The sequence below is a fragment of the Arthrobacter sp. NPDC093128 genome (genome assembly GCF_040683875.1).
In the GTDB taxonomy this organism is placed as follows: domain Bacteria; phylum Actinomycetota; class Actinomycetes; order Actinomycetales; family Micrococcaceae; genus Arthrobacter.
Map to the genome: position 1 here is coordinate 1 of NZ_JBFBEY010000017.1, position 57,122 is coordinate 57,122.

53 protein-coding genes, 1 tRNA gene and 1 riboswitch (1 of these 55 running past the window's edge) are annotated in these 57,122 nt (G+C 66.2%); of the genes, 34 read left to right on the plus strand and 20 right to left on the minus strand.

The genetic code is table 11. The annotated features are described in order from the left end of the window. Positions 1–197 precede the first annotated feature (197 nt). The 10 genes from AB0N24_RS19135 (at position 198) to AB0N24_RS19180 (ending at position 11,439) form a co-directional block, all read left to right on the plus strand. Positions 198–830: a helix-turn-helix domain-containing protein gene (locus tag AB0N24_RS19135; protein WP_364127615.1), complete on the plus strand. Its 633-nt coding sequence runs from the start codon at positions 198–200 to the stop codon at positions 828–830. After that, positions 823–1,515: an SRPBCC domain-containing protein gene (locus tag AB0N24_RS19140; protein ID WP_364127617.1), complete on the plus strand. Its 693-nt coding sequence runs from the start codon at positions 823–825 to the stop codon at positions 1,513–1,515. The genes AB0N24_RS19135 and AB0N24_RS19140 overlap by 8 nt, the downstream gene beginning before the upstream one ends. A gap of 309 nt (positions 1,516–1,824) precedes the next feature. After that, positions 1,825–2,901, plus strand: a complete 1,077-nt coding sequence (locus AB0N24_RS19145) for a LacI family DNA-binding transcriptional regulator (RefSeq protein ID WP_364127872.1) — start codon at positions 1,825–1,827, stop codon at positions 2,899–2,901. Between the two features lie 176 nt (positions 2,902–3,077). Then, positions 3,078–4,373: a sugar ABC transporter substrate-binding protein gene (locus AB0N24_RS19150; RefSeq protein WP_364127619.1), complete on the plus strand. Its 1,296-nt coding sequence runs from the start codon at positions 3,078–3,080 to the stop codon at positions 4,371–4,373. A 119-nt stretch (positions 4,374–4,492) separates the two neighbouring features. After that, a complete protein-coding gene (locus tag AB0N24_RS19155; RefSeq protein WP_364127621.1) occupies positions 4,493–5,335 on the plus strand; it encodes a sugar ABC transporter permease in 843 nt (280 codons plus the stop codon). Between the two features lie 12 nt (positions 5,336–5,347). Next, on the plus strand, positions 5,348–6,244 hold the full coding sequence (locus AB0N24_RS19160; RefSeq protein WP_364127624.1) for a carbohydrate ABC transporter permease: 897 nt from the start codon (positions 5,348–5,350) through the stop codon (positions 6,242–6,244). A 52-nt stretch (positions 6,245–6,296) separates the two neighbouring features. Then, complete coding sequence (locus AB0N24_RS19165; protein WP_364127627.1) at positions 6,297–8,279, plus strand: discoidin domain-containing protein; 1,983 nt, start codon at positions 6,297–6,299, stop codon at positions 8,277–8,279. 75 nt (positions 8,280–8,354) lie between these two features. After that, complete coding sequence (locus tag AB0N24_RS19170; protein WP_364127630.1) at positions 8,355–9,107, plus strand: sugar phosphate isomerase/epimerase; 753 nt, start codon at positions 8,355–8,357, stop codon at positions 9,105–9,107. Beyond that, positions 9,104–10,222 carry a Gfo/Idh/MocA family oxidoreductase gene (locus tag AB0N24_RS19175; RefSeq protein WP_364127633.1) on the plus strand — a complete coding sequence of 373 codons (1,119 nt, stop codon included), beginning with the start codon at positions 9,104–9,106 and terminating at the stop codon, positions 10,220–10,222. The genes AB0N24_RS19170 and AB0N24_RS19175 overlap by 4 nt, the downstream gene beginning before the upstream one ends. 11 nt (positions 10,223–10,233) lie before the next feature. Further along, positions 10,234–11,439, plus strand: coding sequence for a Gfo/Idh/MocA family oxidoreductase (locus AB0N24_RS19180; protein ID WP_364127636.1), 1,206 nt, complete (start codon positions 10,234–10,236; stop codon positions 11,437–11,439). A gap of 90 nt (positions 11,440–11,529) precedes the next feature. Here AB0N24_RS19180 and AB0N24_RS19185 read toward each other — a convergent pair whose 3' ends face one another. Further along, a complete protein-coding gene (locus tag AB0N24_RS19185) occupies positions 11,530–13,023 on the minus strand; it encodes a PLP-dependent aminotransferase family protein (RefSeq protein ID WP_364127639.1) in 1,494 nt (497 codons plus the stop codon). 61 nt (positions 13,024–13,084) lie between these two features. On the opposite strand from AB0N24_RS19185, the gene AB0N24_RS19190 reads away from it, so the two are divergent. Continuing rightward, a complete protein-coding gene (locus AB0N24_RS19190; RefSeq protein WP_364127641.1) occupies positions 13,085–13,762 on the plus strand; it encodes a hypothetical protein in 678 nt (225 codons plus the stop codon). Between the two features lie 24 nt (positions 13,763–13,786). Here the strand turns inward: AB0N24_RS19190 and AB0N24_RS19195 are convergent, their stop codons facing one another. The 7 genes from AB0N24_RS19195 to AB0N24_RS19225 form a co-directional block, all read right to left on the minus strand. Continuing rightward, on the minus strand, positions 13,787–14,638 hold the full coding sequence (locus AB0N24_RS19195; RefSeq protein WP_364127643.1) for a DNA-formamidopyrimidine glycosylase family protein: 852 nt from the start codon (positions 14,636–14,638) through the stop codon (positions 13,787–13,789). Continuing rightward, positions 14,631–19,628: an ATP-dependent helicase gene (locus tag AB0N24_RS19200; protein WP_364127646.1), complete on the minus strand. Its 4,998-nt coding sequence runs from the start codon at positions 19,626–19,628 to the stop codon at positions 14,631–14,633. Before AB0N24_RS19200 ends, AB0N24_RS19195 begins: the two co-directional genes overlap by 8 nt. Before the next feature lie 187 nt (positions 19,629–19,815). Further along, positions 19,816–21,324: an FAD-dependent oxidoreductase gene (locus AB0N24_RS19205; protein WP_364127648.1), complete on the minus strand. Its 1,509-nt coding sequence runs from the start codon at positions 21,322–21,324 to the stop codon at positions 19,816–19,818. Between the two features lie 125 nt (positions 21,325–21,449). After that, entirely contained in the window at positions 21,450–22,082 is a 633-nt protein-coding gene (locus AB0N24_RS19210; RefSeq protein WP_364127651.1) for a DUF4232 domain-containing protein, read from the minus strand. Between the two features lie 113 nt (positions 22,083–22,195). Continuing rightward, entirely contained in the window at positions 22,196–23,005 is an 810-nt protein-coding gene (locus tag AB0N24_RS19215) for a YcnI family protein (RefSeq protein ID WP_364127654.1), read from the minus strand. A gap of 137 nt (positions 23,006–23,142) precedes the next feature. Then, the gene (locus AB0N24_RS19220; RefSeq protein WP_364127658.1) at positions 23,143–23,775 is read right to left on the minus strand and encodes a hypothetical protein; all 633 of its coding nucleotides are present in this window, start codon (positions 23,773–23,775) and stop codon (positions 23,143–23,145) included. Between the two features lie 191 nt (positions 23,776–23,966). Then, positions 23,967–24,185: a hypothetical protein gene (locus tag AB0N24_RS19225; RefSeq protein WP_104174006.1), complete on the minus strand. Its 219-nt coding sequence runs from the start codon at positions 24,183–24,185 to the stop codon at positions 23,967–23,969. 225 nt (positions 24,186–24,410) lie between these two features. On the opposite strand from AB0N24_RS19225, the gene AB0N24_RS19230 reads away from it, so the two are divergent. Next, the gene (locus AB0N24_RS19230; RefSeq protein ID WP_364127661.1) at positions 24,411–24,773 is read left to right on the plus strand and encodes a hypothetical protein; all 363 of its coding nucleotides are present in this window, start codon (positions 24,411–24,413) and stop codon (positions 24,771–24,773) included. A 136-nt stretch (positions 24,774–24,909) separates the two neighbouring features. On the opposite strand, the gene AB0N24_RS19235 is transcribed toward AB0N24_RS19230, so the two are convergent. Together AB0N24_RS19235 and AB0N24_RS19240 are read right to left on the minus strand one after the other, a co-directional pair. Beyond that, positions 24,910–26,283: an aspartate aminotransferase family protein gene (locus AB0N24_RS19235; RefSeq protein ID WP_364127663.1), complete on the minus strand. Its 1,374-nt coding sequence runs from the start codon at positions 26,281–26,283 to the stop codon at positions 24,910–24,912. Between the two features lie 26 nt (positions 26,284–26,309). Continuing rightward, positions 26,310–27,797 (minus strand): CoA-acylating methylmalonate-semialdehyde dehydrogenase, encoded by a 1,488-nt coding sequence (locus AB0N24_RS19240; protein ID WP_364127665.1) that lies wholly within the window; start codon positions 27,795–27,797, stop codon positions 26,310–26,312. A 121-nt stretch (positions 27,798–27,918) separates the two neighbouring features. Between AB0N24_RS19240 and AB0N24_RS19245 the strand changes: the two genes are divergently transcribed. From AB0N24_RS19245 to AB0N24_RS19265, 5 genes are all read left to right on the plus strand, one after another. Further along, complete coding sequence (locus AB0N24_RS19245) at positions 27,919–29,616, plus strand: PucR family transcriptional regulator (RefSeq protein ID WP_364127667.1); 1,698 nt, start codon at positions 27,919–27,921, stop codon at positions 29,614–29,616. Positions 29,617–29,741: 125 nt separating this feature from the next. Then, on the plus strand, positions 29,742–30,659 hold the full coding sequence (locus AB0N24_RS19250) for a LysR family transcriptional regulator (protein WP_104174001.1): 918 nt from the start codon (positions 29,742–29,744) through the stop codon (positions 30,657–30,659). Positions 30,660–31,031: 372 nt separating this feature from the next. Further along, positions 31,032–32,435, plus strand: coding sequence for an MFS transporter (locus tag AB0N24_RS19255; protein ID WP_364127669.1), 1,404 nt, complete (start codon positions 31,032–31,034; stop codon positions 32,433–32,435). Between the two features lie 45 nt (positions 32,436–32,480). Further along, entirely contained in the window at positions 32,481–33,713 is a 1,233-nt protein-coding gene (locus AB0N24_RS19260; RefSeq protein WP_364127671.1) for a M20 family metallo-hydrolase, read from the plus strand. Further along, a complete protein-coding gene (locus tag AB0N24_RS19265) occupies positions 33,710–35,170 on the plus strand; it encodes an amidase (RefSeq protein ID WP_364127674.1) in 1,461 nt (486 codons plus the stop codon). The genes AB0N24_RS19260 and AB0N24_RS19265 overlap by 4 nt, the downstream gene beginning before the upstream one ends. Here the strand turns inward: AB0N24_RS19265 and AB0N24_RS19270 are convergent. The 3 genes from AB0N24_RS19270 to AB0N24_RS19280 form a co-directional block, all read right to left on the minus strand. After that, positions 35,167–35,757: an adenylate kinase gene (locus AB0N24_RS19270; RefSeq protein ID WP_364127875.1), complete on the minus strand. Its 591-nt coding sequence runs from the start codon at positions 35,755–35,757 to the stop codon at positions 35,167–35,169. The two genes, AB0N24_RS19265 and AB0N24_RS19270, sit on opposite strands and share 4 nt — an antisense overlap. Before the next feature lie 333 nt (positions 35,758–36,090). Continuing rightward, positions 36,091–36,396: an NIPSNAP family protein gene (locus AB0N24_RS19275; RefSeq protein WP_104173997.1), complete on the minus strand. Its 306-nt coding sequence runs from the start codon at positions 36,394–36,396 to the stop codon at positions 36,091–36,093. Positions 36,397–36,744: 348 nt separating this feature from the next. Continuing rightward, the gene (locus AB0N24_RS19280) at positions 36,745–37,197 is read right to left on the minus strand and encodes a hypothetical protein (protein ID WP_364127677.1); all 453 of its coding nucleotides are present in this window, start codon (positions 37,195–37,197) and stop codon (positions 36,745–36,747) included. Between the two features lie 338 nt (positions 37,198–37,535). Here AB0N24_RS19280 and AB0N24_RS19285 point away from each other — a divergent pair, with 338 nt between their 5' ends. Then, the gene (locus AB0N24_RS19285; RefSeq protein WP_364127680.1) at positions 37,536–38,315 is read left to right on the plus strand and encodes a type 1 glutamine amidotransferase domain-containing protein; all 780 of its coding nucleotides are present in this window, start codon (positions 37,536–37,538) and stop codon (positions 38,313–38,315) included. 102 nt (positions 38,316–38,417) lie between these two features. Next, positions 38,418–39,023: a dihydrofolate reductase family protein gene (locus AB0N24_RS19290; protein WP_364127683.1), complete on the plus strand. Its 606-nt coding sequence runs from the start codon at positions 38,418–38,420 to the stop codon at positions 39,021–39,023. A gap of 74 nt (positions 39,024–39,097) precedes the next feature. Here the strand turns inward: AB0N24_RS19290 and AB0N24_RS19295 are convergent, their stop codons facing one another. Continuing rightward, the gene (locus AB0N24_RS19295) at positions 39,098–39,619 is read right to left on the minus strand and encodes a hypothetical protein (RefSeq protein WP_364127684.1); all 522 of its coding nucleotides are present in this window, start codon (positions 39,617–39,619) and stop codon (positions 39,098–39,100) included. 107 nt (positions 39,620–39,726) lie between these two features. Here AB0N24_RS19295 and AB0N24_RS19300 point away from each other — a divergent pair, with 107 nt between their 5' ends. Both AB0N24_RS19300 and AB0N24_RS19305 read left to right on the plus strand, forming a co-directional pair. Beyond that, a complete protein-coding gene (locus tag AB0N24_RS19300) occupies positions 39,727–40,569 on the plus strand; it encodes a hypothetical protein (protein WP_364127687.1) in 843 nt (280 codons plus the stop codon). Beyond that, positions 40,559–40,996: a hypothetical protein gene (locus AB0N24_RS19305; RefSeq protein WP_364127690.1), complete on the plus strand. Its 438-nt coding sequence runs from the start codon at positions 40,559–40,561 to the stop codon at positions 40,994–40,996. Before AB0N24_RS19300 ends, AB0N24_RS19305 begins: the two co-directional genes overlap by 11 nt. A 182-nt stretch (positions 40,997–41,178) precedes the next feature. Here AB0N24_RS19305 and AB0N24_RS19310 read toward each other — a convergent pair. Then, positions 41,179–41,268, minus strand: a tRNA-Ser gene (locus tag AB0N24_RS19310). Positions 41,269–41,372: 104 nt separating this feature from the next. Between AB0N24_RS19310 and AB0N24_RS19315 the strand changes: the two genes are divergently transcribed. The 4 genes from AB0N24_RS19315 to AB0N24_RS19330 are packed head-to-tail and all read left to right on the plus strand — an operon-like array spanning position 41,373 to position 45,281. Beyond that, positions 41,373–42,377 (plus strand): zinc-binding alcohol dehydrogenase, encoded by a 1,005-nt coding sequence (locus AB0N24_RS19315; protein WP_364127693.1) that lies wholly within the window; start codon positions 41,373–41,375, stop codon positions 42,375–42,377. Positions 42,378–42,380: 3 nt separating this feature from the next. Continuing rightward, positions 42,381–42,779: a 6-carboxytetrahydropterin synthase gene (locus AB0N24_RS19320; protein WP_364127695.1), complete on the plus strand. Its 399-nt coding sequence runs from the start codon at positions 42,381–42,383 to the stop codon at positions 42,777–42,779. Positions 42,780–42,810: 31 nt separating this feature from the next. Further along, complete coding sequence (locus tag AB0N24_RS19325) at positions 42,811–44,007, plus strand: glycosyltransferase (RefSeq protein ID WP_364127698.1); 1,197 nt, start codon at positions 42,811–42,813, stop codon at positions 44,005–44,007. 5 nt (positions 44,008–44,012) lie between these two features. Then, positions 44,013–45,281: a crosslink repair DNA glycosylase YcaQ family protein gene (locus AB0N24_RS19330; protein ID WP_364127701.1), complete on the plus strand. Its 1,269-nt coding sequence runs from the start codon at positions 44,013–44,015 to the stop codon at positions 45,279–45,281. Here the strand turns inward: AB0N24_RS19330 and tadA are convergent. After that, on the minus strand, positions 45,278–45,769 hold the full coding sequence (gene tadA / locus AB0N24_RS19335) for a tRNA adenosine(34) deaminase TadA (protein WP_364127704.1): 492 nt from the start codon (positions 45,767–45,769) through the stop codon (positions 45,278–45,280). The two genes, AB0N24_RS19330 and tadA, sit on opposite strands and share 4 nt — an antisense overlap. A gap of 136 nt (positions 45,770–45,905) precedes the next feature. Between tadA and AB0N24_RS19340 the strand changes: the two genes are divergently transcribed. The 5 genes from AB0N24_RS19340 (at position 45,906) to AB0N24_RS19360 (ending at position 49,011) form a co-directional block, all read left to right on the plus strand. Next, entirely contained in the window at positions 45,906–46,691 is a 786-nt protein-coding gene (locus AB0N24_RS19340) for a phosphatase PAP2 family protein (RefSeq protein WP_364127878.1), read from the plus strand. A gap of 12 nt (positions 46,692–46,703) precedes the next feature. Then, positions 46,704–47,339 (plus strand): uracil phosphoribosyltransferase, encoded by a 636-nt coding sequence (gene upp, locus AB0N24_RS19345; RefSeq protein ID WP_364127707.1) that lies wholly within the window; start codon positions 46,704–46,706, stop codon positions 47,337–47,339. 107 nt (positions 47,340–47,446) lie between these two features. Further along, positions 47,447–47,824, plus strand: a complete 378-nt coding sequence (locus AB0N24_RS19350) for a glyoxalase superfamily protein (protein ID WP_104173984.1) — start codon at positions 47,447–47,449, stop codon at positions 47,822–47,824. A 45-nt stretch (positions 47,825–47,869) separates the two neighbouring features. Next, the gene (locus tag AB0N24_RS19355; protein ID WP_364127709.1) at positions 47,870–48,574 is read left to right on the plus strand and encodes an HAD-IA family hydrolase; all 705 of its coding nucleotides are present in this window, start codon (positions 47,870–47,872) and stop codon (positions 48,572–48,574) included. Between the two features lie 149 nt (positions 48,575–48,723). Beyond that, positions 48,724–49,011: an STAS/SEC14 domain-containing protein gene (locus tag AB0N24_RS19360; RefSeq protein WP_364127711.1), complete on the plus strand. Its 288-nt coding sequence runs from the start codon at positions 48,724–48,726 to the stop codon at positions 49,009–49,011. Between the two features lie 20 nt (positions 49,012–49,031). Here the strand turns inward: AB0N24_RS19360 and AB0N24_RS19365 are convergent, their stop codons facing one another. The 4 genes from AB0N24_RS19365 to AB0N24_RS19380 form a co-directional block, all read right to left on the minus strand. Beyond that, entirely contained in the window at positions 49,032–49,967 is a 936-nt protein-coding gene (locus tag AB0N24_RS19365) for a dolichyl-phosphate beta-glucosyltransferase (protein ID WP_364127714.1), read from the minus strand. Between the two features lie 178 nt (positions 49,968–50,145). Continuing rightward, positions 50,146–50,931, minus strand: a complete 786-nt coding sequence (locus AB0N24_RS19370) for a hypothetical protein (RefSeq protein ID WP_364127716.1) — start codon at positions 50,929–50,931, stop codon at positions 50,146–50,148. Beyond that, positions 50,931–51,115, minus strand: a riboswitch (cyclic di-AMP (ydaO/yuaA leader). It overlaps the preceding gene by 1 nt. A gap of 191 nt (positions 51,116–51,306) precedes the next feature. Continuing rightward, positions 51,307–52,839: a HAMP domain-containing sensor histidine kinase gene (locus AB0N24_RS19375; RefSeq protein WP_364127719.1), complete on the minus strand. Its 1,533-nt coding sequence runs from the start codon at positions 52,837–52,839 to the stop codon at positions 51,307–51,309. Positions 52,840–52,842: 3 nt separating this feature from the next. Further along, positions 52,843–53,583, minus strand: a complete 741-nt coding sequence (locus tag AB0N24_RS19380; RefSeq protein WP_364127722.1) for a response regulator transcription factor — start codon at positions 53,581–53,583, stop codon at positions 52,843–52,845. A 245-nt stretch (positions 53,584–53,828) separates the two neighbouring features. Between AB0N24_RS19380 and AB0N24_RS19385 the strand changes: the two genes are divergently transcribed. From AB0N24_RS19385 to AB0N24_RS19400, 4 genes are all read left to right on the plus strand, one after another. Next, on the plus strand, positions 53,829–54,698 hold the full coding sequence (locus AB0N24_RS19385; protein WP_364127725.1) for a hypothetical protein: 870 nt from the start codon (positions 53,829–53,831) through the stop codon (positions 54,696–54,698). 540 nt (positions 54,699–55,238) lie between these two features. After that, complete coding sequence (locus AB0N24_RS19390) at positions 55,239–56,111, plus strand: winged helix-turn-helix domain-containing protein (RefSeq protein WP_104173977.1); 873 nt, start codon at positions 55,239–55,241, stop codon at positions 56,109–56,111. A gap of 344 nt (positions 56,112–56,455) precedes the next feature. Then, positions 56,456–56,659 (plus strand): dodecin family protein, encoded by a 204-nt coding sequence (locus AB0N24_RS19395; protein ID WP_364127729.1) that lies wholly within the window; start codon positions 56,456–56,458, stop codon positions 56,657–56,659. Positions 56,660–56,716: 57 nt separating this feature from the next. After that, on the plus strand, positions 56,717–57,122 hold the 5' portion of the coding sequence (locus AB0N24_RS19400; protein WP_364127732.1) for a histidine phosphatase family protein. It continues 125 nt past the right edge of the window; the window shows 406 of its 531 coding nt (coding positions 1–406); it begins with the start codon at positions 56,717–56,719; its stop codon lies beyond the right edge, outside the window.

The following is a 57,122-nucleotide window of genomic DNA, read 5'->3' on the forward strand; positions in this document are numbered from 1 at the left end:
AACAGGCATAACGAAATCCATGACGGACCTTCCCCCGCTCTGAGCACCGGCCCCGGCAACAGGGAACCTGTCACACAACAGCCTGACACACAGGGGTTTCCCTGTGTGTCAGGCGATCCCGCACCATTCCAGCGAACTCGCCACCGACGGTAAAAAAGTTCTTGACAAATAAAATTGTCGGTGGCGATACTTAAGCCATGTTGGACATCGAAGTGATCGAGGACCCGGCGGCGGCCGAAGCCTCACTGGACCCCATCCGCACCCGCATCCTCCGGGAGCTTGCGGAACCCGGCTCGGCCACCCAGCTCGCCGCGAAGGTGGGGCTGCCGCGGCAGAAGGTGAACTACCACCTCAAGGCGCTGGAGCGGCACGGCCTGGTGGAGCTTGTTGAGGAGCGCCGGAGGGGCAACGTCACGGAGCGCGTCCTGCAGGCCACCGCGGCGTCCTACCTCATTTCGCCCGTGGCACTGGCCTCTGTGGCGCCCGATCCGCACCGGTTTGCGGACCGGTTCTCCGCCTTCTGGCTGCTGGCGCTTGCCGGGCGCATGGTCCAGGAAGTGGGGAAGCTCATCGCCGGGGCAGCCGCCGCGCGGCAGAAACTCGCAACGTTCGCGATCGACGGCGAGATCACCTTCCGTACCGCCGCCGACCGTGCCGCCTTTGCCGAAGAGCTCGGCGTGGCAGTCACCCGGCTGGTGGACAAGTACCACGACGACGGCGGGCCGGGCGGGCGGAAGCACCGGATCGTCGTCGCGCTTCATCCCGCACTCAAACAACCAAACAAAATTACCCCGTCCGGGGAAACGGAAAAGGAGCAGGACAATGACTGACGACCGTAAATTCGAGATTGTTTACGATACCGAGCTGCCCGGCACCCCGGAGCGTGTCTGGGAAGCCGTCACCAAGGGCACGCCCGGCTGGATGTTCCCGACTGACCAGTGGCCGGACGTGAAGACCGTCGAGGAGTACCCGCAGCACCTGGTGTCCCGCATGGACGGGCCCGACGGCTGGTTCAACCAGCTGGAGCATGTCTTGGAACCGCTCGAGGGCGGCCGGGCCCGGCTCCATTACGTGCACAGCGGCATCTTCGCGGACAACTGGGACCAGCAGTACGACGGCGCAAGCAAGCACACGGAGTTCTATCTCCACACACTGGGGCAGTACCTGAAGTACTTCGACGGCCAGCCCGTGGTGTTCACGGACATCCAGGGCCCCGCCGCTTCCCAGACGCCGGAAGGCTTTGTGCAGCTGAAGAAGGCCCTCGGTGTGGAGGTCGCGTCGCAGGGGGACACGTTCGATGTGGAGGTCGACGGCATCGGCCGGCTCAGGGGGCAGGTGGACTTCTCCAACAAGAACTTCCTGGGCCTGCGGACAGCGGACACCATGTACCGGTTCTTTGGCCGCAACGTGTTCGGTGCCCCGGTGGGCATGACCGTCCACGATTTCAGTGGCACCGGGGATCCGGAGGCCACAGCCGAGGCCTGGGGTGACTACCTCGAGAAGGTCTACGCGTAGGATTCCGCGGGCCGGGCCGCCCTGGTCAGCGACGCGCAAAATGCCTGACGATACGCAAAGTGCCTGGCGCTACCGGAATACCGGCGCGTCAGGCATTTTGCGCGTCATAAATGAATGCCGCACCATGGCGACCTTCAGGTCCTTCTCGTTGGGGCTGCTTTCCGACTTTCGCTACTGGACGGTGCTCGCTCCAGCGCATCAGGTGGTGGCGGTGTGGACAAGATCCACTTCCCGCTTTCACCTCTATTGTTAAGCGCATAGGCTGCGGTTAATAAGCGCACAGGCTGCGTGTTAAGGGGAGTGGTGGCAGTGGCGAAGAGTCCGACTGTTTATGACGTTGCGGAGCGGGCAGGGGTTTCGATAGCCACGGTTTCGTTTGCTTTCAGCCAGCCCCACCGGGTCAAAGATTCGACGAGGAACTCTGTCCTGGATGCTGCTCGGGCTCTCGGGTATGTGCCCAGCGCCAGCGCCCGCGGCTTGGCCAAGGGTCGCACGGGGGCCCTTGGGCTCTTTTCGTTCGATTTCCTGAATTTCCTGCCCGATGCGGAGGGTATGAAGAAAGACCGCGCCGCTGCTGTCGTGGCGCCTAATGATGATTGCCGCCTGTTCCCGGTGTGGGTTGACGAGGTTCAGCGGGGTGTTCAGTTGGAGAGCTTTAGCCGGGGCTACGCGCTGATGATCGGCGGCGGCAACAAGGCCAGCAGCGAAAGGGCAGTGACTGACATTGCCGGGCGAGTCGACGGGCTCATCATTTTTCCGCGCACCATTCCTGCCGAAGTAACGCGGCGTATCTCTGCCCGAATACCCGTTCTTGAGCTCTCTGAACCCTCGCACGATGACGGGCTTCACCACGTCACTGTGGACAATGCCTCGGGTATGCGGCAGCTCATGGAACACCTCTTTGAAGTTCACGGGTTCCGGAAGCTGATGTTTGTCAGTATCCCGAATGTCGAGACGGAAGCAAGGTACGAGGCTTTCAGCGCTGCGCTGCGGGACCGTGGATTAGAGGTTCCGCCCGTGGTAGAGAGCCGGCCTGGCGCCAGCGGAGTGACTTCCGAGCTGATCAGGAATCTCCTGAAATCCAGTACGCTTCCCGACTGTTTCGTTTGCGCGAATGATGAAGAAGCGTTGGTAGTCATGGAGACACTCAAGGCCGCTGGGGTCTCCGTACCGGGACAGGTGGCTGTCACCGGTTTTGATGGCGTCGTCGCCGGCCGGCTTGTCAGCCCCACACTGACCACGGTCCGCCAGCCGATGGAACTCATGGGGCGCACGGCCGTGGAAATCCTCGTCGACGCCATCTCTCAACCCGTTGCCCCCCTCGTCGAAAGGCAGCTGCCGGTACGGCTTGTAGTACGCGAAAGCTGCGGCTGCACGGAAAAGTAACTTGAACAGCCAATAGCCCAAAAACTGTTGTCAAAATCACAGTAATGCGCTTAGATTGAGTCAACACCCCGATCTAAGCGCATTGAGGACTTTTTTCCTTACTATCTAAGCGCATATATTCCGGAGTCTTAGCTGGATAATCGGCGCTGCGAGGCGTCTGACTGAAGGGAACAACGATGATCCAAACCACTGTGGACACGCGTGTCCGAATGAGGAAAATCGCGGCGCTTGGCCTTGCCGCGGGGCTGTTGCTGACCGGCTGCGGTCGCGACAATCCGGTCTCGAGCGGCCCGGAGCCCGCCAAGGCAATCGCGAGCGGTGCCGCTACTGGCACGATAAATTTGTGGGCGCAGGGAGGGGAGGCACAGTTGCTTCCCGAGCTCGTGAAGGATTTCGAGGCTGAGAACCCTGGGGTGAAGGTCAATGTCACGGCAATCCCGTGGGATGCCGCGCACAACAAGTACCAGACGGCGATCGCCGGAGGTACCACCCCGGATCTCGCCCAGATGGGCACAACCTGGATGACTGACTTCAGTGATGCCTTCGATCCGAAGCCGGCCGAGCTTGATACTTCTGGATTCTTCGCCAGCTCCGTCAAATCCACCGAGGTCAGCGGCGCCACCCTGGGTGTGCCGTGGTACGTCGACACGCGGGTCCTCTACTACCGCAAGGACCTTGCCGCCAAGGCGGGATACCCGGAATTCCCCACGACTTGGGACGGCCTGACCTCTATGGCGAAGGCCCTGAAGTCGCAGGACGGAGTGAAATACCCACTCCAGCTGCCGGTGTCCGGTGCCGATTCCTTCCAGTCCATGCTTCCGTTCCTTTGGTCCAACGGCGCACAGTTCATCAGCGGGGACAACTCGAAGTGGACGTTCGACACTCCGGAGATCGTGGAAGCGCTGAAGTACTACCAGAGCTTCTTCACCGAAGAGCTGGCCAACAAGAACCCCGCAACAGGGGCAGGCGCCGGCGAAGCGGCCTTCGTCAACGGCGAGGCCCCGGTGCTGATCCTGGGACCATCCGGCCTCGCTCAGTTCAACAAGGCAGGCGGTCCCGGTTTCGAGGACAAGTACACGGTGGCGCCGTTCCCCAAGAAGGTCAGTGGAACGTCCTTCATCGGCGGGTCGGACATGGTGGTCTTCAAGGACGCGAAGAACCGGGACGGAGCCTGGAAGCTCGCTCAGTGGTTGTCCAAGCCGGAAGTCCAAATCAAGTGGTACAAGGCATCGGGAAGCCTTCCCGCGCTGGAGAGTGCGTGGAAGGACCCCAGCCTGGCCGATGACAAGAAGCTCGCCGTCTTCGGTGAGCAGTTGAAGGACACCAACTTCCCTCCCACCATCCCGACCTGGACCCAGGTCGCGGCAGCAGCAGACACGCAGCTGGAACAGATCGTCAAGGCCGGTAAGGACCCCGCAGCGGCCATGAAAGAGCTGCAGGCCGCCGCCGACTCGATCGGGACCGGGAAGTAGTCATGGCCGTCACAACGGAAACGGGGCAGACGGGCGGGACTCCGTCCGCTGGCCTGCCCCGGACTCCGGAACACCGCAGTCCCGCCTCTAGACGCCGTCGGAAGACACTGGTCGCATGGATGTTCGCTTTGCCGTTCGTCCTCATTTTCGGGCTCTTTATGCTGATGCCGTTGCTGTCCTCTTTCGTGATGTCCTTTACGGACTTCACGAGTAAGGACGTCCGGAATCCGTTCGCCGTTGGGTTCGTCGGCCTGGACCAGTTCGTGGAACTCTTCGGCAACCAGCAGTTCCTTCACTCAATGCTCAACACGGGCTACTTCGTCGTCGTCGGAATCCCGTTGACAATGGCAGCTGGCCTGGCCCTGGCGGTGGCGCTGAATAACGGGATCACCCGGTTCCGGAGCGCCTTTAGGGTCGGCTTCTACACACCGGTGGTGACCAGCATCGTCGCCATCGCGGTCGTGTGGAGGTTCATCCTGCAACCGGACGGTCTGCTGAACATCGTGCTGGGCTGGGTGGGCATCGAGGGGCCGGATTGGCTGAACAGCACCGAATGGTCGATGCCGGCGATGATCCTGATGGCTGTCTGGCGCAATATGGGCACCCTGATGATCATCTTCCTGGCCGGGCTGCAGAACGTCCCCACCGAGGTCCTGGAAGCGGCCCAGGTGGACGGCGCCAATGCCTGGCAAAGGTTCGTCAGGGTCACGCTCCCCATCCTGCGCCCCACCCTGCTGCTGGGGGCCGTCCTGCTTTCGGTCGGGTTCCTGCAGTTCTTCGAGGAGCCTTTCGTGATGACCAAGGGTGGCCCCCTGGACTCCACGCTCTCGGTGAGCTATTTCACCTTCAACCAGTTCGGGTTCGGTAAGTATGGCCTGGCCTCGGCTGCCAGCTACGTGCTGTTCATAGCCATCGCGCTGCTGAGCCTGATCCAGTTCCGTACCCTCCGCTCCAAAGACTGAAGCGAGTAGACGATGACCGATACAAAAACCGCTCCCGCAGCGCCCGCCCGCCCGGCCCCCCGGCGGGCCGTCACACCCCGCCGGAAGCACTCCACCATCGGAAAACAGGCCTGGGTATATGGCGGACTGGTGCTTGCCGGAGCCGCGACCGTGCTGCCCTTTGTCTGGATGCTGTTGGGATCCTTCAAAACCCAGGGAGAGCTCCTGCGGCGGCCCGTCACATGGTGGCCGCAGGACCCCACACTGGACAATTACGTGCGCTGGTTCAGCGAATTGCACATAGACCTGTTCTTCACGAACAGCATGATTGTTGCCGTCGTCACGGTACTGGGGAACCTCCTGTTCTGTTCGATGGTGGGCTATGCGCTGGCGAAGATGGACTTCGCCGGAAAGAAGGTCCTGTTCCTGCTGGTGATGGTGACCATGATGGTTCCGGGCGTCGTGACGTTCGTTCCGTTGTTTGTCATGGTCAGCAAGTTGGGCCTGGTCAACACCTATCCGGCGCTGATCCTGCCGTTCCTGGTCTCGCCGCTGGGCGTTTTCCTGATGCGGCAGTTCATGATGGGGATACCGGATTCCCTGATCGAGGCGGCCAGGATCGACGGAGCAGGCGAACTTCGGACCTTCACGCGGATTGTTATGCCCTTGTGCGGGCCGCCGCTGGCGACACTGGGGATCCTCACGTTCCTCGGATCATGGAACAACTTCCTCTGGCCCCTTGTGGCTGCCCAGAGCGAGGACAAGTACACGCTGCCCGTTGCGTTGTCGTTGTTCTCGACCGGTGAGAGCGCGACAGACTACGGCCTGCTGCTGGCCGGCTCGGTGCTGGTCATCGCCCCCATTGTGGCCCTGTTTATCGCCCTGCAGCGATTCTTCATCCAGGGAGTGGCCGCGACCGGCATCAAGTAAGTCCTCCAGCCGTTTCTCCCCGTACCCGGACCTACACCCAAGGAAGCAAACGATGACCATCCCCGCTGAATCGTCCAGCCGAACTCCCGGACGGCACACCACCGGCCTGGTGGCGAAATTTCGAAAACGCTCAGTAGCGGCCATCGCTGCTACGGCGATCCTGGCGGCGTCGTCCGGGGGCGCCCCCGCGGTGGCAAAGGAGGAATCGCCACATGCGCGCGTGTGGCTCACCACGGTGGACCAGTCTCAGCTTCTTGCTGAGCAGGCGCCGGTACCGTTCGGATCCGCTGCCTCGTCACACCCGACGATCGTGATCGATCCGGAGACGACGTACCAGAGCATGGATGGCTTCGGTGCCTCCATTACGGATTCTTCGGCGGCCGTGCTCTCTGCCCTCAGCCCGGCGGAGCGTGACGCGACCATGCGCAGGCTGTTCGACCCCGCAGCCGGTATCGGCGTCAGTTTCCTGCGCCAGCCCATGGGCTCATCGGACTTCACCGCGGCAGCTGAGCACTACACCTATGACGACGTGCCACTGGGCGAGACAGACTTCGGCCTGGACAAGTTCAGCATCGGCCACGACGAGGCGCAGATCCTGCCGCTGCTGCGCCAGGCGAAAAAACTCAACCCGGCACTCAAGGTGGTCGCCACCCCATGGAGCCCGCCGGCATGGATGAAAACCGGCGACTCCCTCAACGGGGGCACACTCAAAGCCGGCGCAGCCTACGCGGATGTCTACGCCAACTACCTCACGCACTTTGTGACCGCCTACAAGGACGCGGGCGTGCCCATCGACTATCTCACCGTGCAGAACGAGCCACAGTTCCGAAAACCGGATGGCTACCCGGGCACGGACATGCCCGTGGCCGACGAGGCCAGGGTGATCTCGGCCCTCGGGCCCATGCTCAAGCGTGAGAGCCCGGGCACGAAGATCCTCGGCTATGACCACAACTGGGCGACACACCCGGGTGACATCGCGAATACCCCGGCCGGCCAGGACCCGGAAACCGACTACGCCTCGAAACTGTTGTCAAGCAAGGCATCGAAATGGATCACCGGTACCGCCTTCCACTGCTACTACGGTGACCCCAGCGCCCAGACGGCGCTGCACAACCAGTACCCCGACAAAGGCATCTGGTTCACCGAATGCTCCGGCTCACACGGGATTGATGACCCGCCCGCGAAGACCTTCCGCGACACCCTCGTTTGGCACGCCCGAAATATCACCCTGGGCGTCACCCGCAACTGGTCGAAAACGGCGGTGAACTGGAACATTGCCCTGGACGAAAACGGCGGGCCGCGTCTGGGTGGGTGCGGTACCTGCACAGGCCTGGTCACCACACATCCGGACGGCACCGTGACCACCAACGCCGAGTACTACACCATCGGCCACCTGTCCAAGTTCGTAAAGCCCGGCGCCGTGCGCATCGCCAGCACCTCCTTCGGCACCCCAGGCTGGAACGGGCAGATCATGAACGCCGCCTTCCGCAACCCTGACGGCTCCACAGCCCTCGTAGTCCACAACGAAAACGACGATCCACGCTCCTTCGCGGTCTCCGTCGGCTCGCGGACGTTCGAATACACCCTTCCCGGTGGCGCACTGGCCACCTTCACGTGGCCGGCTTCTGAAGCACTCGACGACGCCCACGCACCGGTAGATATCAGCGGTGCGACGGCGACCGCCACCAGCGGCACGACCGATGCCAGGCTCGCCGTCGACGGCGATGCTTCCACGCGGTGGTCAAGTGGCCAGACGCAGTCAGCAGGCCAGAACCTCACATTTGACCTGGGCAAGGCAAAGAAGTTCAGCCGGGTGGCAGTGGACTCCGGCGGCAGCCTCGGGGACTACGCCCGCAACTGGCAGCTTGAGACCTCCGCCGATGGCTCGAACTGGACAGTTAAGGCCAGTGGCACTGGCAGCGCGCAGCTCACGAACATCGACGTGGCAGCCACGAAGGCCCGCTATCTGCGCATCTCCTCCACAGGCGACGCAGGTAACTGGTGGAGCATCGCTGACGTCCGCCTGTACAGCTGAACTCAGGAAATAAACCTCACGGGATTCGGTGATATTCCATCGTCTTCCCGCCACAGCCCACCTACAAGGAAACGAATGTCATATTCAATTCAGCTGTTCACCCTCCGCAACGCCATGCAGGACGACCTTCCGGGCACCGTCCGCAGGGTCGCAGGGATCGGTTTCACCCAGGTCGAGCCCTACGACTTCGTGGCCACAGCCAAGGAGCTTGGTGCCGCACTTGCTGAGAACGGTCTATCGGCACCTTCCGGCCACGCACCGCTGATGAGTCAGGATCAGGACGAAATCTTTGGGGCTGCCAAGGAGTTGGGCATCGCCACGGTGATTGACCCCTTCCTGCCGGCAGAGCACTGGCAAAAGGCCGAGGACATCCGCGTTACGGCCGAAAAGCTCAATGCCGCGGCGAAGAAGGGCGCCGCGTACGGCATCCGCGTGGGGTATCACAATCACGAGTGGGAACTGGAGTCAATGATCGAGGGCCAAACCGCCCTCGAGTACTTCGCCGGGCTGCTGGACCCGGAGGTTGTCTTGGAGGTGGACGTTTACTGGGCGGCAGTCGGAGGCCAGGATCCTGAAGCCCTCCTCCGGCGCCTCGGTGACCGGGTGAAGTTCATCCATATCAAGGACGGCCCGCTAACTACCGACATCAAGGCCCAGCAACCCGCGGGCCAGGGCCGGATTGCCGTCCTGGAAGTCATTGCGGCGGCCAGATCCCTCGAGGTGGGTGTCGTTGAGTTCGACGACTATGTAGGGGACATCTTCGATGGCATCACCCAAAGCCTGCGCTATCTGGAGCACGCAGCAGTGAACGCAGGAGAGCTGGCATGAGCGGCGTCGCCACCGGCCGCGGGCCGGTCGGCGTCGCCGTTATCGGCGCCGGCAACATCAGCAAACAGTACCTGGACAACCTCACAGGCTTCCCTGACCTGAAAGTCCACATGATCGCGGACCTGTTCGAGGATGCTGCCGCGTCCCGCGCGAAGGAATACGGCATTCCGGAGTTTGGCGGGGTTGAGGCGGCGCTGACCCATCCCGACGTCGAAATCATCGTGAACCTGACCATCCCGGCCGCGCACGTGGAAGTGGCAACCGCCGCGGTTCGGGCGGGAAAGCACGTCTGGACCGAAAAGCCGTTTTCGCTGGACCGGGAGTCGGGGCTTGGCTTGCTGAAGGCTGCCGACGCCGCGGGCATCCGGCTCGGCTGCGCCCCGGATACGTTCCTGGGTGCCGGGCTGCAGACTGCGCGACGGATCATTGAACGAGGGGACATCGGCACGCCGCTCACGGCCATGACCACGTTCCAAACACCCGGCCCGGAATCCTGGCACCCCAACCCTGGCTTCCTGTTCCAGCACGGCGCCGGCCCGCTGTTCGACATGGGGCCGTACTACCTCACGGCCCTCGTTCAGACCTTCGGGTCTGTCCGCAGGGTCGCGGCCCTTGGGTCCAAGGCCATGGACGTGCGCGCTATCGGTTCCGGCCCGAAGGCAGGCGAGAAATTCACTGTCGAGGTCCCCACCCATGTCTCCGCCATGGCCCAGTTCGACAGCGGGGCGTCTTCCCACAGTGTCTTCAGCTTCGAGTCCCCGCGTGAACGGACGGGCTTTGTGGAGATCACCGGGACTGACGCCACCATCTCGCTCCCGGACCCCAACGAATTCGGCGGCGATGTCCGTATCTGGAGGGCCGGGGACGAGGACTGGACGGTCATCCCGGCCACCGGTCCCGCGAACGGCCGCGGATTGGGCGTGCTGGATATGGCTCGTTCCATCCGGACAGGCGTTCCACATCGGGCAACCGGCAACCTCGCCTACCACGTCCTCGACACCATGGTCTCGGTCTCCGAATCCATCGAATCCGGCACCTTCATCGATATTGAAAGCTCCGCTCCGACCTCCGCTGCACTCCCAGAGGACTGGGAACCGTCGGCCCAAACACTCTAGGAAACTTCGCGATGACTTCCGCAGATCAAAATCCGCAGCAGGATCAGACCCGCCCCCTCGGCGTGGCCCTGATCGGTTACGCCTTCATGGGGAAGGCCCACTCGAACGCGTGGCGGAACGTCGCCAGCTTCTTCGATGTCCCCGCCTTCGAACAGACACTCCTCGTTGGCCGGGACGCCAGCCAGGTGGCCGAAGCCGCAACCAGGTACGGCTGGGCAGAGTCCGCGACGGACTGGCGTGCCGTTCTGGACCGGGATGACATCGATATCGTGGACATCTGCGCCCCGGGCTGGATGCACGCCGAGATAGCGATCGCGGCACTTGAAGCAGGCAAACATGTGTTGGTGGAGAAGCCGCTGGCGAACACCACCGCCGAAGCCGAAGCCATGACTGCTGCGGCGGCCTCTGCCCGTACCCAAGGCGTGCAGTCGATGATCGGCTTCAACTACCGCCGCGTCCCGGCGCTGGCTTTGGCGCGCCAACTGATCGCGGAGGGCCGTCTCGGGACCATTCGGCACGTCCGGGCCGCGTACCTGCAGGACTGGCTCTCCGACGCCGAATCGCCCATGACCTGGCGCCTTCGAAAAGAAACCGCAGGTTCCGGGGCGCTGGGCGACATTGCCTCCCACGCCATTGACCAGATCGGCTACCTCACGGGGCAAACGGTTCTTGAAACCTCGGGCGTGCTGAAGACCTTCGTGACACAGCGCCCCGGTCCTGCCGGGTTGGAGGACGTCACGGTGGATGACGCGGCGTGGGCGACATTCTGGCTCACGGGAGGCATGGGAGCTTCTGTCGAAGCGTCGCGGGTGGCCACCGGTCAGAAGAATAGCCTCCAGATCGAGGTCTACGGCAGCGGGGGAGCCCTGACGTTCAATCTGGAAAACCTGAATGAGCTGAATTTCCTGGACGCCGACGCCCCGGTTCGGGAGCAAGGATTCCGCCGGATCCTGGTCAATGAACCCCAGCACCCCTATCTGGAGGCCTGGTGGCCCCAGGGCCACATCATCGGCTGGGAGCACACGTTCACACACCAGATCCGTGACTTCCTGACGGCAATTAGCTCCGGCGAGGCACCGTCGCCGTCGTTCGAAGAAGGCCTCCAGGTCCAACGAGTGCTGGCCGCCGTCGAAGAGTCAGCCCACAACAAAAGCGCCATAACCCCGGTCCATCAATCCGTTATGGCCAGTTCAGCGTCACAGATACAAGGGGCCTGACATGCCCCGCCCGTATACCCTGTTCACCGGCCAGTGGGCCGACCTCCCGTTCGAGGAAGTCGCGCGCCTGGCCTCCGAGCGTTTTCCCGATCAGGCGATGGCGACGGCGGGCGTGTGCCGGAGGCTGCGCCGCAGCTGGGGTGCGGCGTCGAGCCTGTCCTGGGCCGAGCGAATGGCCAGGACAGCGGTCTCCAACTGCGCAGGCGGAAGGGTGAAAGGGACGCGCAGGTAGTGCTCGAAGGCCCCGCCCACGCCGAACCTGGGCCCGGCTGCCAGCCTGACTCCAACGTCGGGGCCCATGACCGTCAGTGCGGTGCTGATCGGCGCTGGCAGCCGGCACCAAATGCTTAGCCCGCCGGCGGGCCGTTCCGGCTGCCAGTCCGGGAGGATCGCGCCGATCAGCTCAAGCAGCGCGGCCCGGTTCCCGCGCAGGGCCTCCAGCCGGGCCGGCAGTGGTTCCGCGAGCGACCGGACCAGGTGCGCAGCAGCCAGCTGTTCCACCACGGGCCCGCCCAGGTCCATGGTGGTCCGGGTGGCGGCGAAGCGCTGGATCAGGGATGTGCCGGCCCGGATCCAGCCGGTGCGCAGCCCGGCCCAGTGCGACTTGCTCAGGGACCCGATGGTTACCGCCGCGGGACTGAAGGCCGCCACCGGGGCCGTGGAGACGCCGTCGAGATTCAGCTCGCGCAGCGTCTCGTCCACCACCAGCACCGTTCCGGCTGCGGCGGCGGCCTGGACGAGCCTGCGGCGCTGGGGGTCGGACATTATCCGGCCGGTGGGGTTGTGGAAATCCGGCACGACGTAGGCCATCTTGGGTCGCTGCTGCATCATGGCGGCTTCCATGCCGTCCACGTCCCAGCCGTGCCCGTGCGGGAGGGCGACAGGCACCGGCCGGCAGCCGCTGGCGCGGATGGCATCCAGGGCGTGCGGGTAGGTGGGATGGTCCACGAGCACCTTGTCCTGCCGGCCGGCCAGGGTGCGGAGCACGATGTTCAGCGCATGCTGCGCGCCTGACGTCACCAGGATCTGGTCTGCCGTGGTGGGAACCCCGGCGTCGGAATACCGGGCAGCGATCGCCTCACGGAGCGGTGCAATGCCAATGGCGTCGTAACCAAAGCCTGGAAGGAGTGCCGGGAGCTCCGTCAGCGCGGCGGCGAAGGCGCGGTGCACCACTTCGCCGCTGGCCGGCAGTGACGCGTAGGCAAGGTCGAGCAGGCCAGGCGGCGGCGCTAGTCCCGGCGCACCGGCGAGGGCGTTTGGGCTGATCAGGTCGGTGGAACCGCCGGGGCCGTTGCTGCCCGCCGGCATCCGCCGGGGAATGCAGGTCCGGCCCCGGCTGCCCTGCCGGCTGCTGAGGAATCCCTGTTCACGCAGGCTGGAGTAGGCAGCGGTCACGGTGGTCCGGCTGACCCCCAAGGTTTCGGCCAGTGCCCGCTCGCTCGGCAGCGCCATGTCCAGCGGGACGCGGCCGTCCAGGACCAGCAGGCGTACGACGTCGGCCAGCTCGCGGTAGGCGGGCGCCGCGCCGCGGTTCCATTCGCCGAGGAGCCGTGCCAGTGCAGTGGGGTTCAGGGAGCCGGACATGTAGCCAGTATCTCAAACTGGATATGGATTGCAAGGCCAGTTTTGACGGAGGATGGATCTCATGATGACCCGCAGACTCCTTCAACTGTTCACCGGCCTGGCTATGTACGGCATATCGCTGGCCATGTTCATCCGTGCCGGACTTGGCCTTGACCCCTGGGATGTTTTCCACCAGGGCGTTGCAGGTAAAACCGGACTCTCCATCGGAGCCGTGGTTGTCATTGTCAGTTTCCTCGTCCTGCTCCTGTGGATTCCGCTGCGGCAGTGGCCCGGGTTCGGCACCCTGTGCAACGCCGTCCTGGTGGGTGTTTTCGCGGATGTGGGGCTGGCGCTGATTCCGGAGTTCTCGCACCTGGGCGGCCAGATCGGCATGCTGGCGGGTGCCGTGCTGCTGAACGGGATCGCGTCGGCCTGCTACATCGGCGCACGGTTCGGCCCCGGCGCCCGCGACGGACTCATGACCGGGCTTGCGCGGCGGACCGGATGGTCGGTCCGTACCTCGCGGACCGGAATCGAAATCGTCGTTCTGGGCACGGGCTGGCTGCTGGGCGGCTCCGTGGGCGTAGGCACGGTGGTTTACGCCCTGGCCATCGGCCCGCTGGTTCAGTTGCTGTTGCCGCGGTTCACCGTGCCGGAGGCACGGAAGGACCGTGCCGGCAAGGGTGCCGGCGCGGGTTCCGACGAAGCCAGCGAACCCGGGACAGGGGAGCAGTCCCAGGCTGCGGTGACGGCCGCCTGAGTGCGGCGCCGGCTCGTGTATGCGTCAGGCTCTTGTTCCCGGCGGCGGCTGGCATCTCGGGCAGAAGTAGATGTCCCGCTCTTCGGTCCCGGTCCCTGTGAGGGTGTCTCTGGCGAGCACGCCGCGGCGGATGGGCGTCCCGCATTTCAGGCACGGCTGGTGCTCGCGACCGTATACCCAGTATCCAGGCCTTCCGGCCATTCTGCCCACCGGTGCTCCGCGGGCGTTGAGCACGGTGGTGCGCCGCCCCGGTCCCAGGTTGGCCTCCAGCAATTGCTTGGCATCGGCCATTAGTGCGGGCAGGTCCGTTACCTCGGAGACGGGCGCGGCGGGATGGATGCCGGACAGGAAGCATGCCTCGCAGCGGTAGATATTGCCGATGCCGGCCAGGTTGCGCTGGTCCAGCAGGGCCACGCCGATGGGAACATCGGGCGCAGCGAGCAGCCGCCGTTCCGCCTCGGCTATGTCCCAGTCCGGGCCGAGAAGGTCCGGCCCAAGGTGGCCGACGACGGAGTCCTCGTCAGCGGTGCGGACCACTTCCAGGATGCCGAGGGAAAACCCGACGGCGTCCGCCGTGGCGGTCCGCAGCACGCACCGGGCCGTGAATCCCGGTTTCCGCCAGCGGCCTCCGGGAGGATAGACCTGCCAGGCGCCTTCCATCTTTAGGTGGGAGTGGATGGTCAGCCGTTCCTCCGCCGGACCCCGGAGCCGCATCAGCAGGTGCTTGCCGCGGGGAACCACCTCGTCCACTGTCCAGCCGTCGAGCTTGAGCGTGGCAAATCTGGGCACCCGGAAGTCGGAGGCCGTGAGTCGCTGTCCGGCCAGAGCGGCGTGCAGTTGCGCCGCGGCCCGCCAGACGGAATCGCCTTCAGGCACGGATTCTCAGTCCCTTCGGAGTGGAATAGGCGCCGGCGTGGGTCAAAGCGGCTGCCGCAGGCGTGTCCAGGATGCCGTGGCCGTTGACCTTCTCCATGATGAGCTTGTCCACCGCGCCGCGCTTCACCACCCCCACCAGGGCTGCCGCGGAGGCGGCGAGAATTTCCGGATCTTCATCGAAGGCGAGGAGTGTCTTGCCGCCGCGCTCCACGTAGAGGACCAGGAACCCGTCGACCATGACCACGAGGGCTCCTGCCTTCCGCCCCGGGCGGTGGCCGCTGCCGGCCTCCACACTGAGCGCGGGCCAGGCCAACGCCGCGCCGTAGGGATTGGCGGGGTCCGTCGCGGCGAGGGCCAGGGCAACAGGCTCCGGCTTCGCCAGCTGGGTGTCCTCCGTGTAGGACCGCAGCCGGTCCACCGTGGCCGGCACGGCAAACTGGGCGGCGCCGAGGTGCTCGATGAAATAACCCCGGCGGCAGCGTCCGGCTTCCTCCAGCCTGGCGAGGACCTTGTACATCAGCCCAAAGCCGCCCAGGATGTTCTCCGCCATGACTGATCCGCGGGTAACGACGCCGTACCTGTCCAGCAGCAGCTCCGCCGTGGCGCGGGCGTGGATGGTCGGGTCAAGTTCGGGCGACGGCAGGGCAGACCATCGGCCGGCCGCCAGCGGCGGGGTGGCGGCGGCACCTGTGACCGAGCCGTAACGCCCTCCGGTCAGCCCGGGAGATCCCAGCAGTCCGGTGCCGTGGGCGCGTCCCAGCCGGCTCATCCGGGGTGCGCGCGCCCGCGGTGCCCGGGCAACCTGCCGGTGGGCTGTGTGGCCGCCGGCGATCATGGCCCGGACCGGCGCGAACGTATCGCCGGTGATGCGCCCTGCCCACGCCAGGTCCCAGAGCGCAGCAACAACATCCTGGTCGCTCATCACGGCGTCCATGCCGCCCGCAATGTCCGTCAGCTGGCGGAAGAAGTAGCCGCCGCCATTGTTCTGCAGATGGTCCAGCAGCCGCTGCTGGGCGTCCCCGGGCTCGTAGTCAGCCGAGGGGTTCAGCGTGAGTTCGGCCGAGTCCGCCAGGTGCAGGCTCACCCATCCGTCGTTGCCGGGAAGCGCGCCGGCACCGGACCAGAGGACCTCGCCGGCCGCCATCAGCTCATCCAGCATCGCGGGCTGGTAGTCGGCCACCCGGCTGGCGAGGACGAGCGGTTCCCATGCCGAAGCCGGAACCGGCACGCCGGAGAGCTGATCGACGGCCGTGATGATGCCGTCCAGCCCGCGCAGGGCTGACTGGCCCCGGCCGCGTCCCGGGATTCGGACGTTCTGCCAGGCCGGAAGGAACCGGCCGTATGCAGCCGTATCCACGGGCTCCACTTCGGCACGCAGCGCCGCCAGCGACCGGCGGCGCAGTTTTCGCAGCACCTCGGCGTCACACCATTCACTGGTGCCGGCAAGTGCCACCACGGATGATGCGGGCGGGGCCTGGGCATCAGCGTCCCCCGTTTCCGGGTGGTCGGCGGCCGCCTGTTCGGGCGGCGCGGAATGCGGGCGGAACTCTCCTTCCACCACGCGGCCGTCCGCGGCAAGCCTCTTGAGCGCAGTGCTGACGACGGCGACGCCGAGTCCCAGCCTTGCCGCGGCTTCAGCTGCCGTGAAGGGTCCGTGGGTGCGGGCGTAGCGGGAGACGAGGTCCCCGAGGGGGTCGGCCACCGGCTCGATGAACGCCAGCGGCACCCCCATGGGCAGGGGCACTCCGATGGCATCCCGCAGGCGGGCGGCATCTTCCACGGCGGCAAAGCGCTCGGCACCGCCGATGTTCACCCGGAGTGCGCGGTTGGCCCGCTGGAGGGCGGTGAGGTGCGTGACGGCGTCGGCCACCGGGCCAGGCTCAACCACCAAGGGTTCCGCCGGCTCGGCAACCGGGGCCGGCTCGGCCACCGGGGCGGCGGGTTCCAGCCGTGCGGCCACTTCTTCGGGGGTCAGCGGACCGAGCATGCGCAGCAGGTCCGCGACGCCCTCCATCCCGCGCACCCGGCGGTCCGGCGCGAGCCGCTGCAGCTCCCGCTCGGTGGCCTCGATGACCTTGGTATCGAGCAGTTCGCGCAGCTCCACCCGGCCCAGGAGCTCATTCAGCAGGGTTGAATCCAGGGCCAGCGCGGCAGCCCGGCGCTCCGCAAGGGGTGAGTCGCCTTCATAGAGGAACTGCGCGACGTAGCCGAACAGCAGCGACTTCGCGAACGGGGAGGGCTGCTGCGTGGTGGTTTGGAGGATCCGCAGTTCACGCCGCTCGATGGACTCTGCAATGTCCTTCAGCGCCGGGAGGTCGTAGACGTCCTGCAGGCATTCACGCACGGTTTCCAGCACGATGGGAAACGTCGGATACTTCCGCGCCACGTCCAGCAACTGCGCGGACCGTTGGCGCTGCTGCCACAACGGCTGCCGCTTCCCCGGGTTTTGCCGGGGCAGCAGCAGCGCCCGGGCTGCACACTCACGGAAGCGCGAGGCAAAGAGGGCGCTGCCACCCACCTCGGCCGTGACGATCTGCTCCAGTTCCTCGGGTTCGAAGAGGAACAGCTCGGCACCCGGCGGTTCGTCCTCCATCATGGGAACCCGCAGCACGATGCCGTCGTCCGCAGCCATCGCGGAGCCGTCCATTCCGTAGCGCTGGTGGAGCCGCTGGCCCACGGCGAGGGCCCAGGGCGCGTGCACGGGCAGGCCGAAGGGGCTGTGCAGGACTACCCGCCAATCGCCCAGTTCGTCGTGGAACCGCTCCACCACGAGTGTGGTGTCGCTGGGGACCACTTCGGTGGCCAGCTTCTGTTCGGCCAAATACTGGATCAGGTTGTTCGCGGCAAAGTCGTCAAGCCCGCTGGCCTTGCACCGCTCCATGGCCGGTCCGACGTCGGACGCGGACAGTTCACGCACGAAGGCGCCCAGGGCGCGGCCCAGGTCCACCGGACGGCCCAGCGAATCCCCCTTCCAGAAGGGGAGCTTTCCCGGCTGGCCGAAGGCCGGGGACACCAGGACGCGGTCGTGCGTGATGTCCTCGATCTTCCAGCTGGTGGCACCGAGGGCGAAGATGTCGCCCACCCGGGATTCGTAGACCATCTCCTCGTCGAGTTCACCCACACGCCGGCCACCCTTGGCGGCGGAGGCCCCGGGACTGGCAGCCTTGCCCTCGCTGGAAGGCGAGGCAGAGCCTTCCACCTCGGTGCCGATGATGTAGACGCCAAAGAGCCCGCGGTCCGGAATGGTGCCGCCGGACGTCACGGCCAGCCGCTGCGCCCCGGGGCGGCCCTCGATGGTGCCGGCGTTCCGGTCCCAGATGATTCTGGGCCGGAGCTCGGCGAATTCGTCGGACGGGTAGCGGCCGGCCAGCAGGTCCAGCGTGGCCTCGAACGCGGACCGGGGGAGGGAAGCAAACGGGGCGGACCGGCGGACCGTGGAGAACCATTCCTCCACATCGATGGAGCCCAGGGCCGTGGCCGCCACCGTCTGCTGCGCCAGGATGTCCAGCGGGTTGGCGGGAACACTGAGCCGCTCGATCTTGCCGCCGAGCATCCGCTCCACGGTAATGGCCGTATGCACGAGGTCGGCACGGTGCTTGGGGAACAGGACGCCCTGGGACACTTCGCCCACCTGGTGACCGGCACGGCCCACCCGCTGCAGCCCGCTGGCCACGGACGGCGGCGACTCCACCTGGACCACCAGGTCCACAGCGCCCATGTCGATTCCGAGCTCCAGGGAGGACGTGGCGACCACGCACCGCAGCCGGCCCGACTTCAGGTCGTCCTCGATCAGCGCGCGCTGGTCCTTTGATACGGAACCGTGGTGGGCCCGTGCCAGCACGGGATCGGCGCCGGCGGTGCTGCCCGCCTGCGCCATCATGTGGGCCGGCGTCGCCGGTATGCCGGCGCCCGCGGCCGGCCCCGCCGACGGCAGGGCGGACTGTATTGCTGACGGCGAGGATTCGAAGTCCGGCGCCCCGGCGCCGAATTCGCCCCAGCCGCCGCCCGCCGCCACCAGTTCACGTTCGGCATGGATCTCGTTGAGGCGGGCCGTCAGGCGTTCGGCGAGGCGGCGCGAATTGGCGAACACAATCGTGGACTGGTTGGCCATCACCAGGTCCACGATCTTCTCCTCCACATGCGGCCAGATGGACGCCTGTGGCTGCAGCCCCGACGCGGGGCCGGAGTCGAACGCGCCGGCAGCCCCCTGCAGATCGGACATGTCCTCCACCGGAACGGACACGGTCAGGTCCCAGTTCTTCTTGGACGGCGGCGCCACGATTTCCACCGGGGCGGATCCTGCGAGGAACTGGGCCACGAGTTCGCGGGGCTCCACGGTGGCTGAGAGGCCGATCCGCTGCGCGGGTTTGGGCAGGAGCGCATCCAGCCGTTCCAGCGACACAGCCAGGTGCGCGCCGCGCTTGGTGCCGGCGACGGCGTGGACCTCGTCCACGATGATGGTGTCCACCTCCGCCAGGGTTTCCCGCGCCCGGGACGTGAGCATAAGGAACAGGGACTCCGGGGTGGTGATGAGGATGTCCGGCGGGTGGGAGAGCAGCGCGCGGCGGTCCGCCGTCGTCGTATCCCCCGAACGGACCCCCACGGTGATCAGCGGTGCGGGCAGGCCCAGCCGTTTGGCTGTCTGGGTGATGCCGATCAGCGGCGCCCGGAGGTTGCGTTCGACGTCGACGCCGAGCGCCTTGAGCGGCGATATGTACAGGACGCGGGTCTTGCGCCGGGGCGCCTTCGGTTTCCTGCCTTTGGCAGCCGGGTCCAGGCCGGGCAGTGCTTCCGGCTCGGCGGGAGCGGACGCCTGGAGGCGGTCGAGTGCCCAGAGGAATGCTGCGAGGGTTTTGCCGGAGCCGGTCGGGGCAACCACCAGCGCATGGGAGCCGGACGAAATGGCGTCCCAGGCCCCGTTTTGTGCGGGTGTGGGCGCGGAAAACGCACCGAGGAACCACTCCCTGGTGGACTGGCTGAACCTGTCCATGGTCCGCCCGGAAGAAGTCCCGCCGGCTGGCGTACCTGATGGTGTGCCGCCTGGTTGTTTTTCGCCTGACTGATTTTTGCCTGACGGCCCGCCGGCGGCGTCCTTCCCCTGCATTCCTCCATCATGCCCTACCGCACCGACACTATTGGCGGCACTGCCGGCAGGTTCCGGCGAGGCCCCCGCGAGGTCAGTCAATCTGCCGCAGATCGCGGGTGGCCGGACCTTCCAGCACCGTCCCGGTGCTGCTGAAGCGGGAACCGTGGAGCGGGCAGTCCCAGGACTTTTCGCTGTCGTTCCAGCGCACAATCCCGCCCAGATGAGTGCAGACGGCCGACAGTTGGCAGCGGGTGCCGTCGACGGTGGACACGGCCACCGGCTTCCGGCCGCGGCGGAACACCAGGCCTGCCCCCTCCGGCGGCTGCTCGCGTGACTCGTCCAGGCGCTTGAGTCCCACCTGCGCCCAATCCCTGGCCAGCGTGGCGGCCACCGCCGCATTGAGGGTTGCTGCCGAGGCGGCTCCGGCCGGGGACGTGACCCGGTGGTGGATGACACTGGCCCAGGGGAGCCGGGTGCCGAGGATGTCGGCCGTGATGTCCAGGGCGGCGGCCACGGAGTTGGCCATGCCCCATTTGTTGTACCCCGTGGCGAAATAGACCCGGCCCAGCCCCCGCGGCAGCTTGCCGAAGAAAGGCATCAGGTTGGTGGCCCGGTAGTCCTGGGCGGACCACGAGTGGGTGAGGCTGGCGCCGGGGAATTTCGCCGTTGTCCAGTCGATCAGTGTGTCGAGGTAGGCCTGCGTTGACCTGGCGCGGCCCACCGGATGCCCGTTGCCTCCCACCAGGAGGAGCCGACGGCCGTCGGCGGGATAATCGCGCAGGGATCGGATCGGCTGCTCAACGGACAGGAACATACCGTCCGGGACAGCGGTTGTCCCGGGCAATTCGAAGGCCGCCGCGTAGGACCGCAACGGCTTGAGTTTGGCGAAATAGAGCCCCCGGTCCAGGACCGGGGTCCCCGTGGCAAGCACCACGTCCCCGGCACGCACGGGTCCGTGATCTGTTTGGACCTCCAGTTCCGCACCCCGGAGCGCGCCAAGTCCCCGGAACCCGTTCAGCCGCACGCCGGAAACGATCTGACCTCCGTGCGAGCGGACGTCGTCCATCAGGGCGTCGATGACTTCCATGGGGTGGATCTGTGCCTGCTGGCCCAGGCGGAGCGCACCTTTGACGGGAAAAGGGAGCCCGGGTTCCCGGACATACTCCACAGCAAGTCCGGCAGCCTGGGCCGCCGCCAATTCCTTACGGAGGATGTCCGTGCCGTCTTCAGAAGTGGCATACGTGAAGGCATCCCGGCGCTGGTACGCCACGCCCCGGCCGTCGAGGTACCGCAGCAGCCAGGCCTGCCCCTCGCGGTTCATCTCGACGTAGGCATCCACCACCTTCTGCGAATACTGGTTCCTCAGCTCCGACAGCACAGTGCCTTGCAGCAGGGAAACCTTCGCCGTGGTGTTGCCGGTGGTCACGGCGCCCGGGCTCCTGGCTTCGATAACCAGCACTTTCTTGCCTGACCGGGCGAGGAGCAGGGCCGTCACCAGCCCGGTCAGCCCGGCCCCCGCCACCACCGTGTCAAACGTGCTGCGGGGATGGAACTGGTCGCTGCGGAACATGTGGGTGCGGTCCAACCACAATGAGGTCATCGGCCGGCCTGCCTTTCCTCAGTCCCGTGACATCACCGTCGGGACTCCGAAAGAGTTCATAAGTCGACTTATCATGTCATGGGCTGCGTGACCGGGGAACAGGACCGGGCGGCTACCTCGAATTCCTACATGGCGTGGAACGCCCCGATGGTCAGCAGCTCGATCTCGTCATTGGCGCAGGCGCTCCGGGGCAGGGCCAGGAAGAGCGAGGCGGTGTCTTCAGGCGGATAAATCCGGTAGCCCGCAGCCTGCGTTACGGTGCAGTCCGGGTAATTACCCGCCTGCGTGTAGCGCATCTCCGCGGCTCCGGCCTGGCCGGGGGCCAGCAGCACATCCGCGACGGGCGAGGACCCGTCCTGCCGGGCGGGGGCCCCGATGGGGGCTCCGGTGGCGTCCGCTGTGAGGGAGACGCCCGGGAAGCCCCTCAGAAGGCAGGGTTCTGCGCCGGCGTTGGTAAGGATGAGCTTGGAATAGACGCTTCCGGCGGCGCCGCCCCCGGCGGAATCGTCCGTCACCGTCAGGTTCGCGGCCTTGCACGGCGCGGGTCCCGCGGGTGCAGGGGCCGACGACGGCGGTGTGCTGCCGGGCGCCTGGCTTGTGGCCGGCGCGGAGGAGCCGGACGGACTGCTTGAAGTGGATGCCGGCTCCGGAGTCCCCTGGGACTGGGGCTGGCTGGGCCCGCACGCTGTGAGCAGGAGGGTGGCGGCCGCGACCGCCGTCGTGATGACAAGACCGTTTTTAAATGGCTGAGACCTCATGGCTCAACCTTCATGCCCGCGGTTGCCTGAGTCAACGATGCCACGACCGATGCCGCGGATTGATGCCCGGATTGTGATTTCCGGGCACCAACCCGCGTACTACGTTCCGTGTGCTATTTCCCGGGCTTGGAATCAGTCGGTTCGGAAGCGCCGGGTTCGGAAGTGGCCGCTGCAACACGGGCTGCAGCGGACTTGCCGTTCCTGCTGCGCATCAGTGCCACCCCGCCGAGGGCAAGTCCGCCGAGGCCTGCTACGAGGCCCGCCCAGCTGCGCGCCTGCGAGCCGTCGTCCGCCCCCTCGTCCGATACGGATGAGGCGTGGGCCGCGGCCGCCGGCGTTTCTGACGCCGACCCGTGGCTGTCCGCGGCCGCAGCCGTGACGGTGAGCGACGGTGCCGGCGCTTCGAGGGAGTGCGGGTCCTGGCCGTCCTTGGCGATCTCGGACCAGTCCGTCTGCCCCTGCTCACAGTTCTGCAGCGTGGGGAAATGGAGGGTCTTGCCGGCGGCATCGGGGAGCTTGACGGAGAGCACCAACGCGTCCCGGAGTTCGGGGTCAAGCGGTGCCTTGGCGGTGTACACGATCTGGCTGGTCCGCTTGGTGATGGTTGCGCCGTCCGCGAGCTTCTTCGGTTCCGGCAGCTGCTCCACTACCTTCTGCACGGTCCAGTTCGGGTTGACCGTGGGCTGGGCGTCGTTGAGTTCCTCGGGCAGCGTGATGGTCACCTTGGTGGTGCCTGAACCGTCGCAGCCATGCGGAATGCCGAAGGTGAGCAGCGCATAGGAGTTGGCGTCGGTCTTGTCCGGGGTGACGCCGACGTGCGCGGATGCAGCCGTGACTCCGGCCAGCATGAGTGCCGCGGTGCCGCCGGCCACGGCCGTTGCGGAGAGGGTACGGCGGAAGGACTTGGGTGATGACTTTTTCAAAAGAGGGCCTTTCAAAGGTGCACGGGGCCAGTGGCGGTGCACAAAACTTATGGAGGGGCGTCCGGTGCCGCGGCACGGGGCCGCTGGAACTGCCGAGAGCGGCGGTTCGGCGGGCAGGCCGGAGCCAGGAAAAGGTGTCAGGAAAGAACGACGGCGGCGGGCGGGCCCCGCCTGCAGTCCGGCCTGAGGTTGCGCCAGGGGAGCGGCGCGGAATCCGCCGGCCAGCCGGCGGCGGCAGGTGCCGCGGCGACGTCGGGCATTGCCGCGTCGGGAAGCTGAACGAGGGGCCGGAGCCACGCGGCGAGGGACCAGAGGGCGGCCTCGCCCTTGGCGAGTAGCAGCGCGCAGGCGAGGGTGGCCAGGGCATGCCCGGCCAGCATCAGGGAGGCGGCCCAGGGGGAATCGGCCTGGTGCACGTGGGCGGCGCCGGCGGTTTCCAGTGGGAATCCGGCCAGCGACGGGGTTGCCGGGTGATGCCCCAGTACATTTGCATGCACGGTCCCGGCGGGGGAGCTAAAGGCGCTGAAGGCCTCGTGCAGGACCAGCTGGCCGGCTCCCAGGAGCGCCGCCATCGCGGGAAAATTCAGTCTGAGGCGGGTGGCCGCGGTGGCCGCCATTCCGGTGAGCGCCAGGACAGCCAGCATGATGCCCGGAAGCGGCAGTTCGCCGCCGCCAACCACGTGGGCGGCCGCGCCGAGAGTCACAATCATGGCGGCAACCATGGCAGCTCGGAGGGAATGGAAAGGAGTCCGGGCGTGGTGAGTGCGCACGGAGTCCTCCCTCAGGCTGGTTCGTTGCCGGCTTCGGTCCGCGCGCTCCGGGACACCGGCATTAGTGCGGGAGGAGGCTTGCGGATCCCTGCAATTCTAGCGGGGAAATGAGTTCCGTTACGGCTAGTCCGTTTCCGGCCCAGAGCAATAGTGGCAGTCCTCATCACAAAGTGCGTCTTCAGCTGCCGCGATCACATGCTGCTCCCGGCGAGCTGAAAGCCGTCTTCGACGTGAAAGAGCCGCCTGCGGCCAAGGCTCGACTTGATCCAGACGATGTCACCGGCTGCGGTGCGGTCGTCCACCTGGCCGGTGAATTCGATTCGCCCGTTCCGGCTCAGCTGCACGCTGTCCCCAACCTGCACGTCGTCCCAGCCCGGTCCGCTGCCAACCCAATTCGTTTGTGACGTCACAATGTTCCTCGATGCCCGTTCCTAGAAGCCTGCTTGATTCCCCTGCGGCAACTGGTGTGTCAGCGCCGACAAGATTCATCTAAGCCGCTGGCCGGGACGGCTTTCAATGGATGAAGTGATGATGGTGCCGCAAAGTATTGTGCAGCCGTCCAGCGTGGTCTATGCGGCATCCGTGTCCCGCCCTAGACTGCTGGCGTAAGCTGCCATCCACCTTTAGGAGAGATCATGGACTACTCAGGGACCGGCAACGAGAAGGCAGTAGCCGCGGGCGAGCTCAACCGGACACACATCGGGCAAACCGTCAGCTTCCAGCCGGACGAGTTCACGCTGGTGTTCGGCCGGATCGGCGCCATTGCACGCAAGGAAGGCGGCGTGACCGTCGCGCTGGAGGGCGTTGACGGCACCGGAGGGCTGCCGTCGCATTACAGCCTGCCGCCGACGCAGAATGTCTACGTCCAGCCGGACATGCTTACCAACACGGAGTCCACCATCAAGGATCTGTTCGGCAAGGTCCAGGACAACCTGCGCGGCCACAGGCCGGACCAGCGCCCAGACCAGCGGCCGGACCAGCGCCCGGACGTTCCTTAGGACGTTCCTTAACCCGTTCCTTAACCCGGCGCTCCGTAGCCCGGCGGTTTACCGCCCAAAGGTCAGCAGCCGGGCCCCGGATCCCCTTTTGCGGGGGTACCCGGGGCCCGGCTATTGGACGGTACAGGGGGAGCGGTCAGGCGATGGCCTGATCGGCGATTTCCAGGACTTCGTCGAGGATGGCCAGGCCGGCTTCGGTGTCCTGCACGCTGGTGTTGCAGGGCGGGACCACGTGGATCCGGTTGAAGTTGGCGAACGGCAGCAGGCCCTTGGATTTGCACGCTGCGACAAGCTCGTTCATCACCGGGCTGGAGCCGCCGTAGGGCGCCAGCGGTTCCCGTGTGGTCCGGTCCCTGACGAGCTCGATGGCCCAGAACACGCCGGTGCCGCGGACCTCGCCCACTGACGCGTGCCGCTCGGCAAAGCCGGCTAGCGCGGGGCCGATGACGGTTTCGCCCAGGAACGCGGCGTGTTCCACGATGCCCTCGCGTTCCATGGTGTTGATCGTGGCGACGGCGGCTGCTGTGGCCAGCGGGTGTCCGGAGTAGGTGAGCCCGCCGGGGTAGACGCGTTCCCCGAAGGTCGCGGCGATTTCGGGGTTGATGGCCACACCGCCGAGCGGGACGTAGCCGGAGTTGACGCCTTTCGCGAAGGTCAGCAGGTCCGGAACGACGTCGAAATGCTCGACGGCGAACCACTTGCCCGTGCGGCCGAAGCCGGCCATGACCTCGTCCGCGATGAAGACGATGCCGTGCCTGGTGCACAGCTCCCGGACGCCCTGCAGGTAGCCGGGCGGCGGCATGTAGATGCCGGCGGTCCCGGGAACGGATTCCAGGATCAGCGCCGCGATGGTGGCCGGGCCCTCGAGGCTGATCAGCTGCTCGAGGTGCTCCAGGGCGCGCTGGCTTTCCTCCTCCTCGGTGGTGGAGTGGAACGCCGTGCGGTAGAGGTAGGGCGGGAAGAAGTGGACGGTGCCGGTGCTTCCGGTGTCGCTGGGCCAGCGGCGGGGGTCGCCGGTGAGGTTGACCGCGAGCTGGGTGCCGCCGTGGTACGAACGGTAGGCGGAGAGGACCTTGTGGCGGCCGGTGTGGAGCCGGGCCATCCGGACGGCATGTTCGTTGGCGTCGGCGCCGCCGTTGGTGAAGAAGATCCGGTCCAGTTCCCCCGGCGTGCGTTCGGCGATCAGCCGCGCGGCTTCCGACCGGGCGTCGTTGACATAGCTCGGGGCGATGGTGCACAGCTTCGCAGCCTGTGCGGCGATGGCAGCGACGACGGCGGGGTGCTGGTGGCCGATGTTGGTGTTGACCAGCTGGGAGGAGAAGTCGAGGTACTTGTTGCCGTCGCCGTCCCACACGTGGGAGCCCTCGGCCGCGGTGATGACCATCGGATCCAGGAGGTCCTGGGCGGACCAGGAGTGGAAGACGTGCTTGCGGTCCAGCTCGTAGGCGCGGCCGGCCGTCCCGGCGTCCCCGGACTGCGGCAGGACGCTGCTTTCAATCGTGGAAGTCATGACTGTTCCTTTCGAAGGAGCGCCGGTCAGGCGTTCTGCGGGAAGCCGAGGTTGATGCCGCCGTGGCTGGGATCGAGCCAGCGGGAGGTGACGGCCTTGCCGCGGGTGAAGAAGCCGACGCCCTCGGTGCCGTGGGCGTGGGTGTCGCCAAACAGTGAGTTCTTCCAGCCGCCGAACGAGTAGTACGCCATCGGAACAGGGACAGGGACGTTGATGCCCACCATGCCCACCTCCACTTCGTTCTCGAAGCGGCGGGCCGCGCCGCCGTCGTTCGTGAAGATCGCGGTGCCGTTGCCGTACGGGTTGTTGTTGATCAGCTCGACTGCCTGGTCATAGGTGTCCACGCGGACTACGGACAGGACGGGCCCGAAGATCTCGTCCTGGTAGATGGACATGTCGGTGGTGACGTTGTCGAAAAGGGTGGGGCCGACAAAGAAGCCGTCACCTTCGGCGTCCGGGGAGATGGTCCGGCCGTCGACGACGATCGTGGCGCCTGCCGCTTCGCCGGCGTCCACGTAGCCGGCAACCTTGTCCCTGTGCTGGGCCGTGACGAGGGGGCCCATGTCGCAGCCGCGCAGGCCGTCGCCGGTCCGCAGGGAGTTGGCGCGCTGGGCAATCTTGGCCACGAGTTCGTCGGCGATGTCGCCCACGGCCAGCAGGGCCGAGATCGCCATGCAGCGCTCGCCGGCCGAACCGAAGCCTGCGTTGACCGCGGCGTCCGCGGCGAGGTCCAGGTCGGCGTCGGGCAGTACGATCATGTGGTTCTTGGCGCCGCCGAGGGCCTGGACACGCTTACCGTGGGCCGTCGCGGTCTGGTAGACGTACTTGGCGATCGGGGTGGAGCCCACGAAGGAAACGGCCTTGACGTCAGGGTGGGTGAGGAGGGCGTCAACGGCAACCTTGTCGCCGTGCAGGACGTTGAAGACGCCGTCCGGCAGCCCGGCTTGCTTCCACAGCTCTGCCATCCAGTTGGCGGCCGTCGGATCCTTTTCGCTCGGCTTGATGATCACGGTGTTGCCGGCGGCGATGGCGAGCGGGAAGAACCACATGGGAACCATGGCCGGGAAGTTGAAGGGGCTGATGATGGCAACCGGTCCGAGGGCCTGGCGGATGGAATGGACGTCAACCTTCGTGGAGGCGTTTTCGGTGTAGCTGCCCTTGAGCAGGTGCGGGATGCCGCAGGCGAACTCGACCACTTCCTGGCCGCGGGTCACCTCGCCCAAGGCATCGTCGAGGACCTTGCCGTGCTCCGAGGTGATGATGGCGGCGAGCTCGTCCTTGCGGGAGTTGAGCAGCTCGCGGAAAGCGAAGAGGACCTGCGTGCGGCGGGCGAGGGACGTGTCGCGCCAGGCAGGGAAGGCTGCCTTCGCGGCGGCGATCGCGGCGTTGCTGTCCTCGGTGCTGGCCAGTGCCACCTGGGCGGTGACTTTTCCGGTGGCGGGGTTGGTGACGGGCGCCGTGCGCTCGCCGGCCGGGACGTAGCTGCCGTTGATCCAGTGCTCGACGATGTTCAAGGAATCTCCTTAGGTGGTGGCTTGTGGTCGCTTCATGCGTTGCGTCCAGTCTGTCGCCGGAGGACCGCCGCCATAAGGGGCGATGTGTAAAGGAAAACGTGGCCGCCGTTACACTGTGTAAATGCTGCCAACCCTACGCACCATTCTTGGCCTCCCCGTACTTCGCGCCGCCTCGCCGCAGATTCTCGGCGGCGCCCCGGGCGGCCTTGCCGGCCTCGATGCACCGGTCCGCTGGGTCCACGTCAGCGAGATGCTGGACATTTCCAGCCTTCTCTCCGGCGGCGAGCTGGTGCTCACCACCGGATTGGAGCTGGAGAAGGAACCCGAAGCCACGGCGTCGTTCATCCGGTCCCTCGAGGAATCCTCGGCCGCCGGGCTGATCGTGGAACTGGTGGGGGAACGGGACCGCAGCCTGGCCGCGCTGCAGGCGGCGGCGAAGTCATGCACGCTGCCGGTGATCGTGGTGCAGCGGCGGGTGCGCTTCGTCGAGGTCACCGAGGTGGTGCACCGGATGATCGTGGCGGAGCAGCTTGAGCGCGTGGAACGCGCCCGCGATGTCCACGAGGCCTTTACGATCCTCAGCCTGGAAAGCGCCGGAACGGAGCGGGTGGTGGAGCAGGCCGCCGGGATGATCGGAGCGCCGGTGGTGCTGGAGGACCTGTCCCACCTGGTCCTTGCCTACTCGGCGCAGGGCCTGGCCACAACAGAGCTGCTGCGTGACTGGGAGCGCCGCTCCCGGACCACGCCGTCCTCCGCGAGAACCGTCCGCACCGGCCCGGAAAACTGGCTGCAAGTTCCGGTGGGTGTCCGGGAGCAGCTGTGGGGACGGCTGGTCCTTCCGGTAACCCCGGACGACGAGGAAACCGCGGCCATGGTGCTTGAACGCGCGGCGCAGACCCTCGCGATCAACCGCCTCGCCGAGCGGGACCGGCGCGAGCTCAGCCAGCAGGCCAAGGCCGGGCTGCTCAACGCCCTCCGCCACCCGCGGGGGCTCAGCGAGGCGGAGGCCCTGGCGCGCGCCGGAGCCCTGGGGCTGAAGCGCTCGCCGTTCTATGTGCCGATCGTGTACCGCACCGGCGCCTCCGCGCAGGCTGCGCCGACGTCCGACGGCGCACAGTCCCGCGATCCGCTGGCCGGCCAGCAGGATGAACGCGCCCTCCTGGAACTGCTGGCCAAGGTGGTGAAGTCCACGGCGGGCAGCGCACTGACTGCCAGTATCCAGTCCGGATCGGTGGGCATGATCCTCGCCCTCCCGGCGAAGCAGCTCGAGGACGCCTCACTGCAGCGGCTGGCGGATGCGCTGGCGGGGCAGGCCGGCGGCGGTACACAGGCAGCGGACGACGGCGGCACCCGCCTGAAGGGCGCGGCGGCACCGGCATGGACCATCGGCGTCGGACGTCCCCGGGGTTCCCTGCTGGAGGCGGCGGCCGGCATTGATGAGGCTGCCCACGTCGCCGAAACGGCGGCGACGCTGCGCGGTGCCGGAAAGCCGTTCTACCGTGCCACCGACATCCGGCTGCGGGGGCTGCTGGCGCTCCTGCGCAACGATCCGCGCGTACAGCAGTTTGTGGAGTCCGAACTGGAAAGCCTGCTGCAGGCCGAGGCCCGGGGGAACGGCGGGTACCTGGACCTGCTGGGCCAGTACCTCGAATCCGGCGGAAACAAGGCGGCGCTGGCACGGAGTGGCTATTTGAGCCGGCCCACCCTGTATGCCCGGCTGGCCCGGCTGGAGGAGCTCCTGGCGGTTGACCTGGACGACGCCGAATCCCGGACGTCGCTGCACGTCGCCCTCCTGCTGCACAGGCTCCAGGCGCTGTGAATCAGAGCCCACCCCCTGATGGAGTTTTTGTCCACATAACGCGACTTAGGACCCCTTTTGGACGCGTTATGTGGACAAAAACTCCACTGAACGCGGCAGATGCCGCAGAATGCGAACATTGACGGATGGCTAAGCCCTTTACGCTGACCCAGCTGCGGTATTTTGCGGTGGTAGCGGAGCTCGAGAACATGACGGCGGCCGCAGACCGGCTGCTGGTGACCCAGTCCACCCTGTCCACGGCCATGGCACAGCTTGAAGCGAGCCTGTCCACGCAGCTGTTTGTGCGGCTCAGGACGCGCGGCCTGCGCCTGACGCCGACCGGACGGCAGCTTGCCCAGGACATCAAGGTGCTGCTGGAGCATGCCGATTCGCTCTACGAATCCGCCCGCGGCCTGGCGGCCAGCCTGGTGGGTGAACTCAAAGTGGGCGTGTTTGCTCCGCTGGCGCCCTTCAGGCTTCCCGCCATTTTGCAGACGTTCGAGATGCAGCACCCGGGTGTTGAGGTTTCCTTCCTGGAGGCCGACCTGGCCAGCCTCCAGACGGCCCTGCTGGAAGGGCAGTGCGATGTGGCGCTCACGTACGGCCTCGGACTGGGCCGGGGCTTCACGTACCAGGTGCTGGAACGCGTCCCGCCGCACGTGCTGGTCCATGCCGGGCATCCCGCCGCGGCACGGCCCGAAAAGACCATTTCACTCAAGGAGCTCGACGGCGAACCCGCCGTGGTGCTGGACCTGCCGCACAGCCGGGAGTACTTCGAGCAGCTCTATGTCATCGCCGGGGTGGTGCCCAATGTCCGGCACCGATTCGCAGGGTATGAGACGGTCCGGTCATTCGTGGCGAAGGGCCACGGCTACGCATTGCTGAACCAGCGGCTCCACAGCGACATGACCTACTCCGGCGGCAAGGTGGTGGCCCTGACGCTGACGGACAATTTGCCGCCGATCGAAGTGATGCTGGTCCGTCCTGAGGGCGTGCAGCCAACGCGGCGTGCCCTGGCGTTTGAGGAGACCTGCCTCCGCCTCTACGGGGCGTCGCGCAACTGACCGGCACGGCCGGACCCGGCATCACTCCTGCCGCAAACCCGGCCGCGCAGCCATTGACAAAATCGATCGATTCCTCAAAAACAATCAATTGGACAGATGTGAACGGGATCACACACAGTGGATGCAACCGGGTGGATCCGGGGATCCTCCAGCGGCGAAAACCCCGCAAACACGGCTTGGGCCGAAACCCCCCAGCGAGCTGACCATGTTGATCAAAGGAGATTCAATGGTTCCGAATCACACACAATGTGTCCGACGCATGTCCGGACCGGCGTATCGCGGCAACAGCGCGGCAACGTCCGTAAAAAATTCTTCAAATGCCCGTAACGCGGCATCGGGTACCGGAAACACGGCAAACCTAGCGTGGCTCTCATGACCATCAACGACATCAAGAACCAGCCGCAGCCGGCCGCGGAGCCGGGCACCACATCCTCCATGAACCCCGCCGGCCCAGGCGCTGCGACCCTCCAGAAGGACGCCGTCCGCCCCGGAGCCGGACAGCCGGGCACCACCAAGATGCAAAAGCGCGTCCTGCTGGGCGGAAGCATCGGCCAGTTCATCGAGTTCTACGACTTCACCCTCTACGGCCTTACTGCCGTGATCTTCTCGCAGCTGTTCTTCCCCGGCAGCAACCCGGTGGCTGCCTTGCTGGCCACCTTCGCCACGTTTGGCGTCGCCTTCGTGGTCCGCCCCATCGGCGGCCTGTTCTTCGGCGCACTCGGCGACAGGATCGGCCGGCGGCGCGTCCTGACCATCACCCTGATCGCCATCGGCGGTGCGACCGCCCTGATGGGGCTCCTGCCCACCTACGGCCAGATCGGCGCCTGGGCCCCTGCGCTCCTGGTGCTCTGCCGCCTCATCCAAGGCTTCTCGGCCGGCGGGGAATCCGTCGGTGCGCCGTCATTCGTCTTCGAGCACGCCCCGGTCAACAAGCGCGGCTTCTGGCTCAACATCACCATCGCCGCCACCGCCCTGCCCTCCGTGGTCGCGGGCACCATGATCCTGGTCCTCAGCCAGTCGATGCCCAACGAAGCCTTTATGGCCTGGGGCTGGCGCCTGCCGTTCCTGCTCGCACTGCCGCTGGCCCTGTTCGGGGTGTGGATCCGCAGCCGCACGGTGGAAAGCGACGCGTTCAACGAGGCCAAGGCGGCCCGGACCAAGGAATTCAGCCCCGTCCGCGAGGCCTTCCGCGAGAACCGCCTCCGCATGGTGCAGGTCATTTTCGTGATGGGCCTGACGGCCATGGGCTTCTACTTCCTCTCGGCCTACTTCGTTTCCTACGTGCAGACCACCGGCCACCTCAGCCGTGAACAGTCGCTGATGGTGAACGCCGCAGCATTGGCCCTCTACGCCATCCTCCTGCCGATCGGCGGCCGCCTCGGGGACCGCTTCGGCCGCAAGCCGATGCTCATCGCAGGTTCCCTCGCCCTCGCCGTGCTGTCCGTGCCGAGCTTCATGCTGGTCACCAGCGGCAGCCTGCCGCTGGCACTGCTGGGACAGTCCCTGTTCGTGGTGGCGCTCTGCATCTACGGCGGCGGCTGCTACACCTTCTTCGTCGAGATCTTCACCACGCGCACCCGCTTCACCTCAGCGGCCATCAGCTACAACGGCGCCTACGCCCTCTTCGGCGGCACCGCCCCGTTCATCGGCACCGCCCTCGTTGGAGGAACCGGTGTGCCGCACGCGCCGGGCTTCTACATGGCGGCCGCTGCCGCCGTCGTACTCCTCCTGGTGCTGTTCACCAAGGTGCCCGAGACCCGCGGACGCATGGGCTAAGCCCGCCGCCTGCCCTTCTTCACAGCAATACACTAAGGACTTCCCATGAATTCAGCAGCTTTCCTCTCCGACTTCCACCACGTGGCCACCATCGGCGCCACACCCAACCACGGCGTTGACCGCCAGGCGGCCACCGCCGAGGATGCGCAGACGCGCGACTGGTTCGCCGCCTGGGTGCACGACGCCGGCTGGGAACTCCGGGTGGACGGCATCGGCAACATGTTCGGGCTGCTGGAGTGGACTCCCGGTGCACCGTACGTGCTGACCGGATCGCACCTGGACAGCCAGCCACTGGGCGGCCGTTTCGACGGCGCCTACGGCGTGATCGCGGCACTGCACGCGGCACGCCGGCTCGGTTCCGAGGTTGCGGAGGGCGGAGCAGCGCCCCGTTTCAACCTTGCGGTGGTGAACTGGTTCAACGAGGAGGGCGGCCGGTTCGCCCCGAGCATCATGGGAAGTTCGGTCTTCGCCGGCCTGCTGGAACGGGAGCGGATGCTCGATGTCCGGGACCTGCAGGGCGTCACCGTCCGTGAAGCCCTGGACGGCATCGGATACCTGGGTACCGCCGAGGGCCTGGACGTGGCGGGCTACGCGGAAATCCACATTGAGCAGGGCCGGATCCTGGAGCGGGAAGGCATCAACATCGGCCTGGTGGACAGCAGCTGGTACACGCAGAAGCTGGACATCGAGGTGCTGGGGGAGCAGTCCCACACGGGCGCCACCGCCATGGCGGACCGGCATGACGCCCTGGTGGCGGCGTCGAAGATCATCCTGATGGTGCACGACGTCACCGGCGACTTCGGGGACGAGGCGCTGGTTTCCTCCGTGGGCCAGCTGACCCTGGAGCCGAACTCCCCGATCGTGGTGGCCCGCAGGGTGCACCTCGTGGCGGACCTGCGCTCGGGCGATCCGGAGATCGTCAAGGCCGCCCGGGCCACCCTGCTGAAGAAGATCGACGTGCTGGCCCGGGAACACGACATCAAGGTCAACGTGAAGGACTTCGACATCCGGCCCATCCGCCGCTTCCCCGAGGCCGGCCTGGAACTGGCGGACAAGGTGGCAGCCAACCTGGGACTCTCCGCCCGGCGGATCCAGACCATGGCGGGGCATGACTCCGTTGCGATGAATACCGTGGCACCGTCCGTCATGCTGTTCATCCCCAGCGTGGACGGCGTCTCGCACTGCGAACGTGAATTCACCACCGATGCCGACATGGTGGCGGGAGTGGACATGCTGACCGGTGTGGCCCGGGAGCTCGTCGGCGGGGCCCTCGCATGACGGAGCTGCACTACCTCGACGCCGCCACGGCGCTGCGGCTCTTCCGCACCCGGGAGCTTTCCCCGGTGGAGGTGATGGAAGCCGTGATTGCGCGGGCGGAGGCCGTCAACGGGGAAGTCAACGCCCTGACCGAAACGCTCTTCGAGGAAGCGCTACCCGCGGCCCGGCAGGCGGCCGCCAAGTACGCCCGCGGCAGGGACCTCACCCCGCTGCTGGGCCTGCCGGTGGCCGCCAAGGAAAAGCACGGGCTCAAAGGCCGGACCCTCTCGCAGGGACTCGTGGCCCGGAAGGACGAGCTGGCGGCGGAGGACCACCCGGTCATCGGCCGGATCCGGCGTGCGGGCGGCATCATCCACGCCCGCACCACCACTCCCGAGTACAGCTGTGCGACGGTCACGCACAGTCCGCTGTGGGGAGTCACGCGGAATCCGTGGAACCTGCAGTTCTCGCCCGGGGGATCCTCGGGCGGTTCCGGGGCCGCTCTGGCCGCCGGACTGGCCCCGCTGGCTACGGCCTCGGACATCGCCGGCTCCACCCGGCTGCCGGCGTCGTTCACGGGAACGGTGGGCTATAAGGCGCCGTATGGGAGGATCCCCGGCCTGGCGCCGCTCTCCGCCGACCACTACCGCGGCGACGGGCCGATGGCCCGGACCGTGGCGGACACCGCCCTGCTGGCCAACGTCATGGCCGGACGGCACCCGGGGGACCACACCTCGCTCGCGGACGCGCCCGGACTTGCGGTGTCTGGACTGGAGACGCACGACGGCGGTGGTTCCGTCGCAGCGGCAACCGTCGCAGGGATGAGGATCGCCCTGTGCATCCGCCTTGGGAACTACCCCGTAGCGCCCGACGTCGAGGCCAACACCCGCGCGGTCGCTGCGGCTTTGCAGGACGCCGGGGCCGTTGTCGAGGAGATCGAACTCCCGTGGACCACGGAGTCCATCAGCCGCACGATGTTCACGCACTTCGGCTACCTGCTGGGCCCGGCCATGGAGGACGAGACTGAGGGCTCAACCGAACTCCTGGCCCCCTACACCCGCCGCTTCATGGCGGATGCCAGGCGGGCAGCCGAGGGGAACCGCTTTGTTGACGGCATCCGGGACGAGACCCGCCTGCAGGCCGAGCTGGCTGCCGCCATGGCCGGTTTCGACGTCCTTGTCTGTCCCGCGTCCGCCGTCGCGGCACTGGATGCGGGTGGCATGTACCTTGACGGGATCGACGCCGGCGGGCAACAGCTCGAGCACTACTGGCAGGGCCACATGACGGCGCCGTTCAACATCGCCAACCGCTGCCCGGTGCTGGCTGTTCCCAGCGGCATGGCGGACTGCGGGATCCCCACGGGCGTGCAGGTCGTCGGGCACCCGTACGACGACGCCGCGGTGTTCACAGTGGGCGCGGCCGTGGAAGCGCTGCGGCCCTGGGCCGCGCGGCGGCCGGACATCCTGGCGATGGCCTAAGGGGTTGAATCGGGCACAGCCGAGGGGAAGGACTCCCGGAGTGCTGCGAGCAGCTGGCCGAAGACCTCGTCTTCCGTGCCCATGCCGTCGACGCTGAGCAGGATGCCGCGCCGTGAGTATGCCGAGGCCACCGGCTCGGTTTCGCGGTAGTAGAGCTCCAAGCGGTGCCGGATCACGTCTTCGGTGTCGTCGCTGCGTCCGGTCAGGGTGGCGCGGCGGAGCACGCGGCGGACCAGCTCGGTATCGTCGGCCGTCAGTTGGAGTGCAACATCCAGGGCGTGCCCGTTGGCGGCAAGGATCGTGTCAAGCTCGGCCTGCTGGGCCGCATTGCGTGGATACCCGTCCAGGAGGAACCCGTCCCGGACGTCATCCTCGTTCAGGCGGTCCCGCACCATGCGGTTGGTCAGGCTGTCGGGAACGAAGTCGCCGGCGTCCAGATGCGCCACGACGTCACGGCCCAGCGGCGTCAGGTTCTTTACATGCTCACGGAAGACGTCTCCGGTGGACACCCCGTTGACGCCGAGATGCCGGGACAAACGTTCGGCTTGGGTGCCCTTGCCGCAGCCCGGAGGGCCCATGATCAGCATTCGCATCGGTGAGACCACTCCTTGGCGCCGTTGAAAGGTGTCCCTACATGGTGTCCGCAGGGAGACATCAGCACAAGGGACCGGGGCGCAGCGCCTGGTCCGTGTCCTAATTGTGAGCAAATCTTTCGGCGATCCTGCGTCGGCGCAGGGTTTGCGTGGGTAGCTTCGGTACACCACTAGATGGAAGGTGTACCGAAATGACGATCACTGACTACTTCTCAGGCGTAGCCATCATGCTGGGATCCCTGATAGCCGTTGCGGGGCTTTCTGCCGGGATCATCCGCGCCAGGTCCCATCACCACTAGAAGTCCACCCTGTCATCCTCTACGCCGGTTATTCGAACATGGGAGAGAGGAACCTTCGCTCGTACCGTCGGATGCAGTTTGTTTCCGTCGCGAATCGGTAGGCCTCGATGCACTCGGGATCCACAGCCGCCGCCGATCGGTACTTCTCGTAGTCGGCGAGTGACGGGAAGGTGAACAGGGCGAAGGCCTCGTCGCTGTCACCTTCGCTCGGAAGGAAATAGCCGTGATGCTCTCCGCCCAGCCTGTTGACCAGGCGGATCCACCGCCGTCCATATTCTTCAAAGTCAGCGAGCTTGCTTGCATCGATCTCATATCGAAGGTGCACTGTAATCACGGATGGTCCCCTTTCGTTAGGGATGTTCTTTGCGTTTCGGAATAGGGAAACCTCTACGGGCCAACCGGTAGTCCTGGGTGATGCAGCCGGGACTTCAGTCAGGCCTGCGGGACTGCTTATCCTGATTGAACATCGGAACGAATCCTATCGGGACGTGTCGGGTCGGTCGGGACTTTTCAGCCCCAACTCCAGGAGATCAATGTCGACGCTGCCGGTGCCGGGTTTTGGGGATCCGTGGCGCTTGCGGAGCTGGGTCGCCCGGTATTCGTCACGGGCGAGTATGAACGCATAGGGAGTGAAGAACCCTGTTCGGCGTACACGGCATCGTTGCGCCGCTCACGCTCACGGTCATAAACCATGGTCGGTCCTCTTGGGTTCGAAATATCCCGGCTCTCCGGGAAAGGGGCGGGTGCTATGAGGGAAGTTCTCCCGGGTGATCTCCAAGGTTCCGGGGTGCTTCTCGAACCATCTGCGTGCCTGATCGTCGGTGACGGCGTACATCGGCTTTGGCAGCCCCTTGGGCTTGCGGAGCTTGCGGGCACGGAGTTCAGCGCGAAGGGAACTGATGCTCAGGAGCCAGCCGCCAGTGAACAGGACGGTGCATACCGCGGAGCCCAGCACGATGATCAAGCTCATACCCATGTGCCCCGGATCCGGGAAGGACATGAACAGGGCGAGGATCCCGAAGAGTATTCCGAGAGGGGCCAGGATAGCGGGGACCGTCATCAGCAGGGCAACGATGCTCTGGCCAGCAAAGCTGTTGGCCATGTTGGCGGATTCGGTGGCACTGTGGCCTCCCAAGCCCCACTCCTCACGAGTGTAAGCGTGGATGACAACCTCTTTGCTCCACCCTCCGTACCCGTACCAGTACTTGGGCAGTCCTGGATGCTGTCGGGACTCAGCGCCGGCCATTTGTCCGCAATGTCCGTTCTCGTAAGGGGCGGTGCCCGGCCCGCCGCCGTACACATAGCTTTCACCCTAACGAAGAATGAGGCAGAGCCATGTCTATCCAGGGAGCGGCGTCGTCGTCCACGTGATAGCCGGCAACAAGGTGGCTCTACATAGATTCTGACTGCGGCTGAGGGAAGACCTGAATTCGGGCTAGGCGTAGGGTGGAATTTAGACGATAGGAGCACTTCATGAAGAAAATCCTCATGGTACTGACCAGCGTTTCCGAGATCGGCGATACCGGAGAGAAGACCGGTTACAACGTGGCCGAGGCGGCTCACCCCTGGAAGGTATTCAAGGATTCAGGGCATTTCGTCGACTTCGCGTCCATCCAGGGCGGCCAGCCGCCGCGCGACGAGGTGGACTCAAAAGATCCCATCCAGGTTGCCTTTACGGAGGACGAGACCACGCGCGCCGGTCTCTACAACACGGCCCGCGTCGACGTCGTTGATCCCGAACAGTACGACGCCGTCTATCTCGTGGGGGGCCACGGCGCCATGTGGGACTTCCCGGACAGCGAAGGATTGCAGCACCTCGTAGCCAGCGTCTACAACGCCGGCGGCGTGGTGGGCGCTGTGTGCCACGGGCCGGCCGGACTGCTGAACGTCGAATTGGCCAACGGCTTTCGGCTGGTCGAGGGCAGGAAGGTCGCTGCCTTCACCAACGACGAGGAGGTTGCCGCGGGGAAGGACAAGGTCATCCCGTTCTTCTTGGCAGACCGGCTTGAGGAGCAGGGCGCCACCACCCACGTCTCCGCTGGTGTCTTTGAAGAGAAGGTCGTGGTGGACGACCGGCTGGTGACCGGCCAGAACCCGGCGTCAGCGGCCGGCGTCGCCAAGGAGATGGAGAAGCTCCTGGCAGAGGTCATCCACAAGGAAAAAGCCGAGGAACAGCACGATGCGGAGGCGCTGCGCGCCGAGAAGGACGCTGAGAAAAACGCCAAGAAGGCTGCCGCAGAAGCGGAGCACTAGCACCAACAACACGCTGAAACTGAAGTCGGCCGGACTGTGGCCGTTACCGACCGGAATCCGCACACGACCGCATACAAATCGCAATCACTCAGGAGGTTCCCGGTGCCGGACACAACCTGCCACATGTCGATCTCGCTGGACGGCTTTGTCGCCGGGCCGGACCAGAGCCGCGAGGACCCCCTGGGCAAGCGGGGGCTGGAGTTGCACCGCTGGCACATCGGCGACCCGCGAGCCAACCATGCCGACAAGGTTGCGACCGAGTGGCTCATGCGTCCGCGGGGCGCGTATGTGATGGGCCGGAATATGTTCGGCCCTGTCCGCGGGGACTGGGATGAGGAATGGACCGGGTGGTGGGGAGCCGAACCGCCCTACCACGCGCCGGTGTTCGTGCTCACGCATCACGGACATGACCCGATCCAGCTGGTGGGCGGAACGACGTTCCACTTCGTTACCGATGGCTTCGACGCGGCCTACGCCGCTGCCTGCCAGGCCGCCGGGGACAAAGGCGTGGACATCGCCGGTGGTGCTTCGACCGTCCGACAGGCACTGATCGCCGGCGTGATCGACGAGCTCACCCTCGACATCGCACCGGTACTGCTCGGGTCGGGGGAGCGCATCTTCGGCGGGGTTGAATCCTTCGGCTTCGAACCAGCCGAGGTGCTTCACTCCCCGCTGGCCACCCACATCCGCTATCGCCGCGTCAGCTAACGCCGTAGGCGCTGCCGGCATCCTGAAGTGTCGGCCTCCGGAAACAGAAGATCACCTCACCGTGGACGTGCGACTCACCACCATCGGTGTTTGCCGGGGATCAGGCCCGCGAGCGAAGCCAGGCCGCCAGCGCAGAATATAACTCCCACGAAACCGGCGATCCCGTCACTTATCGGTCCGCTGGTGAGAAAAACGCCGAGGCCAAGGCCGGCTACTCCGCAGCCGAGGCGCCACGCGCGGTCCGCCTTCGTGTTTGACCCATATCTCGAAACCCCATACTTCCGTGGCGTCCCTCTCACTTTTCCTGGCGGGTTCGGTTCAGGCTGGGTGGGTCCCTCAACGACGTCGCCGAATTCGCCCACCCACTGGCCAGTTCCTACTTCCGGGCAGTGGGCGTGCACGGTCTCGTCAATGGCAGCGAAGTCCGCCGGGTATCCCCGGTACATCATCTGCGAAAGGCTCACATCGAAGTCCACCCGGCCATCTGCCCAGTAGGCGTCGTAGCGGACCAGGCGCACCGGGCGCTGCAGCCACCTTGAGGGTCTGGTGAAAGCCGTCGCGCGAACGGCGACGGGCTTTTCTGCGGGTTGGGGCATGGACCGATAGTTGCACATTCAGGGGGACCGCGTCCGCGCAGGGGCGATCTTGGCTGCGGTGGCTGCGGATTGCCCTGCCCTACCCTTGTATTCATGGGGGTATTGCTGTGCTGAAGAAGATTGACCAGTGGGACATACGGTTCTTCTATGCCGGGATGATCGCCCTGATGCTGGGTCTGTTCGTGTGGTTCGCGGGTGGCAGGCTCCTTGAGGCGTCAGTTTTTCTGGCGGTAGGGGTGGTCTACGCATTCCTCGTGGTTCGCGTCGTCTCACAATCATTCCGCGCGTTCACGGTGATGCTCTGGACGTTCCAGCTGAATTACTGGACGCTGATCTCGCTCGACGTCGAGGGTGCCCTGGGCATACCAGCGGCGGGGCCGTGGTTCATTGGGTTCCTCGTCGGCGGTATTGCCGGCGGATACATCTGCTCGAGCCCGCGTGCCGGCTCAGCACTGAGGCAGACCCGCCCACGCAAGCCTGAAGCGGACGGCAAGTACTCCGGCGGGTGGCGCCTCGCACTGATCAACGGTGCCTGCGCGATCGTGCTGCTCGGCATCGGAACAGCCCAACTGGCCCTACTATCACCGACGGCGCCTGCTGCCGCCGTTCTCGGCGGCGCTGTCATCGCGGGCTGGGCCTTATTCCGCTTCCCGCCGCCGCTGCATGTCAGGAACGGCCTCATCATGCTGGGCCTGCCCGTTGTTTTCTTCGTGTTGGGTTTCGTCGGCGGTGCTACAGACCAGATAGCACTTCCCTATGCGTGGGGGTACGGCGTCCTCGCCGGCATCCTGATCGGCGGGAGGAACTGGGCCGGTCCCCGGATCGGCGAGCCGCGGCCGCCGTTCAACGGTCCAAGCCGGCGTCGGCGGCGGAAACGTCGGCCCCGGTCGAAGCAGAAGCCAACGCCAGGACTTGAAAAACCGACCGTAGGAGCGGCTCATGAGCAATGATCGAGTGGTGACACGCTGGATGCTCGGTGTGGTTGTCCTGGTGCTGCCCCTTTCTTCGTGTGCCGCACCGACCATCGAGGAGATGGGGCGCAGCGCCATCCGGGAACGGGCCGCCGAAGGCAAGGACTGGTTCCTCACGTTCACGGCGGCCACGGACACGACCAACAGGGAACTCGTGAGCGCCAAGCTTGAACGCCAGAGTTTCGGCCCCTACGCATTCGGGTGGGAACCTGACGGAGACTTTTACACCGAGCACTACTACCGGGAGCACCTCACCACCAGTGGGGGCTGGTGGGGCCAGCAGCGCACCGTCAGCGCCTGCGTCAGGGTCGAAATGGAGTTGGGATCGGCCATTGCGACATCTGTTGACTGCCCCGACAAACCTCCGTTCTCCGATTACACGGATGAGTGGGTGGTGGTGGCGTGAGCCTGAGCCAGCACATCGTCTTCCCCGGATAGCCGGCTTATTGACAAGGGAGAGCTGTGATTCATCCGGACCCCTTGGCGGCTGGGCGAGCACGCCGCAGGAGAAGTATTGCCACTGGGTCTATTCCCAGGCAAAGCAAAGGCCCCGGGTTTCCATCGAAGAAAACCCGGGGCCTCGCTACTTGGCGGTGACGGTGGGATTTGAACCCACGTTGGCTTTGACACCAAACAACATTTCGAGTGTTGCACCTTCGGCCGCTCGGACACGTCACCAACCTGAATAGGTTACCGGAGCATGGCTCGCTTCCCAAAACGAGGGCGCGCCGGTGTCAGATGTCTTCCCCGCGCCCGCGCCGGGGACTACATTCATAAGCAAGATGATCAATTCCCAGCAGCGCTCCCAAGCCAAGGCCTATTGGACCGTCGGCCACGAAAAAGGCGAACTCCGCAGCGAGGACCTGGCCGTGCCGGGCCCCGGCGAAGCGCTGGTCCGTGCCCTTTACTCGGGCATCAGCAAGGGCACCGAAACGGTGGTCCACTGCGGCAACGTGCCGCCCCGGGTTGCCGAACAAATGCGGGCGCCCCTGCAGGAGGGGTCCTTCCCGTCGCCGGTGAAGTACGGCTACCTCTCCGTGGGAACCGTGGAGGCGGGCCCGGAGGAATGGGTGGGGCGCACCGTGTTCTGCCTGCACCCGCACCAGGACCGCTACGTTGTCCCGGTGGAGTCCCTGACAGTGGTCCCGGAGAACGTCCCGGCCCGGAGGGCAGTGCTCACGGGAACCGTGGAAACCGCCGTCAACGCATTGTGGGAAGCCGGGCCCCGGCTGGGCGATCGCGTGGCAGTTGTCGGCGCCGGCCTGGTCGGCGGCATGGTGGCCACCCTGCTGCGCACCTTTCCGCTGCAGCGGCTCCAGCTGATCGACGTCGATCCGGCGAAACGCGCCTTCGCCGAAGCACTCGGTGTCGAATTCGCGCACCCCGGCGACGCCCTTGCGGACTGTGACATCGTGATCCACTGTTCGGCCTCCCAGGAGGGCCTCGAACGGAGCCTGCAGCTGGTGGGCGACGAAGGGGACGTCATCGAGATGTCCTGGTACGCCGACCGGAAGGTCACCATCCCGCTGGGGGAGGACTTCCACGCCCGCCGGCTCTCCATCCGTGCCAGCCAGGTGGGGGTCGTGGCCCGCTCGCGCCGCCACCGCCGGACCAACGCCGACCGCCTGGCGCTCGCCGTGTCCCTGCTCAGCGATCCCGTCTACGACACCTTCCTCACGGGATCCTCCCCGTTTGCGGAACTTCCCGCCGTCGTCCATGACCTGGCCGACGGCCGCCTGGATGCGCTCTGCCACGTTATTGAATACCCCGCCGAAGACAAGAGGTAGCCCTTGTTCAGCCTGACCGTCCGCCGCCACTTCATGATTGCCCACAGCCTGCCGCGCAAAGCCTTCGGTCCCGCCCAGGGCCTGCACGGGGCCACGTTCGTGGCGGAGGTGACCTTCCGCCGTCGGGCTCTAAACGACGACGCCATCGTCCTTGACATCGGTGCGGCCGGCGGGCTCATCGAGGAAGTGCTGGCCGGCCTGAACTACAAGAACCTCGACGAGCACCCGGACTTTGCCGGGAAGCTCAGCACCACCGAGGCCCTCGCGCAGTACATCGCCGAGGCCGTGGCCGCCAAGGTCCGCGACGGTGAGGACGGGCGGGAACTGGCAGGACTGGACGTCACTCTCCGGGAGAACCCCGACGCATGGGCCTCGTTCGCGCTCGACTTCAACGCCGCGTAAGCACATGCCCGGGCCCCGCGCGGAGAGACCGGTGATCCGGCTGATCGTGCCGGGCAACGTGCTGCACAACTCAGGGGGCAACGCCTACAACGCCGCACTGGTCCGGGGGCTCACCGCCCACGGGGCGGACGTGGACGTCTGCCCCGCTGACGGTCACTGGCCGGTGGGAAGTGTGGAAGAACGACGGCGGCTGGCCGGGTTGCTGCTCGACGGCGGCAGCGATGACGGCCCGGACAGCGCCGGCGCTGAACGGGCCGCGACGCCGGTGACCATCGTGGACGGACTGGTTGCGCTGGGCGCGCCGCTGGAAATGGAGGCGGCAGCCGCTGCGGGACGGCCCGCGTGGATCCTGCTGCACATGCCGCTGGCAGCGCACCCGGACCTGGAGGAACGTGCGCTGGCGGCCGCCGCGGGCGTAATCTGCACGAGTTCGACCACGGCTGCGGCAATCCGGGGCAAGCACTGCCCCGTCCCGATCCACGTGGCGCTGCCCGGCACTGATGCCGCTCATTTTGCAGCCGGCTCGATCCCGCCACACCTCGTGGCAGTGGCCGCGCTGCTGCCAAACAAGGACCAGCTCCTGCTGCTGAAGGCACTCGCAGGACTCACGGACCTGCCTTGGTCCGCGGCGCTGGTGGGCTCCGATTCCGCCGACCCCGCCTACGCCCGGACGGTCCGCAGCGCGATAACCCGGCTTGGGCTTACCAGCCGGGTGGCAGTCCGCGGCGAGCTCAGTGGGCAGGTCCTGGACGAGGCATGGCACCGTGCCGATCTCAGCCTGCTCATTTCGCGGGCTGAAGCGTACGGGATGGTGGTCGCCGAGTCCCTCGCCCACGGAATCCCGGTGGTGGTGCGGGCCGGCACCGGCGCCGTCGAGGCACTCGCGGCGGGTTCACCGAGTCCGGCGGGTTCACCGGGTCCGGCGGGGCAGCCGGGCGGGGCAGCAGCTCCCGACGGCGGCGGGGGACCCGCGCTGCCGGGCGCCGCCGTCGTCCTCGGCGCGGACCCCTCCCCGCTGGCGGCAGTCCTGCGCGGCTGGCTGACGGATCCCGAACTTCGCTCGCGGTGGCGCGACGCGGCACTGGATGCGCGTAACCGGCTGCCGGGCTGGGACGCCACGGCCAGGACGGTGCTGGACAGCATTGCGGCGGACAGATCGGGACAGCACGCGCCGCGCAGCCGGACTGCGCCGGGTCATTCCGTTGCCGTGCCGGCTGATGGACAATGACCCCTATGACAACCGAGCCCCTCACTGTCGAGACTCCGGAGGCTAATCCCGCGGCCGTCAACGTGCCGCCCGCGCACACGGTCACGGCAGAACGCCTGCGCGCGTGGGCGTGGCACAAACAGGGCCTCGACGGCAGCCTCGCCGGTCATACCGCGGCCGAGGTCCTGGCCAGGGCCGGCTGGGCACGTTCCCTGGGAGGCGCCAACCCCTACCTCACGTTGTTCGCCCGTGCCGGAATCCGCCGCGAACAGGTTGATGCTGACGTCCTGGCCCTGCGGATCTACGAACTCCCCAGCGCCCGCGGCTGCACTTACATCCTGGGCGCGGAGGATTTCGCGTGGGCTTTGAAGCTAGGCAAGGATTCCGCCGAAGTCTTCAAGGTGCTTGGCAGGCTGGGAGTGGACCGCGGCGAACTCACGCTGCTCGAGGACCAGGTGGTGCACGCCCTGGCCGGGGCTGGCCGCCCGCTGGATCCGAAACAGCTAAAGGACGAACTGGGCGATTCCGTCCGAAGCCTGGGCGAGGAAGGCAAGAGGCAGGGCGTCTCCACCACCCTCCCCGCCGCTCTTGGCCTGCTGCAGCGCGACGGCCGGATCCGCCGCGTCCCTGCCAACGGCCGTCTCGACCAGCAGCGCTACGCCTACACGCTGTGGGACCTGCCGCCGAGCCCGTTGGACATGGATGCCGCGCGAACTGAGCTGGTCCGCAAGTACCTGGGTTGGACCGGCGGGGCCACGCTCAAGCAATCCCAGTGGTTTTCCGGGTTCACGGTCGCCCAGAGCAAGGCTGCCCTGGCCGCCGTCGGTGCCGTTGAGGTGCCCACCGTCCACCCTGCCGCCAAAGGCGTAGCGCTGTGGATGCTGCCCGACGATGTCGAACGCCTCGCCGCTTTTGACGTGCCGGCGGAGGAACAGATCCAGCTCCTCGCCGGGACGGACTCGCTCGTCATCCAGCGGCGGAACGCCGCGGACCTGTTCGCGGCCGGCGACGGGGATACGACACTGCTCGGCGCGATTCTGGCGCAACAGGCCGACCTGCCGGACCACCCGATCCTGGACCGCGGCCGGATCATCGGACTCTGGCAGTACGATCCCGTCGGACAGCGGATTGCCCACTGGCTCTTCGGCAGGTCTTCGCCGCGCGTCGGGCAGCGGATCGCCGAGGTGGAAGCGTGGATCCGGGAGGACCTGGGCGATTTCCGTTCCTTCAGCCTTGACTCGCCCGCATCCAGGCAGGAGCGCATTGACGCCCTGGACGCGGCGAATGCCGGTTAGCTGACCTGCCGGTGGCCGGCGAAGAAATCCCGGAGCAGCGTGGCACACTCCTGCTCCCGAACGCCGGCGTAGACCTCCACCCAGTGGTTGAGCCGGCGCTCGCGGAGGATGTCAAACACCGAACCGGCGGCCCCTGCCTTCTCGTCCCAGGCCCCGAACACCACACGCGGGATCCTCGCCAGGACAATGGCGCCCGCGCACATGGCACAGGGTTCCAAGGTCACCACGAGGGTGCAGTCCGCCAGCCGCCAGCCGTCTCCCTGCGGAAGGGCCTTCAGCCGCCCAGCCGCCTCGCGGATCGCCACCATCTCGGCGTGCGCGGTGGGATCACCGTGGGCTTCCCGTTCGTTCCTCCCTGTACCCAGGACTTCACCGTCAGGTCCGATGACGACGGCGCCGATCGGCACGTCCTCGGTGGCCAGCGCAGCCCGTGCCTCGGCGAGGGCAAGGCCCATCCATTCTGCATGGCGGGGCTCGGGGGAAGTCATGGCTCAATGATAGTTTCGAAGGTACGGCAGGCGCAGACGACGGATGAGCCCGGGAGACGACGTGAAGACCTTGACTGAGCGCATTACCGACCGATGGGGACGGTGGGTTGTTCCCTACGCTGCTCTCTGGATCACCATGCTGGTTGGCGGTGCGATCGTCGTGACGCTGGCGTTCCTCGGCGCCGAAGTCTACGACAACGTGGTGGACGAGGCCGGCCTCGCCAACCTGGACAAGCCTGCGCTGGCACTGTCCGAGGACCTCCGGAACCCCTGGCTCAATTCCGCCGTCACTGCCTTCACCAACATTGGCGGCGGGGTCGGCATGCCGATCGTCGGCAGCATCCTGACGGCCTGGCTTACGTGGGCAGGGCGTACCTGGCGGCCCCTCATCCTGGTGGGCGGCGCTGCGGCCGCTTCGGTCACCGCGACCACCTTTGGCAAGAAGCTGTTTGGCCGCACCCGCCCGGACCACGCGGACGCTGTTCCGCCGTACGAAGATTCGCCGTCGTTCCCCAGCGGGCACACGCTCAACACCACCGTAGTGATAGGGCTGGTGGTATATCTGGCCTGCCTGCAGATCCATCGGACAGTTGCCCGGGTGTCCATGATCACCGCCGGTGCGATTTTCATCATCGCCATGGGCCTGAGCAGGGTATTCCTGGGCCACCATTGGCTGACGGACGTCATCGCCGGGTGGCTCCTTGGCCTCGCCTGGGTGGGAATCGTGATCCTGGCCCACCGGCTCTTCCATGTCATACGGCACCGCGAGCACGCAGGACCGGCTCCGACGTTCGACCACCCGTTACTCCGGGAAGAACCGGGCGGGCACCATGGCACCCACGGCGGGAAACCCGGTGGCGGCGGCGCGGGCCCACGTCAGGAAGCCGACGGATCGCGGGGCGGGGACACCACCGCCGGGTGATAGTTTTGACCCATGCGCACACTCGTCGTGGACCACCCGCTGGTCGCCCACAAGCTCACCGTTCTGCGGGACAAAAACACCCCCTCCCCGGTCTTTCGCCAGCTCACCGAGGAACTCGTCACGCTCCTCGCCTATGAGGCCACGCGCGACGTCCGCACCGAGCCGGTCACCATCCAGACCCCGGTCAGCACCACCATCGGCACCGCGTTCACCAAGCCCACCCCGCTGGTGGTTCCCATCCTCCGCGCTGGCCTGGGCATGCTCGAAGGCATGACCAAACTCGTCCCCACAGCCGAGGTCGGGTTCCTGGGAATGGCCCGTGACGAGGAAACGCTGGACATCATCACCTACGCGGAGCGCCTCCCCGAGGACCTGACGGACCGGCAGATCTTCGTCCTGGATCCCATGCTGGCAACCGGCGGCACGCTGCGCGAAGCCATCAAGTTCCTCTTCAAGCGCGGCGCCTCGGACGTCACGTGCATCTGCCTGCTGGCCGCACCCGAAGGCCTGGCCAAGCTGGAGGAAGAACTCTCGGACGCCAACGTGACCATCGTCCTGGCATCCATTGACGAGAAGCTCAACGAGAAGTCCTACATCGTGCCCGGACTCGGCGACGCCGGCGACCGCCTCTACGGCATCGCCGGCTAACAGCATCCCTGGCTAACAGCATCGCTGGCTAACGGGAGCGCCGGTTAAGCCGGTGCGAAGCGATTGCCCCCTTCCGGTTTCCGGCGGCCCCGGCTAGCCTGTGCCCCATGGACTGGAAACTTGAACTGGTGTTTGTCCCTGTGTCCGACGTGGACCGTGCCAAGGATTTTTACGTCAACAAGGTGGGCTTCAACGCCGACTTCGACGAGCGGCCCATGGACGGCATCCGCTTCGTCCAGCTGACCCCGCCCGGATCGGCCTGTTCGATCGCCATTGGCGAGGGCCTCAGTGATGCTCCTCCCGGCACCGCCCCGAGCCTGCAGGTCGTGGTCAGCGACATCCAGGCCGCGCACAAGCACCTCAAGGACAACGGGGTTGAGGTCAGCGACATCGACGTCCAGGACTGGGGCCATTTCGTTCATTTTGCCGATCCTGACGGCAACAAATGGGCGGTCCAGTACCTCCCTCAACGCCCGAACGGCTAAGTCACAAAAAGCCCGCGCCGCCCCGGCGTGGGGCAGGATGGAAGCATGAGCTTTCCTGCCGACGCCGCAACCCCTGGCTCCGCCATACGGTCCGCGACAACCTTGACCGCCCGGGCAGTGCTGTTCGACATGGACGGCACCCTGGTTGATTCCACGGCAATTGTGGAGCAGGTGTGGGGCGAACTTGCGGCCCGCTACGGCCTGGACCTCGCCGAGATCCTCCGGACGTCGCACGGCGTCCAAGCGGGGGACACGGTGCGCCGGTTTGCCCCGGCCGGAGCCGACGTCGTCGCACTCACTGCGGAACTCGGCGCCATGGAACGGGTCCGGACCGAAGGCATTGTCGCCTTGCCCGGGGCCGCTGATCTGTTGCGCAGCCTGCCGGCGGATGCCGTTGCACTGGTGACCTCAGCCGACCGGATCCTGGCCGACATCCGGATGGGCGCCGCGGGTCTCGCCATGCCTGCCACCGTCGTCACGGCCGACCTTGTCACGCGAGGCAAGCCCCATCCCGAGGGCTACCTCCGGGCTGCCGAACTGCTCGGAGTGGACCCGGCCGACGCAGTCGTCTTTGAGGACGCGCCTGCAGGCATCGCGGCCGGACTCGCCGCCGGGATCAGGACCGTGGCCATCGGGCCCAACACCGGTGAGCTGCCGGACGGCGTTCTGCACATCGACGACTACACCGAGGTGTCCGTGACCACGGAAGTGGACGACGCCGGTGGAAGGACGATTTCCTTCCGGTTCTGACGTCCGAATCGGCCTCCTGTCAGTTAGGGTCAGTGAAGACGGCTGACGCTATCTATCTGGGGGATAGGATGACCGAGGTTTCGATTGACGGCGCCAGAGGCACCGTTGTATTGCACAATGGTGTTCTTCATGTGCGATGGATTCCAGGTTTGGCCATATCCGAGGATGCCGCGACAGCCGTCATGGCGGCCGTCAATGAGTTGAGCGGCGGGCGCGCATATCCGATGCTGGTGGACATGTCGGCCGCGGCGTCCATGAGCCGCGGTGCACGGCGTGTTTTCGCCCGTCCCAGCACAGTGGCGAGGGTTGCCCTCCTCGGCTCGTCCCCGGTTGACCGGGCAATGGCCAATTTCTTTCTCAGCATCAACTTTCCGGCTGCTCCCACGCGGTATTTCACTTGCCTGGACGAGGCCATGACGTGGCTTGGGGACGCGTAGCCGCGGCCTGCCAACGCCGTTCAGCCGGACCCTACCTGCGCGGAGCCCCTGTCCAGTGCTGAGCGAAGTTCGGGAACCGGTATGCGGCCGGTCGCCAGGTCGCGGCTAAGGCGGCCCATGCCGCGCAGGTCGGCGAGGGCGGTCCGGAGAAGATCCACGCCGGCGTCGGACTCGTTTATCCAGTCCACCGGCACCTCGTGCACCCTGAGTCCGCATTTTTCGGCCAGGACCAGCAGCTCGGTGTCGAAGAACCAGGCGTTGTCCGCGGTGTGGGGGAGGAGCTGCCGGGCGATATCCGCGCGGATGGCCTTGAAGCCGCACTGAGCATCACTGAAGTGCGCACCTAGCAGGGTATGCAGCAAAAGGGTGTAGCCACGGGAGATGAACGCCCGCCGGTGTCCCCGGACCACACGCGAACTGCGCGATAGCCGGGTTCCGATCGCCAGGTCGGAATGCCCGGAGATGAGCGGTGCTATCAAGGGGGCAAGCGCAGCAAGGTCGGTGGAAAGGTTCACGTCCATGTAGGCCAGCACGGGCGACGGCGACACGAGCCACACCGTGCGAAGCGCGTTCCCCCTTCCCTTGTCCGGGAGCCGGACCACGGTGACCTCGCGGAGTTCCCGGGCCACACGCTCGGCGATCCGGAGCGTGCCGTCGGTGCTGGCGTTGTCCGCCACGGTGATCCGGAAGGTGTGCGGGAAAGTGCCGTGCAGGTAAGCGTGCAGCCGCCGGAGGGACTGCTCCAGATCCTGTTCCTCGTTGTAGACCGGGATGGTCACATCCAGGACAGGCGCGGCGGTTCCGGTCCGTTCGTCGACGGCGGCCCGCGTGTCGATAGGGACGCGGCGGATGTTACCCGAACCGGAAAGCGCCGGAGCGGCACCCGTCGGGACGTCGACGGCAGCCCGCAGTTGCGTGTGCGGCAGGATCCCCGGGGCCTGGTCTGTGAGCGTCATGGTTCAAACTATGACGCTGGCGCATATGAAGGATTTAGGCCATAGCTGTGCACCTGCTGTGGAAGCCGGGAAGCGATTCACCCGCAATACGGCCGAAGGCCCCGAATCACGTGGATTCGGGGCCTTCGGCTGATGCGCCTTCGGCTGATGCGGAACAGTCCGGCGGGTCGGGGCCGGCTTAGTACCAGTTGTTGGCGAGGTGGAAGTTCAGGGCGTCGCAGGGGGAACCGTAGCGCTCCTTGACGTAGTTCAGGCCCCAGTTGATCTGAGTGCGGAAATTGGTGAGGTAGTCCCCGCCCGCGCTGGCCATCTTTTCGGCCGGCAGCGACTGGACAATGCCGTACGCGCCACTGCTGGCATTCGTCGCCGTGGTCTTCCACTCCGATTCCTTGGTCCACAGCGTGGTCAGGCACTGCATCTGGTCAGCCGCCCAGCCGTAGTTGCCGAGCTGCGAGGCGGCATATTCCTGGGCAGCTGCGGGGTCGTCCACGGCGACAGGGGGCGCGGGAGCCGGAGCCGGTTCCGGAGCTGCCGCCGGTGCAGGGGCGGGGGCGGGTGCTTCCGCGGCCTTCTCCTCCGCGGGCTGCTCTTCGGATGGCTGCTCCTCGGTGGACTGCGCAGACATGCTGACGGAAGCCGGAGCCGGCATGGCCGAAACCAGGATCTTTTCGAACGCGAGCTTCGACTTCGTGTCGGCGCTCGCTGCGGCGATTTCCGCGGCCGTCGCCGAGCTTGCCGGCGCGGCGGGCTCGGAAGCCTGGCCGGCGGCGCCGACGCCGATCAGCACGGCGCAGGCGGTGGCCACCACTGCGGCGCGGCGGCCGGAGCTGTGCAGGCCGGCGGTAAACCGGGACAGCGGGGACGCCGTCTTGGCTGATTCAGCGCGGTGGCGTGAGCGTTCTGCGGGCACCGCGGTCTTACTTGAAGGGCGCTCTGGACGTACTTCTGGCGTGGATTTAGTCATGGTTGCCTCTCGATGCCGGCGGAGTTAGCTGTCGGGTTCGGATGAGGTCATCCGGCCGCACGGAACTTCACGTGTCGGCTTCACCCCGAGGGCGGCGATGCAGAATGCCCGGAGACCTGGGTCCCCCGCCTCTGCCTGATCATGAGGAAATCCGGGTAGCGGCAGAGTTTGGCGTCCATCCGGATATGCGGCCGGAACGGTGGCCGCACTCTAAAAACCGTACAGGAGATAGAACCTTAAGTCACATTTCGGTAACGAGGATCACTGTGACGGCGCGTTGACTTGCGCCGGGGAGGCCGGGGATTCGTTCGATCACGGAAAAGGCCAGCCGGCCCAAATGGGCATCGGCCGGCCGTGATTTCCGTGCGTTGAGAACTAGGCTGCCGGTGGTTCGCAGGGGAGGCGCAGCGCGAACTCCGTGCGTCCCGGACGGGAGGTGACTTCGACGGTTCCGCCGTGTGCTTCCATGATCGACTGCACAATTGAAAGGCCCAGCCCGCTGGTCCCCTCAGAGGCGGCCGCTCCAGCGGCGGCCGCTCCCGCGGCAGCTGAACCCGCCGGGCTGGTGCGGGCGGCGTCCGCCCTGGCAAAGCGGGCAAAGACCCGGTCCACAAATTCGGGCGGGATCCCGGCGCCGTTGTCCGTCACGGTCACCACGGCGCTGCCGTCAGCGGAGCGCATCACGCCGGTGACAACGGTGGTCCCGGGGTCCGTATGCTTGCGCGCGTTGGAGAGCAAATTGGCCAGCACCTGGTGCAGCTGCGTGGCGTCCCCGCGGACCACCACCGGCTCGTCGGGCAACTCAAGCTGCCAGACGCGGTCCGGTGCCATGACCTTCTCGTCGCTAACGGTTTCCACCACTAGCTGCGTCAGGTCCACGTCGCTGATTTTGAGCGGCTGCCCTTCGTCCAGCCGGGCCAGCAGCAGGAGGTCCTCCACCAGGGTGGTCATCCGTTCGGACTGGCTTTGCACCCTGGCCAGGGATTTCTTGCCGTCCGGAGTGAAGTCTTCGGTCATCCGCATGAGTTCCGTGTAGCCGCGGATTGCCGTAAGTGGCGTGCGGAGCTCGTGGGAGGCGTCGGCCACGAACTGGCGCACCTTCGTCTCGCTCTGCTGCCGGGCCTCGAGCGCCTTGGAGACGTTGTCCAGCATGAGGTTTAGCGCGTGGCCCACGCTGCCCACTTCAGTTCCCGGGTGCGCGTTCGACGGCGGCACGCGCACCGCGAGGGCAACCTCGCCGGCGTCGAGGGGCAGCCGCGAAACCTGCGTTGCCACTTCGGACAGCTGCTCGAGGGGTTTCATTGTGCGGCGGATGAGGACCGTTCCGGCCAGGCCGATCAGGACCAGGCCCCCCATTGAAACGATCACCATGGTCCACACCAGGGAGTTGAGCGTGTTCTGTTTTTCATCGAGGGGTAGTCCGGTGACGATCACGTCCCCGTAGGGCGCCTCCACGGCCACCAGGCGGTAGGAGCCGGTGGACAGGGTCCGGTCAACCGGCGTTCCGTCGTGCCGGAGGGCCAGCAGGACCTGGTCATCCTCGGCGGACAGCGATGACCTGGTGGCGTCCTTGGCGAGGAAACCGGAGCTGACGTTTTCGCCGTTGATGCGGGCAAACAGCGTGCCGATGCCTTGGCCCGGGCCGTCCAGCGGATTCGGCCTGCCGGACGGATTGCCGTTCGGAGGCCGGCCGGCGTTGTTGGAGATCCGAGAGGCCTGGCCCAGGCGATCGTCGAGCTGCTTGGTCAGGAATGAATCCATGGACGCGTAGCTGAACAGGCCAATCGCGCCGCAGATTGCCACCAGCAATGCCATGGTCACGAGCACCAGCCGGGTGCGCAGGTGCCAGGTTGAGGGATCGAGCCAGCGGCGGCCTTCTTTGCGGACTACGCCGGCAAGCGTGGGCACCGATTAATCCGCCGGTTTGATGACGTAGCCCGCCCCGCGGACGGTGTGGATCATGGGCGGGTGCGTTGCGTCCACCTTCTTGCGCAGGTAGGAAATGTAGAGTTCCACGATGTTGGCCTGGCCGCCGAAATCGTAGTCCCACACCCGGTCCAGGATCTGTGCCTTGCTGACCACCCGTTTGGGGTTCTCCATGAGGTATCGGAGGAGTTCGAACTGGGTGGCCGTGAGCTGCAGTTCCTCCCCGGCCCGGGTCACCTCGCGTGTGTCGATGTTGAGGACGAGGTCGCCCACCACCAGTTCGGCGGTGTCCATGGCGGCAACCCCGGAGCGCTGGACCAGCCGGTGCAGGCGGAGGAGCACTTCTTCCATGCTGAAGGGCTTGGTGACGTAATCGTCGCCGCCGGCCGCCAGGCCGAGGATGCGGTCCTGGACGGCGTCTTTTGCCGTCAGGAAGAGCGCGGGCACCTCCGGCGTGAAGGCGCGGATCCTGGTGAGCAGCTCAACGCCGTCGAACCCGGGAAGCATCACGTCCAGCACCAGGACGTCCGGGCGGAACTCCTTGGCGAGTTTCACGGCTTCAGGGCCGTCGCCGGCGACGGCAACGGACCAGCCTGCCATCCGCAGGCCCATGCTCATGAGCTCGGAGAGGCTGGGTTCGTCGTCAACCACCAGGGCGCGGATGGGGGAGCCGTCCGGGTGGGTGAGCTGGGGAAGGTTGTTAGTCATGGAGTGCGAAGTGGCCATGGGACAACTCTCCGATCTACGGTTTAGCCGGCGCTATGGGGATCCTGTGGGCCAGCTGTGAATCCCAGCCTAGCCAGCTGAACGCTCCGGCGCGCCTTCCCGGGCGGCACGGCGTGGATCGGTTGTTTCCGGGCTGAAGGTGGCCGCAGAAAGGTCACAGGCTCACCTCTTGCGGTGCACAGCCCCCGCACAGGAACGATTCAGAGTCTGGGGTGGACACCGTCCGCAGTCCCGAGGAGTACGCCATGAGCAACCACCACAACACGCCGGTTCCGGAAACCAACCCGGACCCCACTCGGGAAAACCAGCCAGGTCCGGCAGGCAGCCTCGTCAGCGCCCCCGTCACCGGCACTGCCGGCTCCGGGCAGGCTTCGGGGTGGGGCGCACCGCCGTCGTCCGCTGCTTCCGGCTCCCTGCCGGCGGGATGGGGTTCGTCCGGACCGGCCGGCGGATGGGGCGCCCCGGCGTCTGCCGGACACTTCCCGGGCAGCGGACCGGGCGGCCGTTCGAAATCCTGGACCGTGAAGCGGGGGGTGGTGGCCGCTGGAGCGGCGGTTGTCCTCGTAGGCGGAGCCGGCGTGGGAATGTACGCCTTGGCGTCCAGCTCCGCCGCGGCGGACGGCACCGCCGACGCAACGGCCGACGGCGATGCGCTGCAGGAAACTTTGCCGGGCGCCCGCGGCGGTGCGCCGGGCGGATTTGCCGACGGCGGGATGCCTGCCCAGGGTGGACCCGGAAACTTTGCCCCTGAGGGGCTGGGGGGAATGGGGAGCGGGGTTTCCGCCGCAGTGCACTCCGAATACGTGATCCTGCAGGACGGCGCTTACGTCACCAAAGTGGAACAGCAGGGCACAGTCACCGAGGTCAGTTCGGACGCCGTGACAGTCAAGAGCACGGACGGGTTCAGCCGGACGTATTCGCTGGGTTCGGACGTGGCAGTGAGCAATCAGCAACAAAGGCGTCAACAGGCCGGCGGAACCTCAACCAGCCAGCTGACAGTCGCCGATATCGTCTCCGGCGCCATGATAAGGATCGTTGCTGCGAAGGACTCCAACGGGTTCCCGGCGGAGTCCGTGCAGCTCGTGGCCACCACGCTGTCAGGGCAGTCCAACTGAGCGAGCGGGGGTTCCGAGCGGGTTCCATGGGCCAGATTTTTAGGTGAAGCAAACCGGGGGCTGGACATCGGCAATAAGCGGACCTCGTATTTCAGCAATTCCATACTGGCTGAATTTTTATCACCAAAGGGTTCGTTTCGGAGAATATTATTCGGAATCTAACCAATTCTGATCGATCGTTCTGAAAAACACCTGTTATTTTATTGTCATTTCAGAATCGTGATTTAGGCCACAATGCGGGATTCCGTCTCACGATGCGGACGATTTGGTCCATTGTTACTTGCAAGTTGTCATTGTTACGTTGCACACTTCAATTGTGAACAAGAACTCAACAGCACCTGCAGCCGCAGAATCCTGGACCAGCCCACCCGCTGGCGAAGACATGCGCTGTTGTCGAATGCACGCCTAACTTTCCCACCCCGAGAAGTTTTTAGGCATTCGCCCCAAGCCCAGCGTCGGGACCCCCTCCCCAGATCTCATTGCGGGGAAAGCCAGCATTCGAGCCGCGATGACGGCCATTCACATTGAGGTAAGCATTCCATGTCAGTTGCATCTGGATACGTCCACATCTCCGTCCGAAACGCCAACAAGGGCGGCCAGCCTTCCGGCCTCCGCCAGGGATTCGGCGCCCGACCGGCGTTCGCCCCGGCAGCCCCCGGCAACAGCTTCCCGGCCCCCGGCTATGCGCCGCAGGGCTACAACCCGAACTCTTATGGCCAGCTTCGCGCTGTTCCCGCCGCCGAGTCAGCCCCGCAGACGGCACCCACCCCCGTGATTGCACCGGCCAACGGCAGCGCCATCCGCCCCGTCGCGAACGAAAACGTTGCCCGCGGATTTGTCCTGTATATGGGCATCGACGAGGAAACCGCGGCAGCAGCCGGCACCTCCATCGCCAAGCTTGCCCAGGAAATCCGGGCTTACGCACAGTCCCTCGTCTCCGGTGCGGAGAGCTACGCTGCGGTGGCAGTTGCCCCCGCCAGCGCCCCGGGTTCGGCGCTCGACGTCGTACGGTCCACCTTCGGTGACCCCACCGTCAACTCCCGCCAGCGCACGGAAGCGGCCCGGCTGCCGCAGCCCCAGGATCCCCGGCCCTCCGGCGTCCTCATCGACCTGGCCCGCCGCGAAGTCCACCTCGACGGCGAATCCCTGAACCTGACCTTCAAGGAATTCGAGCTCCTCAACTACCTCGTCGAAAACGGCACCCGCACCGTGGGCCGCGACGAGCTGCTCGAGGGCCTGTGGCGAAACGCCGAAGAGGTTCCCAACGAGCGCACCATCGACGTCCACATCCGCCGCCTCCGCTCCAAGCTGGGCCGCCTCGCCAACACCGTGCGCACGGTCCGTGGCCAGGGCTACCGGTTCTACGAGCACCCGGAGGTCGTGGTCTGGGCCGCTCCGGAATACTCCATCTAGTCTTAACCCCGCGCAAAGCGTCCGTCCCCTGTCTTTGGGGGCGGGCGCTTTCGCTTTCCCTAGGCGCGGCGGAAGGCGGCTTTCCGCCGCGCCTTAGACACCTCCTTCGTTCCTCAGTCGGCGATGCGGCGCTACGCGGAATGCCGCCTTTCGCCCGTATGCGCCGCTACGCTTCAGCGCCCTCACCCAGCTGGCCGGCTCTTCGCGCTGGGTGGGCTCTTGAAGCATGTGTCTCCGCGGCTGGTGGGGGCGTTGGTTCAGGCGTCGGTGTGGTCCTATGGCCCTGTTGGCTTGGGGTGGTGCGGCGTAGGCTCTGATCGTCCATCCGACCATCAGGAGGAACCATGTCAGTTGCACGCATTACAACCCTGAGCGCGAACTCGAAAACCTCGTTTGATGATGCCATCAAGGAAGGCGTCGACCGGGCCAACAAGACGCTGCGGGGTGTCACGGGCGCATGGGTGAAGGAACAAAAGGTCGAAATCGCGAACGGCGCCGTCGTTGCCTGGCACGTCGTGCTCGAAGTGACCTTCGTCCTAGAGGACTAAACCGTGTGCAGGGCGGCTGTGACCTGAGGGGCAAGGCCGCCGCACTAGGATTGGTGCATGAGCGAGCATCACATCAGGCGGCTGGTCCTCATGCGGCACTCCAAGGCCGATTGGCCCGGAGGCGTGCCCGACCATGAGCGGCCGCTGGAAGAACGCGGACACCGGGAGGCGCCGCTGGCAGGCAAGTGGCTGCTCAAGCACGGAGTGGTTCCCGATTTCATCCTGTGCTCCAGTGCGCTGCGGACCCGGCAGACGTGCACGTGGGTGTGCGCGGAACTGGGGGACAAGGCCCCGACACCGAAACTTGAGGACGGCCTCTACGGCGCATCGGCAATTCGGATGCTTACCGTCATCAACCAGGTACCGGACACCGTGACCACACTGATGGTGATCTCCCACATGCCCGGCGTGCAGGATCTTGCCATGCATCTTGCTTCACGTGACTCCAACCACGATGCCTACA

Coding starts and splice junctions, on each gene's coding strand:
- AB0N24_RS19135 (WP_364127615.1), top strand. CDS start 198: ATGTTGGACATCGAAGTGATCGAGGACCCGGCGGCGGCCGAAGCCTCA.
- AB0N24_RS19140 (WP_364127617.1), top strand. CDS start 823: ATGACTGACGACCGTAAATTCGAGATTGTTTACGATACCGAGCTGCCC.
- AB0N24_RS19150 (WP_364127619.1), top strand. CDS start 3,078: ATGATCCAAACCACTGTGGACACGCGTGTCCGAATGAGGAAAATCGCG.
- AB0N24_RS19155 (WP_364127621.1), top strand. CDS start 4,493: ATGTTCGCTTTGCCGTTCGTCCTCATTTTCGGGCTCTTTATGCTGATG.
- AB0N24_RS19160 (WP_364127624.1), top strand. CDS start 5,348: ATGACCGATACAAAAACCGCTCCCGCAGCGCCCGCCCGCCCGGCCCCC.
- AB0N24_RS19165 (WP_364127627.1), top strand. CDS start 6,297: ATGACCATCCCCGCTGAATCGTCCAGCCGAACTCCCGGACGGCACACC.
- AB0N24_RS19170 (WP_364127630.1), top strand. CDS start 8,355: ATGTCATATTCAATTCAGCTGTTCACCCTCCGCAACGCCATGCAGGAC.
- AB0N24_RS19175 (WP_364127633.1), top strand. CDS start 9,104: ATGAGCGGCGTCGCCACCGGCCGCGGGCCGGTCGGCGTCGCCGTTATC.
- AB0N24_RS19180 (WP_364127636.1), top strand. CDS start 10,234: ATGACTTCCGCAGATCAAAATCCGCAGCAGGATCAGACCCGCCCCCTC.
- AB0N24_RS19185 (WP_364127639.1), bottom strand. CDS start 13,023: ATGTCCGGCTCCCTGAACCCCACTGCACTGGCACGGCTCCTCGGCGAA.
- AB0N24_RS19190 (WP_364127641.1), top strand. CDS start 13,085: ATGATGACCCGCAGACTCCTTCAACTGTTCACCGGCCTGGCTATGTAC.
- AB0N24_RS19200 (WP_364127646.1), bottom strand. CDS start 19,628: ATGGACAGGTTCAGCCAGTCCACCAGGGAGTGGTTCCTCGGTGCGTTT.
- AB0N24_RS19205 (WP_364127648.1), bottom strand. CDS start 21,324: ATGACCTCATTGTGGTTGGACCGCACCCACATGTTCCGCAGCGACCAG.
- AB0N24_RS19210 (WP_364127651.1), bottom strand. CDS start 22,082: ATGAGGTCTCAGCCATTTAAAAACGGTCTTGTCATCACGACGGCGGTC.
- AB0N24_RS19230 (WP_364127661.1), top strand. CDS start 24,411: ATGGACTACTCAGGGACCGGCAACGAGAAGGCAGTAGCCGCGGGCGAG.
- AB0N24_RS19235 (WP_364127663.1), bottom strand. CDS start 26,283: ATGACTTCCACGATTGAAAGCAGCGTCCTGCCGCAGTCCGGGGACGCC.
- AB0N24_RS19245 (WP_364127667.1), top strand. CDS start 27,919: ATGCTGCCAACCCTACGCACCATTCTTGGCCTCCCCGTACTTCGCGCC.
- AB0N24_RS19250 (WP_104174001.1), top strand. CDS start 29,742: ATGGCTAAGCCCTTTACGCTGACCCAGCTGCGGTATTTTGCGGTGGTA.
- AB0N24_RS19255 (WP_364127669.1), top strand. CDS start 31,032: ATGACCATCAACGACATCAAGAACCAGCCGCAGCCGGCCGCGGAGCCG.
- AB0N24_RS19260 (WP_364127671.1), top strand. CDS start 32,481: ATGAATTCAGCAGCTTTCCTCTCCGACTTCCACCACGTGGCCACCATC.
- AB0N24_RS19265 (WP_364127674.1), top strand. CDS start 33,710: ATGACGGAGCTGCACTACCTCGACGCCGCCACGGCGCTGCGGCTCTTC.
- AB0N24_RS19270 (WP_364127875.1), bottom strand. CDS start 35,757: ATGCTGATCATGGGCCCTCCGGGCTGCGGCAAGGGCACCCAAGCCGAA.
- AB0N24_RS19285 (WP_364127680.1), top strand. CDS start 37,536: ATGAAGAAAATCCTCATGGTACTGACCAGCGTTTCCGAGATCGGCGAT.
- AB0N24_RS19295 (WP_364127684.1), bottom strand. CDS start 39,619: ATGCCCCAACCCGCAGAAAAGCCCGTCGCCGTTCGCGCGACGGCTTTC.
- AB0N24_RS19305 (WP_364127690.1), top strand. CDS start 40,559: ATGAGCAATGATCGAGTGGTGACACGCTGGATGCTCGGTGTGGTTGTC.
- AB0N24_RS19315 (WP_364127693.1), top strand. CDS start 41,373: ATGATCAATTCCCAGCAGCGCTCCCAAGCCAAGGCCTATTGGACCGTC.
- AB0N24_RS19330 (WP_364127701.1), top strand. CDS start 44,013: ATGACAACCGAGCCCCTCACTGTCGAGACTCCGGAGGCTAATCCCGCG.
- tadA (WP_364127704.1), bottom strand. CDS start 45,769: ATGACTTCCCCCGAGCCCCGCCATGCAGAATGGATGGGCCTTGCCCTC.
- AB0N24_RS19340 (WP_364127878.1), top strand. CDS start 45,906: ATGCTGGTTGGCGGTGCGATCGTCGTGACGCTGGCGTTCCTCGGCGCC.
- upp (WP_364127707.1), top strand. CDS start 46,704: ATGCGCACACTCGTCGTGGACCACCCGCTGGTCGCCCACAAGCTCACC.
- AB0N24_RS19350 (WP_104173984.1), top strand. CDS start 47,447: ATGGACTGGAAACTTGAACTGGTGTTTGTCCCTGTGTCCGACGTGGAC.
- AB0N24_RS19355 (WP_364127709.1), top strand. CDS start 47,870: ATGAGCTTTCCTGCCGACGCCGCAACCCCTGGCTCCGCCATACGGTCC.
- AB0N24_RS19365 (WP_364127714.1), bottom strand. CDS start 49,967: ATGACGCTCACAGACCAGGCCCCGGGGATCCTGCCGCACACGCAACTG.
- AB0N24_RS19370 (WP_364127716.1), bottom strand. CDS start 50,931: ATGACTAAATCCACGCCAGAAGTACGTCCAGAGCGCCCTTCAAGTAAG.
- AB0N24_RS19380 (WP_364127722.1), bottom strand. CDS start 53,583: ATGGCCACTTCGCACTCCATGACTAACAACCTTCCCCAGCTCACCCAC.
- AB0N24_RS19385 (WP_364127725.1), top strand. CDS start 53,829: ATGAGCAACCACCACAACACGCCGGTTCCGGAAACCAACCCGGACCCC.
- AB0N24_RS19390 (WP_104173977.1), top strand. CDS start 55,239: ATGTCAGTTGCATCTGGATACGTCCACATCTCCGTCCGAAACGCCAAC.
- AB0N24_RS19395 (WP_364127729.1), top strand. CDS start 56,456: ATGTCAGTTGCACGCATTACAACCCTGAGCGCGAACTCGAAAACCTCG.